48 protein-coding genes and 3 pseudogenes (1 of these 51 running past the window's edge) are annotated in these 56,318 nt (G+C 72.5%); 22 read left to right on the forward strand and 29 right to left on the reverse strand.

Going from position 1 to position 56,318, the window contains the following annotated elements; all coding sequences use genetic code 11:
- Positions 1–1,602: RICIN domain-containing protein (locus K4G64_RS10770; protein WP_260460304.1), on the forward strand; the 1,602-nt coding region annotated here is incomplete at its 5' end.
- A gap of 59 nt (positions 1,603–1,661) precedes the next feature.
- Here K4G64_RS10770 and K4G64_RS10775 read toward each other — a convergent pair.
- From K4G64_RS10775 to K4G64_RS10785, 3 genes are all read right to left on the reverse strand, one after another.
- Entirely contained in the window at positions 1,662–2,831 is a 1,170-nt protein-coding gene (locus tag K4G64_RS10775) for a lactate 2-monooxygenase (protein WP_221755805.1), read from the reverse strand.
- Between the two features lie 80 nt (positions 2,832–2,911).
- Complete coding sequence (locus K4G64_RS10780) at positions 2,912–3,607, reverse strand: alpha/beta fold hydrolase (protein WP_221755806.1); 696 nt, start codon at positions 3,605–3,607, stop codon at positions 2,912–2,914.
- A 33-nt stretch (positions 3,608–3,640) separates the two neighbouring features.
- Positions 3,641–4,198 (reverse strand): hypothetical protein, encoded by a 558-nt coding sequence (locus tag K4G64_RS10785; RefSeq protein ID WP_221755807.1) that lies wholly within the window; start codon positions 4,196–4,198, stop codon positions 3,641–3,643.
- Between the two features lie 326 nt (positions 4,199–4,524).
- Between K4G64_RS10785 and K4G64_RS10790 the strand changes: the two genes are divergently transcribed.
- Entirely contained in the window at positions 4,525–4,959 is a 435-nt protein-coding gene (locus K4G64_RS10790; RefSeq protein ID WP_189587506.1) for a protease inhibitor, read from the forward strand.
- Positions 4,960–5,122: 163 nt separating this feature from the next.
- Here the strand turns inward: K4G64_RS10790 and K4G64_RS10795 are convergent, their stop codons facing one another.
- The 3 genes from K4G64_RS10795 to K4G64_RS10805 are packed head-to-tail and all read right to left on the reverse strand — an operon-like array spanning position 5,123 to position 6,995.
- Positions 5,123–5,329, reverse strand: a complete 207-nt coding sequence (locus K4G64_RS10795; protein WP_030845123.1) for a CDGSH iron-sulfur domain-containing protein — start codon at positions 5,327–5,329, stop codon at positions 5,123–5,125.
- Entirely contained in the window at positions 5,310–5,966 is a 657-nt protein-coding gene (locus K4G64_RS10800) for a HemK2/MTQ2 family protein methyltransferase (protein ID WP_308122319.1), read from the reverse strand. Before K4G64_RS10800 ends, K4G64_RS10795 begins: the two co-directional genes overlap by 20 nt.
- A gap of 21 nt (positions 5,967–5,987) precedes the next feature.
- Positions 5,988–6,995, reverse strand: a complete 1,008-nt coding sequence (locus tag K4G64_RS10805; protein WP_221755808.1) for an iron-containing redox enzyme family protein — start codon at positions 6,993–6,995, stop codon at positions 5,988–5,990.
- Between the two features lie 35 nt (positions 6,996–7,030).
- Between K4G64_RS10805 and K4G64_RS40050 the strand changes: the two are divergent.
- A pseudogene (locus tag K4G64_RS40050) lies at positions 7,031–7,242 on the forward strand (flavodoxin family protein); the annotation flags it as partial.
- Between the two features lie 26 nt (positions 7,243–7,268).
- Here the strand turns inward: K4G64_RS40050 and K4G64_RS10810 are convergent.
- Positions 7,269–7,463: a hypothetical protein gene (locus K4G64_RS10810; protein ID WP_221755809.1), complete on the reverse strand. Its 195-nt coding sequence runs from the start codon at positions 7,461–7,463 to the stop codon at positions 7,269–7,271.
- Between the two features lie 55 nt (positions 7,464–7,518).
- Positions 7,519–8,526, reverse strand: a complete 1,008-nt coding sequence (locus K4G64_RS10815) for a Ppx/GppA family phosphatase (protein WP_221755810.1) — start codon at positions 8,524–8,526, stop codon at positions 7,519–7,521.
- 156 nt (positions 8,527–8,682) lie between these two features.
- Between K4G64_RS10815 and K4G64_RS10820 the strand changes: the two genes are divergently transcribed.
- Positions 8,683–9,033, forward strand: a complete 351-nt coding sequence (locus K4G64_RS10820) for a helix-turn-helix transcriptional regulator (RefSeq protein ID WP_221755811.1) — start codon at positions 8,683–8,685, stop codon at positions 9,031–9,033.
- Positions 9,030–9,557, forward strand: a complete 528-nt coding sequence (locus tag K4G64_RS10825) for an SRPBCC family protein (protein WP_221755812.1) — start codon at positions 9,030–9,032, stop codon at positions 9,555–9,557. Before K4G64_RS10820 ends, K4G64_RS10825 begins: the two co-directional genes overlap by 4 nt.
- A 5-nt stretch (positions 9,558–9,562) precedes the next feature.
- On the opposite strand, the gene K4G64_RS10830 is transcribed toward K4G64_RS10825, so the two are convergent.
- From K4G64_RS10830 to K4G64_RS10845, 4 genes are all read right to left on the reverse strand, one after another.
- Positions 9,563–12,388, reverse strand: a complete 2,826-nt coding sequence (locus tag K4G64_RS10830) for an NHLP bacteriocin export ABC transporter permease/ATPase subunit (protein WP_221755813.1) — start codon at positions 12,386–12,388, stop codon at positions 9,563–9,565.
- 1 nt (position 12,389) lies between these two features.
- Entirely contained in the window at positions 12,390–14,555 is a 2,166-nt protein-coding gene (locus K4G64_RS10835; RefSeq protein WP_308122326.1) for an NHLP family bacteriocin export ABC transporter peptidase/permease/ATPase subunit, read from the reverse strand.
- A 56-nt stretch (positions 14,556–14,611) separates the two neighbouring features.
- Positions 14,612–15,418 (reverse strand): HlyD family efflux transporter periplasmic adaptor subunit, encoded by an 807-nt coding sequence (locus K4G64_RS10840; RefSeq protein ID WP_221755815.1) that lies wholly within the window; start codon positions 15,416–15,418, stop codon positions 14,612–14,614.
- A 95-nt stretch (positions 15,419–15,513) separates the two neighbouring features.
- Positions 15,514–15,729 (reverse strand): type A2 lantipeptide, encoded by a 216-nt coding sequence (locus tag K4G64_RS10845; RefSeq protein ID WP_097222463.1) that lies wholly within the window; start codon positions 15,727–15,729, stop codon positions 15,514–15,516.
- A gap of 743 nt (positions 15,730–16,472) precedes the next feature.
- Between K4G64_RS10845 and K4G64_RS10850 the strand changes: the two genes are divergently transcribed.
- Positions 16,473–17,870 carry a S1 family peptidase gene (locus tag K4G64_RS10850; protein WP_221755816.1) on the forward strand — a complete coding sequence of 466 codons (1,398 nt, stop codon included), beginning with the start codon at positions 16,473–16,475 and terminating at the stop codon, positions 17,868–17,870.
- A gap of 109 nt (positions 17,871–17,979) precedes the next feature.
- Here K4G64_RS10850 and K4G64_RS10855 read toward each other — a convergent pair whose 3' ends face one another.
- Positions 17,980–20,136: a SpoIIE family protein phosphatase gene (locus K4G64_RS10855; RefSeq protein WP_221755848.1), complete on the reverse strand. Its 2,157-nt coding sequence runs from the start codon at positions 20,134–20,136 to the stop codon at positions 17,980–17,982.
- A 295-nt stretch (positions 20,137–20,431) separates the two neighbouring features.
- On the opposite strand from K4G64_RS10855, the pseudogene K4G64_RS10860 reads away from it, so the two are divergent.
- Positions 20,432–20,977, forward strand: a pseudogene (locus K4G64_RS10860) (LuxR C-terminal-related transcriptional regulator); the annotation flags it as partial.
- Here K4G64_RS10860 and K4G64_RS41020 read toward each other — a convergent pair.
- The 4 genes from K4G64_RS41020 to lanKC form a co-directional block, all read right to left on the reverse strand.
- Positions 20,900–22,843, reverse strand: coding sequence for an ABC transporter ATP-binding protein (locus K4G64_RS41020; protein WP_308122321.1), 1,944 nt, complete (start codon positions 22,841–22,843; stop codon positions 20,900–20,902). The pseudogene K4G64_RS10860 and the gene K4G64_RS41020 overlap by 78 nt on opposite strands.
- Positions 22,840–24,747: an ABC transporter ATP-binding protein gene (locus K4G64_RS10870; protein ID WP_260460306.1), complete on the reverse strand. Its 1,908-nt coding sequence runs from the start codon at positions 24,745–24,747 to the stop codon at positions 22,840–22,842. The genes K4G64_RS41020 and K4G64_RS10870 overlap by 4 nt, the downstream gene beginning before the upstream one ends.
- A gap of 82 nt (positions 24,748–24,829) precedes the next feature.
- Positions 24,830–24,946 (reverse strand): SapB/AmfS family lanthipeptide, encoded by a 117-nt coding sequence (locus K4G64_RS10875; RefSeq protein ID WP_031113019.1) that lies wholly within the window; start codon positions 24,944–24,946, stop codon positions 24,830–24,832.
- Between the two features lie 83 nt (positions 24,947–25,029).
- Positions 25,030–27,624 carry a class III lanthionine synthetase LanKC gene (gene lanKC, locus K4G64_RS10880; protein ID WP_221755818.1) on the reverse strand — a complete coding sequence of 865 codons (2,595 nt, stop codon included), beginning with the start codon at positions 27,622–27,624 and terminating at the stop codon, positions 25,030–25,032.
- 188 nt (positions 27,625–27,812) lie between these two features.
- Between lanKC and K4G64_RS10885 the strand changes: the two genes are divergently transcribed.
- Positions 27,813–30,260, forward strand: a complete 2,448-nt coding sequence (locus tag K4G64_RS10885; protein WP_221755819.1) for a SpoIIE family protein phosphatase — start codon at positions 27,813–27,815, stop codon at positions 30,258–30,260.
- Positions 30,261–30,285: 25 nt separating this feature from the next.
- Here the strand turns inward: K4G64_RS10885 and K4G64_RS10890 are convergent, their stop codons facing one another.
- Complete coding sequence (locus K4G64_RS10890) at positions 30,286–30,981, reverse strand: type 1 glutamine amidotransferase domain-containing protein (RefSeq protein ID WP_221755820.1); 696 nt, start codon at positions 30,979–30,981, stop codon at positions 30,286–30,288.
- 150 nt (positions 30,982–31,131) lie between these two features.
- On the opposite strand from K4G64_RS10890, the gene K4G64_RS10895 reads away from it, so the two are divergent.
- From K4G64_RS10895 to K4G64_RS10925, 7 genes are all read left to right on the forward strand, one after another.
- Positions 31,132–32,067, forward strand: a complete 936-nt coding sequence (locus tag K4G64_RS10895; RefSeq protein ID WP_221755821.1) for a LysR family transcriptional regulator — start codon at positions 31,132–31,134, stop codon at positions 32,065–32,067.
- A gap of 74 nt (positions 32,068–32,141) precedes the next feature.
- Positions 32,142–32,561 carry a CBS domain-containing protein gene (locus K4G64_RS10900; protein WP_221755822.1) on the forward strand — a complete coding sequence of 140 codons (420 nt, stop codon included), beginning with the start codon at positions 32,142–32,144 and terminating at the stop codon, positions 32,559–32,561.
- 165 nt (positions 32,562–32,726) lie between these two features.
- On the forward strand, positions 32,727–32,900 hold the full coding sequence (locus K4G64_RS10905) for a hypothetical protein (RefSeq protein ID WP_221755823.1): 174 nt from the start codon (positions 32,727–32,729) through the stop codon (positions 32,898–32,900).
- Between the two features lie 104 nt (positions 32,901–33,004).
- On the forward strand, positions 33,005–34,072 hold the full coding sequence (locus tag K4G64_RS10910) for a glucose-1-phosphate thymidylyltransferase (RefSeq protein WP_221755824.1): 1,068 nt from the start codon (positions 33,005–33,007) through the stop codon (positions 34,070–34,072).
- On the forward strand, positions 34,069–35,049 hold the full coding sequence (gene rfbB / locus K4G64_RS10915) for a dTDP-glucose 4,6-dehydratase (protein WP_221755825.1): 981 nt from the start codon (positions 34,069–34,071) through the stop codon (positions 35,047–35,049). Before K4G64_RS10910 ends, rfbB begins: the two co-directional genes overlap by 4 nt.
- Entirely contained in the window at positions 35,046–35,933 is an 888-nt protein-coding gene (gene rfbD / locus K4G64_RS10920) for a dTDP-4-dehydrorhamnose reductase (protein WP_221755826.1), read from the forward strand. The genes rfbB and rfbD overlap by 4 nt, the downstream gene beginning before the upstream one ends.
- Positions 35,920–36,723, forward strand: coding sequence for a class I SAM-dependent methyltransferase (locus tag K4G64_RS10925; protein WP_221755827.1), 804 nt, complete (start codon positions 35,920–35,922; stop codon positions 36,721–36,723). The genes rfbD and K4G64_RS10925 overlap by 14 nt, the downstream gene beginning before the upstream one ends.
- Before the next feature lie 136 nt (positions 36,724–36,859).
- Here the strand turns inward: K4G64_RS10925 and rfbC are convergent, their stop codons facing one another.
- The 3 genes from rfbC to K4G64_RS10940 form a co-directional block, all read right to left on the reverse strand.
- Positions 36,860–37,465, reverse strand: coding sequence for a dTDP-4-dehydrorhamnose 3,5-epimerase (rfbC, locus tag K4G64_RS10930; protein WP_221755828.1), 606 nt, complete (start codon positions 37,463–37,465; stop codon positions 36,860–36,862).
- A gap of 4 nt (positions 37,466–37,469) precedes the next feature.
- Positions 37,470–39,410: a glycosyltransferase family A protein gene (locus tag K4G64_RS10935; RefSeq protein WP_221755829.1), complete on the reverse strand. Its 1,941-nt coding sequence runs from the start codon at positions 39,408–39,410 to the stop codon at positions 37,470–37,472.
- A 172-nt stretch (positions 39,411–39,582) separates the two neighbouring features.
- On the reverse strand, positions 39,583–41,475 hold the full coding sequence (locus tag K4G64_RS10940; RefSeq protein WP_221755830.1) for a TerD family protein: 1,893 nt from the start codon (positions 41,473–41,475) through the stop codon (positions 39,583–39,585).
- Between the two features lie 95 nt (positions 41,476–41,570).
- Here K4G64_RS10940 and K4G64_RS10945 point away from each other — a divergent pair, with 95 nt between their 5' ends.
- The 3 genes and pseudogenes from K4G64_RS10945 (at position 41,571) to K4G64_RS10950 (ending at position 42,934) form a co-directional block, all read left to right on the forward strand.
- On the forward strand, positions 41,571–42,080 hold the full coding sequence (locus tag K4G64_RS10945; RefSeq protein WP_221755831.1) for a metallophosphoesterase: 510 nt from the start codon (positions 41,571–41,573) through the stop codon (positions 42,078–42,080).
- A 37-nt stretch (positions 42,081–42,117) separates the two neighbouring features.
- Positions 42,118–42,267: pseudogene (locus K4G64_RS40060) on the forward strand (SAM-dependent methyltransferase); the annotation flags it as partial.
- Between the two features lie 10 nt (positions 42,268–42,277).
- A complete protein-coding gene (locus K4G64_RS10950) occupies positions 42,278–42,934 on the forward strand; it encodes a TetR/AcrR family transcriptional regulator (protein ID WP_221755832.1) in 657 nt (218 codons plus the stop codon).
- On the opposite strand, the gene K4G64_RS10955 is transcribed toward K4G64_RS10950, so the two are convergent.
- From K4G64_RS10955 to K4G64_RS10975, 5 genes are all read right to left on the reverse strand, one after another.
- The gene (locus tag K4G64_RS10955; protein WP_260460307.1) at positions 42,929–44,167 is read right to left on the reverse strand and encodes a right-handed parallel beta-helix repeat-containing protein; all 1,239 of its coding nucleotides are present in this window, start codon (positions 44,165–44,167) and stop codon (positions 42,929–42,931) included. The genes K4G64_RS10950 and K4G64_RS10955 overlap by 6 nt on opposite strands.
- A 726-nt stretch (positions 44,168–44,893) precedes the next feature.
- Positions 44,894–45,946: an alcohol dehydrogenase catalytic domain-containing protein gene (locus K4G64_RS10960; RefSeq protein WP_221755834.1), complete on the reverse strand. Its 1,053-nt coding sequence runs from the start codon at positions 45,944–45,946 to the stop codon at positions 44,894–44,896.
- Between the two features lie 40 nt (positions 45,947–45,986).
- Complete coding sequence (locus tag K4G64_RS10965; protein ID WP_221755835.1) at positions 45,987–46,994, reverse strand: NADP-dependent oxidoreductase; 1,008 nt, start codon at positions 46,992–46,994, stop codon at positions 45,987–45,989.
- Between the two features lie 130 nt (positions 46,995–47,124).
- A complete protein-coding gene (locus K4G64_RS10970; protein ID WP_221755836.1) occupies positions 47,125–47,457 on the reverse strand; it encodes a putative quinol monooxygenase in 333 nt (110 codons plus the stop codon).
- Between the two features lie 99 nt (positions 47,458–47,556).
- Complete coding sequence (locus K4G64_RS10975; protein WP_221755837.1) at positions 47,557–48,663, reverse strand: XdhC/CoxI family protein; 1,107 nt, start codon at positions 48,661–48,663, stop codon at positions 47,557–47,559.
- Between the two features lie 191 nt (positions 48,664–48,854).
- On the opposite strand from K4G64_RS10975, the gene K4G64_RS10980 reads away from it, so the two are divergent.
- Together K4G64_RS10980 and K4G64_RS10985 are read left to right on the forward strand one after the other, a co-directional pair.
- Positions 48,855–50,828, forward strand: a complete 1,974-nt coding sequence (locus K4G64_RS10980; protein WP_221755838.1) for a translation factor GTPase family protein — start codon at positions 48,855–48,857, stop codon at positions 50,826–50,828.
- Positions 50,829–50,910: 82 nt separating this feature from the next.
- Complete coding sequence (locus K4G64_RS10985) at positions 50,911–52,779, forward strand: cellulase family glycosylhydrolase (RefSeq protein ID WP_221755839.1); 1,869 nt, start codon at positions 50,911–50,913, stop codon at positions 52,777–52,779.
- Here the strand turns inward: K4G64_RS10985 and K4G64_RS10990 are convergent.
- A complete protein-coding gene (locus tag K4G64_RS10990; RefSeq protein ID WP_221755840.1) occupies positions 52,760–54,025 on the reverse strand; it encodes a YncE family protein in 1,266 nt (421 codons plus the stop codon). The two genes, K4G64_RS10985 and K4G64_RS10990, sit on opposite strands and share 20 nt — an antisense overlap.
- 210 nt (positions 54,026–54,235) lie before the next feature.
- Here K4G64_RS10990 and K4G64_RS10995 point away from each other — a divergent pair, with 210 nt between their 5' ends.
- Positions 54,236–54,895, forward strand: coding sequence for a TetR/AcrR family transcriptional regulator (locus tag K4G64_RS10995; protein WP_221755841.1), 660 nt, complete (start codon positions 54,236–54,238; stop codon positions 54,893–54,895).
- Positions 54,896–54,977: 82 nt separating this feature from the next.
- Here the strand turns inward: K4G64_RS10995 and K4G64_RS11000 are convergent, their stop codons facing one another.
- Complete coding sequence (locus K4G64_RS11000; protein WP_221755842.1) at positions 54,978–55,538, reverse strand: TetR/AcrR family transcriptional regulator; 561 nt, start codon at positions 55,536–55,538, stop codon at positions 54,978–54,980.
- Positions 55,539–55,634: 96 nt separating this feature from the next.
- Here K4G64_RS11000 and K4G64_RS11005 point away from each other — a divergent pair, with 96 nt between their 5' ends.
- On the forward strand, positions 55,635–56,243 hold the full coding sequence (locus K4G64_RS11005; RefSeq protein ID WP_221755843.1) for a DUF2867 domain-containing protein: 609 nt from the start codon (positions 55,635–55,637) through the stop codon (positions 56,241–56,243).
- A 16-nt stretch (positions 56,244–56,259) separates the two neighbouring features.
- Here K4G64_RS11005 and K4G64_RS11010 read toward each other — a convergent pair whose 3' ends face one another.
- Positions 56,260–56,318, reverse strand: the 3' portion of a protein-coding gene (locus K4G64_RS11010) for a hypothetical protein (protein ID WP_221755844.1). 292 nt of this gene lie beyond the right edge of the window; only the last 59 of its 351 coding nucleotides appear in the window; its start codon lies off the right edge, out of view; the stop codon is at positions 56,260–56,262.

Below are 56,318 nucleotides of genomic sequence, written 5' to 3' on the forward strand. Positions count from 1 at the left end.
CGTCCCCCGTATCCCCCGCCCGGCGGGGATCCCGGGGAATCCGATGAATCACTCGCCGCACCGCTGAGAGGCAGCCCGGAGGGTGAGGTCGCCGCCCATTCCGTCGCGCTGCTGATGGCGCGGCACTACCAGCCGGTGCACGACTACGCGGTCATCTGCCTCGCCTCGTCGGCGCAGGTGGCCGCGATGGTGACCGGGACCGCCTTCCACCGGACCCTCAACCGCCTCGCCTTCGGCGAGACCGCCGTCGCGCTGCGCCCGGTCCTTCTGGTGACCGTGCGCGACACGATCCGCGAGTGGTCCGGCGACGATCGAATATCGGCCGTTCTGCCCGCGCTGCAGAAACCGGCCGGAGGGCGCGGGCTGCGCGCCGCGACGTCCATGACGCCCGAAAATCGCATCCTCGCGGAGCGGGCATTCCAGGCACTTCCCGCGGCCTCGCGCTGTTTGCTGTGGCATGTCGAGGTCGAGGCAGATCCTTTAAGCGTCCCGGCCGGACTGCTGGGGATGGACACCGACATCGCGTCGGCGGCCCTCGAACAGGCGCGGGACAAATTCCGTGAAGGCTGCGTTCGCGCCCATCGCGAACTCGCGCCGACCCACGATTGCCGGTTCTACAACCGCCTCCTCGACGTCCCGATCCGCCGCGGCGGCGCACTGCTGCCGGACGTCCAGGAGCATCTGGACGAGTGCCGCTACTGCCGCAACGCGGCGGAACAACTGAGCCATTTCGAGGGCCCGCTGGGGTCGTTGATCGCCGAGGCGGTGCTCGGCTGGGGCGCCCGCCGCTACCTCGACTCACGCCCGGGGCGCGCGTCGCACGGCACCCGGGGTGCCCGTGCGGGCCGGCGCGGCGGCGGACGGCGCAGCGGCGGGCGGCACGGGCTGCTGTCGCGGCTCCCGGTGCCCGCCCGGATGCCGGAGGCGATGCGGTCGTCGCGGGCACTGCTCTCGGGCGTCGGCGCGGTCTCGGCCGGGGTACTGGCGACGGTGCTCATCATCAGCGCGCAGCCCTACGACGGCGGCGAGGCCGACCCGGCCGGCTCCCACAGCGCCGCCGGCGCCAAGGGCTCCGCATCGGTGACCCCACCGGGCACCGCCGGGCTTCCCATGACCCAGGGCGTGACCCGGCTGCGCAACACCGGTGCAGACCTGTGCCTCGACATCCGGGACCTGCCGAAGGAGGGCGCCGCTACGAAGCTGGCCCCCTGCTCGGCGGTGTGGACCCAGCAGTGGACGTACGAGGACGACGGGCTCCTGCGCAGCGTCGCCGATCCCGGGCTCTGCCTGGACTCCCACAAGGACGCCGGTGTCGTCGTCCTCGGCACCTGCGCCGACGAGGATGCCGAGCGGGGCGACGACGTGCGCTACGACCTCACCGTGCAGGGTGAGTTGCTGCCCCGCTGGGACGAGCAGCTCGCCCTCGCCCCGGCCGACGACGACCCGGACGCCGATGTCGTCGTCAAGGTCCGCGATCGCACCTCCGAGGACCAGCGCTGGCAGTCGGAGCCCCTGCCGACCACGGAGGGCTCCCTGTCGATCGAGGAGCAGGACGACCCGTCGGCCCGCCAGGTGACGGTCACCGACGGCCCGGCACCGTGACGCGGGGCACCGGGGCCTGACCGGGAGCTGCGCGGCCGGCGAGCCGCGCAGCCCACCCGTCAGGCCGGATCCTCGACGAGGTCGGCCGGGCCGACGGAGCCCGGTGTCGCGTGCCCCGAGAGGGCGAGCGTGAGGTCGAGTTCGGCGAGCAGGCAGCGGATGACGTGCTCGACACCGGACTGCCCGTCGAGGCCGAGGCCGTAGACGTACGGGCGGCCGACGAGGACCGCGCGGGCGCCGAGGGCGAGCGCCTTGACGATGTCGTCGCCGGTGCGGACACCGCTGTCGAAGAGGACGGTGAGCCGGTCGCCCACCGCCTCCGCCACGCGGGGGAGCGCGTCGGCCGCCGCGACGGAGCCGGCCACCTGCCGGCCGCCGTGGTTGGAGACGACCACGCCCTCCATGCCGGCGTCGGCGGCCAGCCGCGCGTCGTCCGGGTGCAGGACGCCCTTGAGGACGATCGGGCCGTCCCAGTTCTCCCGCAGGAACGCCAGATCCGGCCAGCTCTTGGCAGGGTCGGAGAACATCCCGACGAAATGCATCACGGCCGCGTTCGGATCCTCGTGCACCGGCTTGGCCAGGCCTGCTCGGAACGCCGGGTCCGAGAAGTAGTTGGCCGTGCCGACCCCGTGCAGGAACGGCAGGTACGCCTGGTCGAGATCGCGCGGCCGCCACGACAACAGCGGCGTGTCCAGGGTGACCACCAGGGCGGTGAACCCGGCCGCCTTCGCCCGGTTCAGGAAACTGCGGGCCACCTCCGGGTCCTTCGGCCAGTACAGCTGGAACCAGCGCTCGGCGTCACCCATCGCCTCGGCGACCTGCTCCATGGGCGTGCTGGACGCGGACGACAGGATGTACGGCACGCCCTGGGCGGCGGCGGCCCGGGCCGCCGCCGACTCGGCGTCCGGGTGCATGATCGACAGCACGCCGACCGGGGCCAGCGCGAGGGGGGCCGGTAGGGCGCGGCCCAGGACCTCCACGGACAGATCCCGCTCGTGCACGTCGCGCAGCATGCGCGGCACGATCCTGCGGCGCTCCAGGGCCGCCCGGTTGGCGCGGGCCGTACTGCCGTCGCCCGCGCTGCCCGCCACATAGCCGACCGGGCCGGGCCCCAGCCGCTGCTCGGTGAGCTCCTCCAGCCGGGTCAGATCGGTGGGCAGCCGTGGAACGGCACCCGTCATCCCGTTCAGATAGATCTCGTACTGGAAGTCCGCCCAGTGCTTGCCCACGTACGCCCCGCCTCTCGTCGTCTCCTCGTCGAGACCGTGCCGTGGGGGCGACGATACCGAGCGGTATGCGCTCCGGTGGATCAGGGGCGGGCCGCCGCCTCGCGCAGCACACGGGCCAGTGCGCCCGGCTGCGAGAACATCGGCCAGTGCCCGGTGTCCAGCTCCACCAGCTCCCAGCTGTCGCTCCCGAGCAGCGCGGCCACCGCCGGCATCGGCTCGTCGCCGTCCAGGAGGCACTTCACGTACGTCGCCGGCAGTTCGCCCAAGGGGCGGTCGAGGACGGCCGGTTCGGTGAGCGTGGCACCCGGGTGCGGGGTCGCGCCCACGATCCGGGCGATCTGCTCGTCCGTCAGCCCCTGCCCCGCGTACTCCTCGGGGGCGAGTGGCGGCCAGTACCCGCCCTGTTCGTCGATCGTCCGCCGTACGTGCTCGCTGGGCCAGCCCGACAGGAACGACTCCCCGTCCACGGGCACGTTCGCGTCCACGAACACCACGCGCCGCAGCCGGTCGCCGATCCGCTCGGCGGCCTGCCCGACCGGAACGCCCGCGTAGCTGTGCCCGACCAGGACGACGTCCCGCAGACCCAGTCGCTCCACCTCCTCGACGATGTCCCGGACGTGCGCCTGCTGTCCGGCCGGCCGTGCGTCCCGTCTCTCGGCGAGGCCCGACAGCGTCAGCGCATGGACGTCATGCCCGGCGCCGCGCAGCTCCGCTGCCACCTCGTCCCATGCCCACGCCCCGAGCCACGCCCCTGCCACCAGTACGAAGTCGGTCATGCGGGCAAGGTAGCCGAGGGGTCCGACAACGGATCACTCCTCCTCGTCCGCGTGCGGTGCGGGGTCCGGCTCGGAGTCCGGGCCCTGGGCCCTGACGCGCTGCACGTGTTCCAGGGACTCGCGCAACTCTGCGAGCCAGTCGTCCGTATGACGCTGGACCAGGCGCACGCACCAGGCCAGCGCGTCGCTGCGGCTGCGCGCGACGCCGCCGGCGATCAGGGTGTCGAGGACCTGGCGCTCCGGCTGGCGCAGCCGCGTCATGACCGGCGCGGCCACGTGCGTGAAGAGGGTGCGCCGCCCGCCGCACTCCACGCCCCAGGACACCTTCCGCCCGAACCGGTGCTCGGCGTCCCGGGCCACGGCCATGCGGTCCTCGCGGGTGCGCTCCCGGAATTCCTGCACCCGGCTCTCCAGGGCCGCCTCCCGCTCGGTGGCCGGGGCGTCCCCGGCCAGCCTGGGCGCGGGGATGCGGCCGATGACGGTGATCTCCTCGCGGTCGACCGTGATCTCGGTCAGCTCCTCGAAGAGGTCGTCGGGCAGGCGGCCGGCGAACCAGCCGCGGAGTTTCTCTCGCTGCTCATTCGTAATCATGTAATGACGATTACTCGACCGGTCCATGAACACAAGGGGTCGCAAAGCAGTCGGCCGAGAGCGGAATCGGAATGTTTCAGGCCTATTAACGAACGCACGGGAATCGGCCATCTGGCCGCTTCATGACCCCGGAGACCGCGCAGTTACGGGCTTCACCCGCGCGCATTCCGTAACTTCACGCCACTGATTCAACACGCAAGGTTACTGAAACCCGTGGGGTCGATGTGTGTTTCCGCGGCGGACTCGGCAGACTCGCGCTCGCCGCTCCGGGCACCGACCGAGCACGGACCGGCACACCCCGTAATCGAAGCGGAAGGATGCACACAATGCGGAACACCGCGCGCTGGGCCATGATCCTCGGCATGACGGCCACCGCCGTCTGCGGACCCCTCACCGGGGCCGCGCTCGCCACCCCGGGTCAGGCCCCCACCGCGCTCTACGCCCCGTCGGCCCTCGTCCTGACGGTGGGCCACGGCGAGAGCGCGATCGCAGCGACTCCGGAACGCGCGGTCACCCTGACCTGTGCCCCGACGGCGGCCGGCACGCACCCGGCGGCCGGCTCGGCCTGCGCGGAACTACGGGGCGTCGGCGGGGACTTCGACGCCCTGACCGCGAGGGACGGTGTGATGTGCACCAAGCAGTACGACCCGGTGGTCGTCACCGTGGACGGCGTCTGGCAGGGAAAGCGCGTCTCCTACGAGCGCACCTTCTCCAACGACTGCATGAAGAACGCCTACGGAACGGGAGTCTTCTCCTTCTGAGAGGGCTGGACCCACAGACCGGGATCGCGCTGAATCCGTGAAGCGCAACGGGCCGTGGCTGGGGAGCCGGGCCGTTGTCACGGAAGTCGCGATCTCGTGCGAGGGGGCCGGCGGGCGGAGTGGGGCCGCCCGCCGGCCTCTGGGCGTTACCGCGCCCGGGGCCTCACGCCCGGTCGCGATGGCTCGTGTCGCACCACGGGTAGCGCCGGCTGCGGCGGCAGGTGCACAGGGCGACGCGGAAGCGGTCGGAGCTGACGACGGAACCGTCCTCGAGCTCCACCTCCACCGGGCCCTCCATCAGCAGCGGGCCCTTGCGCTGGACGGTGACGCGGCGCGGCGCGGCAGGCCGGTCAGACGGGGAGTTCGGCACGGACGACCACCAGCTCTTCCTTGTCGTCGTCGGCGGACAGCAGCCCCCGCTCCCGCAGCCAGCGTTCCCGGCCGCGCAGCACGGGCCCGAGGGCGATCCGGCGCCGACGGGTCACCGCGGCCTTCAGACCGGCCGCGCGCAACTGCCCGATCGTCAGGTCCGGGCCGCTGAGCGCCGACTGCACGAGCAGCAGCACCCCGCCCGGCCGCAGCAGGCCGGGCGCCTCCCGGCAGATGCGGTCGACGACCATCCGTCCGTCGCCGCCCGCGTCCCAGGCCCGGGCCGCGCCCCGCGGCGGCCTGCGACGACCGTCCGGCGCCGGCACGTACGGCGGGTTGGCCAGGATCAGATCGAACGTTTCTCCGTGCACGGGTTCGAAAAGGTTCCCGTGCCGGATGTGGACCGGGAGCCCCGCGAGCCGGGCGTTCAGCCGCGCGGCCCACACGGCGCTCCAGGACACGTCCACGGCGGTCACACGGCCGCCCCGGCGCGCGGCCTCCAGGGCCAGCGCGCCGCTGCCGGTGCCCACGTCGAGGACCTCCGCACCCGGAGGCAGCGGCTCGTCGAACAGGGCACCGGCGAGCAGCTCGGTGTCCTCCTGCGGGGCGTACACGCCCGGGGGTACCAGTGCAATCACGGACGTCGAGTACCCCGGTAATCAGGAGATATGAGCTGCTTCCCGGGCAAGCGGTGTACGAAGTGACGAACGTGACGCACGCCAGTCGGTGAGCAGCCGGGCGCCGAGGCGCTCCTCGACGAACTCGGTGGCGTCGATGCCGAAGGCGACGTCGGAGGCGAGCTGCGGCTCCTGCTCCAGCAGTCCGCCGATGACGTCGTGACGCACCACCTGCTCGTGGACCGCGTCGGCTTCGACGTGCTCGTCGTAGAAGTGCTCGGCCGCGGGTCCGGCGCCCGTGCGGCGCATCGCCTCGGCGAGCCGCCGCGACCCCGGTGACGAGGTGATCTCGACCGTCGCGAAGTGCCCGACCAGGGCGCCCCTGAGGGCCCGGTGCAGCCCGAACAGGGACATCATGTTCACGGTGACCAGGGCCTCGGCGGACGCGGCGTCGAGATAGCGGCCGTACGTGGTGTCCAGGCCCAGATCCGTCATCAGGTCGGCGAACAGGGCCGCGTGCACGCGCTCCGCCCGGCCGCCGCCCCACTCGTCGAACTCCACCGCGGCCATCCCCGCCTTCGCCCGGCCCCACAGCCGCGGCAGCACCCAGGCATGCGGATCCGCCTCCTTCAGGTGGTACAGGGAGCGCTGGGCCGCGTACTCGCGCACCTGCCACAGTTCGCCTTCGGTGCGCAGGAAGTGGGACACACCGGTGCCCTCGACGGGCTCGACCAGCAGGCCGGCCAGCGCCTCCTCCACGCTCTCGTGGACGTGGGCGTCGGCGCGCAGCGCGGACAGGAAGCGCTGCTCCATGGCCGCGCGGACGCGCAACAGGCCGGGATCCCACTCACGCTCGGCGGGGACCTCCGCGAAGCCGCGGTAGTGCAGCTCGTAGCAGAGGTACAGGGCGAGCTGGAGGTCGTCGCCGTACACCTCGGCGCGGGCGACCTCCTCGAGGCGGGGCAGGCGGCCCGTGCCCCGCAGATACGCGTCGACACCCCTGCTCAGCGGGCCGCGCGGGGTCGGCAGTCGTGGTCCTTCGTGCTCCATGCGCACCGGGTACCCGCCCGGCGACCGGGCACCCCAACGAGATCACCGGCGGCCTGGAGGACATCGGGTACACGATCCCCGGCCAGGCGTGGACGTACGGGAACCAGGGGCCGGCCCCGGGCCGAGCTTCCTCGACGCCGAGCGGGGCCACGACTGGTCGCGCTCGACCGGGCGGGCCATGGCGGCCAACCTACTGGGTGTGGCGCGCGCCCCGGCGGCGCGACCGCTCGGGCCGCCACCCCAGTAGCCCGGCCCGGTCCTCCTCAGTCCTCCTCAGTCCCCCTCGGACTCCTCCTGCGCACGCGGATTGGGGGTGATGGCCTCCCCGGCCTCGCCCCGGTGGCGGCGCTCCTCCGCGGAGTCGCGGGTGCGGTTCTCGGCGTCCTCGACCTCGCGCAGCACCTCTTCGAGCGCCGTCTCGGGCGGCTTGCCGTGCTGGTCGTCGCGGTGATCCTTGTGCTGGGACATGGGGGTCTCCTTCCTGTTCCTGCGTTCGGTACAGCCCCGTGACGGGCTCGGCCGGTCAGCCGGAGGCGGCGGCGATCCGCAGCGGCACCGGGTCGGGAGGAGCGGCCTCCAAGCTGCGGCGGGTGACCTCCGCCCACCAGGAGGGGCCGTCCTCGATGTGGCGCAGCAGCACGCCCTCGCGGATCGCCCAGGGACAGACCGTGACGGCCTTGATGCCGGTCAGCTTCAGCGCGGTGTGTCCGACCACCGCTCCCGCCAGGCTCTGTGCGGCGCGCGGGGCGGAGATGCCGGGCAGGTGCGCGCGTTCCGCGGCGGGCAGGGCGGCCAGCCGGGTGATCGCCTCCCGCAGCTCGGAGCGGTGCAACTGCCGGTCCACGAACGGGCCGTGGCGTCCGGGTGCGGCGCCGCACAGCCGACCGAGCTGCTGGAAGGTGCGGGAGGTGGCGACCGCGGTGCGCGGCCCCTCCCAGCGGATCCGCGCCGCGACGTCCCGCAGTTGATGGCGGACCTTGCGGCGCAGTGCCCGCACCCGCTCCGGCGACGGCGGGTCCTCGTCCGCGAAGAACTCGTGCGTCAACCGCCGCGCGCCCAGCGGCAGCGACGCCACGAAGTCGGGCAACCGCCCGCGCCCGAAGGCGACTTCGAGGGTGCCGCCGCCGATGTCGAGCAGGGCGAGTGGCCCCGACCGCCAGCCCATCCAGCGCCGCGCCCCGAGAAACGTCAGTTCGGCCTCGACCTCGCCCGGCAGGGTGCACAGGTCGACGCCCGTACGGGCGCGGACGGTGCGCAGCACCTCCTGCCGGTTCGGCGCGTTGCGCACCACGGCGGTCGCGAACGCCGGCGGGCCGGCCGCACCCCACCGGGTGGCGGTCCTGCTCGCCTCGGCCACCGCGTCGACGAGTTGCTCCACGGCCTGCTCCGGGACGGGTCCCCCCGGTGTGACCTGCTCGGACAGCCTCAGCCGCCACTTGGCGGTGTGCACGGGCAGCGGCACTCCGTCCGCCGCGTCCGCGACCACGAGTCTGACCGTGTTCGATCCCACATCCACCACGCTGATCCGCATGGGCGGTGGGTACCCACTCACGGGGCCCGCCAACAGGCCGCGCGCGGCAACGCCGCGGACACGCCACCGGCGGGCCCTGAGCGGGGAGCGCGGGAACGAGCAGTGACCCGCTTGTATTCCTTGACGCGCATATAACGGCAGAGGCATATTGGACTCATGTCCGACGCCGCCCTCTGGACCGCGCTCGCCGATCCCCACCGGCGGGCCATCGTCGCGCTGCTCCTGGAGCGGCCAAGGTCCGTCGGTGAGATCGTCGAGGCGTGCGGACTGAGCCAGCCGAGCACCTCCAAGCACCTCAAGGTGCTGCGCGAGGCGGGCCTGGTCCGGGTGCGGCAGGACGCGCAGCGCCGTGTCCACTCCCTCGACCCCGCCCCGATCGCCGCCCTGGACGCCTGGCTCGCCCCTTATCGCGCGCTCTGGAACAAGAGCCTCGACACGCTGGGCCGCCGCCTCGACGAGACGCCGGACGCCCCCGAACCACCCCACCGAAGGACTGATCCGCCATGACCGCCGACCTCACCGGCACCTATCTGACCCTGGACGACGGCCGTCCCGCCGTCCGCTTCAGCCGCCTCTACGACCATCCCGTGGACCGCGTCTGGCAGTTCGTCACCGACGCGGACGAGCTGGAGCGCTGGTTCCCCTCCCGCGCCGAGATCGAGCTGCGCCCCGGCGGCACCGTCCGGTTCGGCGGTGACCCGCACATGGAGGACTCCACCGGCCGGGTCCTCGCCGTCGACCCGCCCCATCACCTGGCGTTCGAGTGGGGCGGGGACGAACTCCGCTTCGACCTGGAGGAAGCCGGCGAGAAGAGCACCCGCCTCACGCTCACCAACGTCCTCGACGCCCGGGACAGCGCCGCCCGCAACGGCGCCGGCTGGGAGGTGTGCCTGGCCGCGCTCGACGCCAGGGCGCGCGGCGAGGAGACCGCCGGTCCGCACGCCGGGGCCGACGCGCCCTGGAAGGAGCTCTACGCCGCCTATGTCGCGGCGGGGGTGCCCTCCGGCGCGCCGGTGCCCGGACTGGACTGACCGGCTCACGCCATCTGACGCCGCACCAGCTCGTGCAGCCGGCCCCCGGTGTCGGCGAGCAGCTGCGCCGGCGGGCCCTGCTGGATGACCTTGCCCTCCTCCATCACCACGACCCGGTCGGCGTCCAGCACGGTCGACAGCCGGTGCGCGATGACGATCCGAGTGGCGTTGAGGGCCTTGGTGCTCTCGATGACCGTGCGCTGCGTCTCGTTGTCGAGCGCGCTGGTCGCCTCGTCGAAGAAGAGGATGCGCGGCCGGCGGATCAGCGCCTGGGCGATCATCAGCCGCTGGCGCTGGCCGCCGGAGACGGCTCCGCTGCCCGCGACGATGGTGTGCAGCCCCATGGGCATCCGCTTGATGTCCTCGGCGAGACCGGCCATCTCGGCCGCCGCCATCGCCTCCTCCGGCGTATACGGCTCGGTGCCGCAGATGACGTCCAGGACCGAACCGGTGAACGGCTGAGCGTGCTGGAGCACCACACCGCACTGGCGGCGCACCGCCGACTGGTCGAGGGCTGCCAGGTCCTGCCCGTCGTAGAGGACGCTGCCCGACACGGGCCGGTCGAAGCCGATCAGCAGCCGCAGCAGCGTCGACTTTCCGCAGCCGCTCGGGCCGACGATCGCGACGAACTCGCCCGGCCGCACCTCGAACGACACGTCGTCCAGGACCAGCGGGCCGTCGTCCGAGTAGCGGAAGGACACCCGCCGCGCCTCGATCGCCCCGGTCAGCGGACCCGGCCGGGTGCTCGCCGTGCGCACCTCCGGCGTCGCGTCCAGCACGGGCTTGATCTCCTCGAACAGCGGCAGCGCGGCCACCGCCGAGACGAAAGAGCCCGTCAGCTGCGTGACGGAGGTCAGCACCATCGTCACCGAGGTGTTGAAGGTGAGGAACGCCGCCGCCGACATCGACCCCCGGGCCGGACCGGCCAGCAGCATGAACATCAGCAGCGTGCACAGCGGCAGATACACCGCGCCCAGCACCGTCGTGAGGTTCTTGATGCGGCCGACCTTCTGCTGGAGCTCCCGGCTGCGCGCGAACTCCGACGCCCACGCGGCGTACGCGTAGTTCTCGGCGGCGGCCACCCGCAGCTTGGGCAGGCCCCGCAGCGTCTGGAACGCCTGGTTGTTCAGCTTGTTGGAGAGCACCACGAGACGCCGCTGCCAGCGCACCTGCCACAACCCCAGTCCCAGGAACACGGCGGCGATGACGACGAGCATGCCGATCGCGGCCATCGCCATCGGCACGCTGAACCAGAACAGCAGCCCCAGATTCATCGCGCCGATCGTCACCGACTGGGCGACCGTCGGCCCGACTCCCGCCAGCAGCCTGCGGATCGAGCTGATGCCCATGGCCGCGCTGGCCAGTTCGCCCGTTGAGCGTTCGGTGAAGAACTTCGTCGGCAGCCTCAGCAGCCGGTCCCACACCGCCGGCTGGAGCGTGGCCTCGATCCGGCCCTCGATCCGCAGGATCGTCAGGTTCTGCAACAGCATGAAGGCCGCGGCCACCACACTGCTCAGCATCACCGCGAGACACACCTGCACGATCAGGCCCGTCTGTGCCTTCGGCACGAACTCGCCCAGCACCTTGCCCGTCGCGATCGGCACGAGCGCGCCGATCGCCACCGTCACCAGACCGCTCAGCAGCAGACCCGTCAGGTCACCGCGCATGCCCCGCATGCAGAACCGCAGCAGCCCCAGCGGACCGAGCCGCCTCTCCGGCAGCGGACGGTAGAACATCACCGCGCGCGGCTCGAACTCCTCGGCGTTGGCCTTCTCGATCGGCGTCTCCCGGCCGGTCGACGGATGCACCGCCACATAGCCGCCGCGCCGCCACAGCAGCGCCACCGGCGCACCCGACAGGGCCCGCTGACCGACCAGCGGCCCCACGTCGTCCCGCCACCAGCGGCCGTCGAGCCGTACGGCCCGGGTACGGACTCGGGAGGCCAGGGCGACCTGCTCGACCGGGTCGAGACGGTCCCCGCCGGTGCCCTTCTGGGTCGGCTCGGTGATCCGGATCCCGGCCGCCTGCCCGACCAGCTTGCAGGCCGCGTACGTGGCGTCCGCGTCGGCCGCGGTCGTGCGCTTCGAGGAGCGCTTGCCGATGGAGGCGAGCAGCGTCCGGTCGGCCTGGGCGCGCACCGCCTCACCGGCCTTGATGCCCTCGGCGGTGCGCGTCTCGTGGGTGCGCTCCAGCTGCTCGATCCAGCGGTCGAGCGTGGTCAGCAGCCGGTACTGCTGGTCGACCATGGACTGCCACAGCGCGGGGTCCATCAGCAGGTCGGCCGCGGCCTCCGCGCCGTACAGCGAGCCGTACTGCACGCTGCCCGGCGGCACCTGCATCCAGAACACGTCGTCGTCGGTGAGCGCGGCGGCCCGCTCGGTGGCCATCGGCGCCTGGAAGAGGATCGACAGGCTGCGGCCGACCCCGAGGGCGAGCGCGTACTCCAGCGGACTCGTCGTCGGCGGCACGTACTGCGGGTTGCCGTACTCGTCGTACGACCAGGTCGCCGTGTTGGCCGGCTGGTACAGCTCGCGCAGGCCGATGCGGTGCACCACGCAGTCCCGCAACGGCCGGGCCACCAGGGTGTGCTGCGGGCCCGGTACCGGGCCGAGCACCAGCGAGCCCGCCTCCAGCCGGCCCAGATGGTGCCAGTGGCCCTGCTGCCCGGCGTCGACCGCGAACAGATCCACGGCGCCGGAGGCGACCAGCCACAGCACCTGCGGCCCTTCGAGGTCGAGGCGGTTGAACCCGGCGCAGTCGATGCGCGCACCCATCTGCCCGAAGGCGCCCAGCACCAGGTCGCCGCCGTGCCCTTCGTGAACGGCCGTCATGTCACCGCTCCCTGACCAGTGCCGCGTACGCGCCGCCGCGGGCCACCAGGTCCTCGTGCCGTCCCCGCTCCACGACCGTGCCGTGCTGCAGGACGACGATCTCGTCGCTGTCGCGCACCGTGCTCAGCCGGTGTGCGATCACCACACAGGCGCAGCCGCGCCGGCGCAGGTTGTCCATCACGATCTGCTCGGTCTCCGCGTCCAGCGCGCTCGTCACCTCGTCGAGCACCAGGATGCTCGGCCGGCGCACCAGCGCCCGGGCGATCTCCAGGCGCTGGCGCTGCCCGCCGGAGAAGTTGCGGCCGTCCTGCTCGACCCTGCTGTGGATGCCGCCCGGGCGGCGGGTGATCACGTCGAGCAGCGCGGCGTCGCGCAGCGCGTCCTCCACCGCCTCGTCGGGGATCGACGGGTCCCACAGCGCCACGTTGTCGCGGACGGTGCCCTCGAAGAGGAACACGTCCTGGTCGACGAAGGAGACCGAGGCGGCCAGCGCCCCCCGCGGGATGTCGTCGATGCGCTGTCCGTCGATGCGGATCACGCCCTCCCACGGCGCGTACAGCCCGGAGATCATCCGGGACACCGTCGACTTGCCGCTGCCCGAGCCGCCCACCAGCGCGACCTGCTGCCCCGGACCGACCGTCAGGTCGAAGCCGGTGAGCAGGGGCTTGTCGAGCGGGCTGTAGCCGAACGTGATGTTCTCCAGCTCGACATGGCCCTGGAGGCGGCGCGTGGACTCGCCGGAGCCGGGGCGGCCGTAGAGCGGGTCGGCCTTGAAGTTCTCCACGTCCTTCAGCCGGGCCACGTCCGCCGCGAAGTCCTGGATGCGGCCCGCGACGCCGTTCAGCCGGGTCAGCGGGGCCGTGAACCGGGTGACCAGGGCCTGGAAGGCGACCAGCAGACCGACCGAGATGTGCCCCTCGACCGCCCGCATGCCGCCGATCCACAGGATCAGCGCGCTGTTGAGGGTGGCGAGCGTCGGCGCGACCACCCCCAGCCAGGCACTCGGCACGCCGAGCCGCTGCTGCTCCTCCAGGGTGGTGGCGTGCTGCCCCGCCCACTTGCGGAAGTAGCCGTCCTCGCCGCCGGTCGCCTTCATCGTCTCGATGAGCTGGAGGCCGGTGTAGGCGGTGTTGGTCAGGCGTGCCGTGTCCGCGCGCAGCTTCGCCGTGCGCGTCGCCCGCAGCCGGATGACGACCCGCATGGCGACGACGTTCAGCAGGGCCACGCCGATGCCGACGAACGTCAGCTGCGGGTCGTAGGTGTAGAGCAGCACCGCGTACAGCACGACCACGATCGCGTCCACGCCCGCCGCGGCGAGGTCGCGGGACAGGGTCTCGGACACCGCGTCGTTGGACTGCAGGCGCTGCACGAGGTCGGCCGGGCTGCGCTGGGAGAAGAACGTCACCGGAAGCCGCAGCAGATGCCGCAGGAAGCGGGCGCTGGAGAGCGTGGAGGAGATGATGCGGCCGCGCAGCAGGTTGGCCTGCTGCAGCCAGGTCAGCACGACGGTGAGCAGCACGCACGCCGCCATCGACGTGAACAGCACGCCGAGCAGCGAGGTCTGGTTGCCGATCAGGAACTCGTCGATGTAGGTGCGGCTCAGCGCGGGCACCGCGGCGCCGACCGCCACCAGCAGCAGACTCGCCAGGACGGCGGCGGGCATCGTGCCCGCCGTGCCGCGCAGCCGGGCGGGCATCGCGCCCAGGACGCCGGGCTTGCGGCCGCCCCTGGCGAAATCCTCACCCGGTTCCATCACCAGGACGACACCGGTGAAGCTGCCGTCGAAGTCCTCCATGGGGACGAACCGGCGGCCCTTGCCGGGGTCGTTGATGTAGACGCCACGGCGGCCGAAACGCCGTCCCATGCCGTCGTATACGACGTAGTGGTTGAACTCCCAGAACAGGATCGCCGGCGACTTCACCTCGGCGAGGGCGGCCAGGTCCATCTGCATGCCCTTGGCCGTCAGGCCGTAGGAGCGGGCCGCCTTCAGGAGGTTGCTGGCGCGCGAGCCGTCCCGGGAGACACCACAGGCGATGCGCAGTTCCTCCAGCGGTACATGCTTGCCGTAGTGGCCGAGCACCATCGCCAGGGAGGCGGCGCCGCACTCGACGGCCTCCATCTGGAGCACGGTGGGGGTGCGGACGGTCTTGGCCCGGGCCTTGGGCACCTTGCGCTTCGGCGGGGCGGCGCGGCGCCGGCTCCGGGGCTCCTGGGCGGTCGCGCTCACGGCAGCAGCCAGTCGACGGGGTGCTGGTCGGCCAGCCGGATCGAACCGGAGGCCAGGGTCATGGAGGTCAGCTTGAACGGAGGCCCGTCAGCGGACGACCACCGGTAGCCGCTCTTCGTGTCGGAGGAGGTGTCCAGCCGGACCGTCACGGCCACGGGCCTGCCCTTCTTCGTGAACTGCTCGCCCAGCTGGCTGTCCCCGAGGAACGCGGCGATCTGCTGCGGGGACTGGGCAGAGCGGTCCACCGACTTCACATGGCCGCGCAGCACGCCGTACTCCTGCGTCGGCACCGACTGCACGGTCAGGTCCACGGCCGCGTCGTCGGGGATCGAGGCGGCGTTCTCGGCGGGGACGTACACGGTCGCGTAGAGCGGGTCCTTCGGGCGGGCGACCTTCTCGACGGCGGCGACGTTCGCGCCGGTCTGGATGATCTGCCCGACGGTCGCGGCGAGTGCGGAGACACGGCCCGCGTCGAGCGTGCGGACGACCGCATCGCCCTTGGCCGTACGGACCTTGAGCACGGGGGAGCCCGCGGGCACCTGCTGGCCCTGCTCGGCCAGCACTGCCGTGACCTGGCCCGCGACGGGGCTCTGGAGGAGGTAGCTGCCCTGCCCGTGGGTGAGGATGGCGGGCGCGCTGACGGTGGAGGTCACCGAGCCGGTCACCGCCCACACCGAGGCGGCGGCCATGGCGACCACGGTCACCGAGAGCACGAGCCAGCCCTGCGGGCGGGCGAAGCGCACCGGGAGGTCGAGTTCCTCCGGTGACTGGAGCTTGGCGAGGGCCTGTTGGCGGAACTGCAAGGAACTTCCCTCACCGGTGGACGAAGTGCGTATGGAACCCGAAGAACCCGGAACCGCCGGCTGCGGCTCCGGGACTCAACGGCACTGGGGCTCGATCAGAGACCGGCGACCAGGTTGGTGACCGGGGCCGTGTTCAGGCCGGTGGCGCCCTCGACGGTGCCGACGACGGTGTTCACCAGGCCGGAGACCGGGGCGATGCTGTCAACCGTGTCGGTGACGGTGTTCACGGCGTTCACGGCGAGGCCACCGGAGACGGCGTCGAGCTCGGCGTCGGCGATCTCAACGGTCTCAACCTGGGGGGTGGAGTTCATGATGGAACTTCCCTTCATATGGATATCTCACAAGGGGGGAGCGGCCCCCTCTGGGGACAGATGACGGCCGCGACCGCGAGCACCGGGCATCCGTTTCCGAATGCCCTGAGCGGCCCCCGCGGTGCGATGGATCAAAGCACGCTGCGGTTCCGCACTTCCAATCAACCGCCCCCCTCACCAGGGAACTTGCGCCCCAGCGGCACCGAACCGTGCAGGTCTGCGCACCGCTTGGCGGCGACTTCTTCACATGCGACACGGCATCGGCGCATCAGGGCCCTTGCCCGGAGGGGCGGCGAATCCGGCACTCCCGCCCCAAAGGCGTGACCTACGCGGCCGGGGTGTGGACAACCCTCATTTCGGTGACCGGGTTGAGCATTCGATGTGCAGATTCGCTGAAGCCGGGATTCGACCGCGTGATGGCGACAGATCGTTTCGGACCGGATACGGAGCGTTCTGTTCCGCCGGGCCGGAGCGGCCTCCGTTGCTGAAACGCCGTCATCCGGCCATGGCTCTCCGCGGTCCGGCGGGTCGGGCCTGCCGCAGCGGCCCCTGTGAGCGGGGCGGTCACGGACCACGCGGTCGCCGTGCGGACAGCGGGAGTTGGCTGATTCCGCGGTGCGAAGGGACTACTTGCAATCGGAATTGAACGCCCCGTGCGGCCCGTGCGTACCAACAGCCATCCAGGCGCCCCCCAGAAGCTGCCGGACGGCGGCACCTACTCCGTTCCCCAGGAGGAGAGAAGTTTGAGTCACAAGCGAATTCCGAAGCGCAAGGCCGCGATAGCGGCGGGCAGCGTGGTGGCGCTCGGCGCGGCCGCGATCCTGCTCCCCAACGCCAACGCCTCGCAGGACGGATCGTCCGACGACGCGGCGGCCGCGCCGAAGACCCTGAAGGCGGGCGACGCCTCGGATCTCGCCTCGCAGCTCTCCGGGCTCCTCGGTGAGGCGTTCGGCGGCTCCTACTACGACGGCGACAACCAGCAGCTCGTCGTCAACGTCGTACCGGGCGACAACAACAACGTGATCGTGCAGGCGAAGGCGGCCGGCGCGAAGGTCCGCGAGGTGGAGAACAGCTGGTCGGAGCTTCAGGACGGGGCGGCGACGCTGAAGTCCGAGGCGACCATCGCGGGCACCTCGTGGTCGATCGACCCGCGCACGAACAAGCTCCTGGTGACCGCGGACAGCACCGTGACCGGTGCCAAGTGGGACAGACTGGAGAGCACCGTGAAGGAGCTCGGCTCCGACATGGCCACCATCAAGAAGTCCTCCGGCACCTTCAAGCCGTTCGTCTCCGGAGGCGACGCCATCTTCGCGGGCGGCTCGCGCTGCTCCCTCGGCTTCAACGTCACCGCGGGCGACGGCTCCCCGGCCTTCCTGACCGCAGGTCACTGCACCCTCGGCGGCAACGAGTGGTCCGACAGCCAGGGCGGCCAGCCGATCGCCACGGTCGACCAGTCGACCTTCCCCGGCAACGGCGACTTCGCACTCGTGAAGTACGACGACCCGGCGACCGAGGCGCCCAGCGAGGTCAACACCGGTAACCAGACCGTCCCGATCACCGAGGCCGCCGAGGCGACGGTCGGTCAGCAGGTCTTCCGGATGGGCAGCACCACCGGGCTCAACGACGGCCAGGTCCTCGGCCTCGACGCCACGGTGAACTACCCGGAGGGCACGGTCACCGGCCTCATCCAGACAGACGTCTGCGCCGAACCCGGCGACAGCGGCGGCTCGCTGTTCACCCAGGACGGTCTCGCCATCGGCCTGACCTCCGGCGGCAGCGGCGACTGCACGGTCGGCGGCGAGACGTTCTTCCAGCCGGTGACCACCGCCCTGGAGGCGGTCGGCGCGACCCTCGGCGCGGGCGGTGCCGCGGGCGGCGGCGCCGGTGACGAAGCCGGTGCGGGCGCGGGCGAGGAAGCCGGTGCGGGCGCGGGCGAGGAAGCCGGTGCCGGTGAGGAGGCCGGTGCCGGCCAGGAAGCCGGAGCCGGTGAGCAGGCCGGTGGTGACGAAGCGGGCGCCGGTGCCGGTCAGGGCGTGGGCCAGGGCCAGGGTCAGGGCGCGGGTCAGGGCCAGGGACAGGGCGCGGGTCAGGACGCGGGGCAGGGCGTCGAGGACGACTCCGGTCTGACCGAGTCCCGCTGACCCTCCTCGAGCCGTCGGCAGCCGGCCCGACGCCGCCGGCCCGGTCCCGCCCCCTTCCTGGCGGGACCGGGCCGGCCACCGGCGTGTGCGCAGCGCTGTGCCCGGGGAGCTACCCGACGGCCCTGATCAGCAACAGGGCGATGTCGTCGAGCCGTTCCTCCCCCTCCGTGTGGGGCCGCTCCTGGTGGACGAGACTGTCGGCCAGTTCGTCCAGCGGCAGGTCCCCGGCGGCGGCCAGACGCCGGCCCAGGTCCGCGAGGGCCTCCTCGAAGTCCGTGCCGGGCGATTCGACCAGCCCGTCCGTGTAGAGGACGAGCAGCGAACCGGGGGGCAGGGCGACCTCCGTCGTCGGATACACCGCCGAGGCGTCGATGCCCAGCAGCGGGCCGCCCGCCAGGTCGAGGACGCGCACCTTGCCGTCCGGCCGTCTCAGCAGCGGCGGGGGGTGCCCGGCCCGGGACATCACGGCCCGTCCGTGCTCCGGGTCGAGCCGCAGGTACAGGCAGCTGGCGAAGAGATCGGCCCCCAGGTCGAGCAGCAGCCGGTTGGTGCTGCGCATGACCTCCTCGGGAGCCTGCCCCACGGTCGTGTACGCGCGCACCGCGGTGCGGACCTGCCCCATCAGCCCGGCCGCCGTCACGTTGTGGCCCTGGACGTCCCCGATCACCGCGGCCGCGGTCCCCTGGGCGCCGACCAGGTCGTAGAAGTCGCCGCCGATGTCCATGCCCTGAGTGGCCGGCACATAGCGGCCGACCGCCTCGATGCCGGGCAGCGACGGCAGGGAGTGCGGCAGCAGCGCCTCCTGGAGGCCGTGCGCGAGCCGGTGCTTGGCGTCGTAGAGCAGGGCCCGCTCCAGCGCCTGCGCGATCAGTCCGGCCATGCTGGTCATCACCGCCCGCTCCTCCGTCGGGAAGGAGTGGGGCTCGGCGTAGGAGAGCACGCAGGTCCCCACCGGGCGGCCCTGGGCGATCAGTGGCAGGTAGGCCCAGGCCGCGAACCCGTCTGGGGTCGCGAGCCGCGCCGGGTACAGGCGCTCCATCTGCTCCTGCGACTCGAAGAACGCGGGCACGCCCGTCCGCAGCACCTGGGTGCCGGGTGTCGACTCGGTCAGGGGCATCCCGTCGAACCGTTCCACCACGTGCGGGTCCCGGTAGCCGCGATGCCCGAGCACCCGCAGCCGGTTCGCGCGCGAGCCCAGCACGACCAGGGCCTGGCTGCCCACGGCCGGGGCGATCTCGTCCGCGACCAGCTGCACCACGTCCTGCACCCCCACGGCCTCGGTCAGCGCGCCGGCCAGGTCCAGCACCTGCGAGATGGTGACCAGACGGGACGGCGCCCCGTCGGGCGGCGGCGCGGTCCGGTTCATCCGGGACACGGCCCGGGACCTGGTGATGCGCACGCTCAGGCCCGTCGTGCTCGGATAGAGCCGGAACGACAGCCATTCACCGGGCGGGCGCAGCGCCACGAACGAGGTGACGTGCTGGCTCAGCAGCGCGGCCCGGTAACGGTCCTCGTACACCGGGTCGTTGAGCCAGGGCACCGACGCCCACAGCTGGGTGCCGAGCAGCCGGCTGACGGGGACGTTCAGCAGCTCACCGGCCGCCGCGTTGACGAAGCCGACGCGCCCGTGCAGGTCCAGTGAGACCAGTCCGTAGGGCAGCCGGCTCACCATCCGGGCCGCCTCGACCGTGCCCAGCGAGCCGGCAAGCCCGCTCACCAGGGGGGAGGCCAGCATGTCGGTCTCGGGGTGCGGCGGAATGCTGTGCTCGGCGGCCCGCTCCAGCCGGACCGCCAGCCGTCCGCAGGCCGCGGTCAGGTGCTCGCGTTCGTGGTCGGACATCTCCGCCGGATGCGCGCCCGGCCAGGTCACGAAGACCGCGCCGTACACGGTGGACTCGGTGGCGACCGGCACCGCGGCCAGGGCGAACGGGTAGGGCAGCACCACGGCGATCCGCGGGTAGTGGCGGGCCATCTCCTCCTCGCCGCCGACCCACACCAGCCGCCGCTCGCGCGCCGCGTCGGCGACCGGGATCGGGGCGTTCAGGCCCACCCGCTCCCAGGGGGCCGCGAACGCCCGGGGCAGACCGGCCATCACGGCCATCTCCAGCACCGGCTGGTCCGGTGACATCAGGTACACCGCGCCGGAGTGGGCGTGCACCTCGTCCATCATCGAGGCCAGCGCCAAGGAGAGCAGGGGCCGGCCGACCGGCGTTCTGGCGGCGGCCGGCGCCTGCGTGGACGACTGCCCGTCGGACACGCCGACCACCTCCTCGCACGGCCGCGCGACCGGGTCCAGGAACAAATCTCCCCCCTGAGGGCCGGTCCCGCACGACGAGCGGTTCCGCGACGGGTCTGGTTACCGTCGGTCACAGGGGCTCCGGTCCCGGAGGCAAAGCCCGCATACCCCGACTGCCCCGACCCATGCCCCCGTAGTCGAAGCGTGGCCGGGCGTACGGGCGCTGGGCGTGCGCCCCCGCGCACCCTGATGGCCGGTTCTCCGCGCCCACGCAGGGTCACGGTCGCGAACAATGGGGCACGCGCTCAACAGGACGAGGGGGCGTATGTCGAGCGGAGGGGTGGCAGTGATCCGGGTGCTTCTGGTGCACGACGAGTGTCTGGTGCGGTCGGTACTGGCTGAGTGGCTGCGGCGCGAGAGCGACCTGGCGGTGCACGACACGTCGTGGCGCGGCGCGCCGGGCGCGGTGCGATCCGTCCGGCCGGACGTGTGCGCGGCGGACCTGGAGTGCGCGGACTCCTACGGCATCCCTCCGCTGGGTGACCTGTGCCGGCCGGGCCCGGAGCGCGTGCGTCCCCGATTACTCGTGCTCGCCACCGCCAACCGGCCGGGCCTGCTGAAGCGGGCGGCCGAGGCGGGGGCGCTCGGCTACGTGGACAAGGAGGGGTCCCCGCAGAATCTGGTGCGCGGGATCCGCCGCGTTGCCGAGGGGGAACGTTTCGTCAACGACTCGCTGGGCTTCGGGTTCCTCCAGGCGGCGGAGATGCCGCTGACCCGCAGAGAACTGAGCGTGTTATCCCTCGCTGCCGAGGGAGCCTCCATCGCGGAGATCGCCGGGAGCCTGCACCTGTCCCGCGGTACGGTGCGCAACTACATGGCGGCCATCACCCGCAAGACCGGGGCCCGCAACCGCGTCGACGCGATACGCATCTCGCAGGGCCAGGGCTGGCTCTGATTCCCGTCGGGCCGGCGCCGGAGTCCAGCTCCCGACGAGGTCCCGGTACAGCGCGGAGGACCGCATCAGCTCCTCATGACCGCCGTACGCCGTGCTCCGGCCGTCCATCACCAGGACCCGGCCGGCGCGGCGGGCCGAGCTGATGCGGTGGGCCACGACCACCAGGGTCCCGCCCGGCCGCGCGGCGAACGCCCGCTCCGCCCGCTCCTCCGTCGCGGCGTCCAGATGGCAGGTCGCCTCGTCCAGCAGGGCGAGCGGGGCGTGCGACAGATAGGCCCGGGTCAGTGCGACCAGCTGCCGCTCGCCGGCCGACAGCGTCGCCGGATCGACCCGGGCGTCGAGCCCTCCGAGCCGCTCGGCCAGCGGGGTGAGGCCAACCGCCTCGGCCGCGGCCAGCAACTCCTGCGCGGGAACCGGACCGGGCCGCAGATACGCGAGGTTCTCGGCCAGGGTGCCGCTGAAGACGTACGCCTCCTGCGGGATGAGTACCCGCGCGGCGGCGGCCTCCGGGCCGGGCACGGGGTGTCCGCCGACCCGGATCGTGCCGTGCGAGGGGGCGAGCAGCCCCGCCACGAGCGCGGTGAGCGTGGACTTTCCGGCGCCGCTGGGACCGACGACCGCCAGGTGCGTGCCGGGCGGGAGCGTGAGATCGAGATCCCGGACGACGGGCGCGCTGGCGGGACCGTAGGCGAAGGTGACGCAGGCGAGGGAGAGGGCGGGGGGCGGGGTGCCGGAGTCCGCGGTGGCGGTGGAAGGCCCGGGCCGGCCCTTCGGGGGGCTGACCGCGCCGGTGTCCGGCCCGGTCAGCCTGCGCAGCACCACCGTCAGGCGGGAGCCGCTCGTGCCCAGGCCGTGGATCAGGTTGCGCAGGGCCGGGAGCAGGGACTGGGTGACGTAGGCGAGGGCGCCGACCAGGGCTCCCGCGGTGACGCCGTGGGACAGCAGCCAGGGTCCGGCGGCGAGCAGCAGCACGATCGGCAGCTGGCCGCCGATCGTCAGGGACGCCACGCGCAGTACGCCCCAGTGGGCCAGGGCGCGGGCCGCCCGCAGCTCCGCCTCGATCCGTTCCCCGGTGCCGGTGGCGATCTGCGCCTCCGCGCCGGTCGCCGTGATGTCCCGCAGGCCCGGGCCGACGGTGCCGAGGTCACCGGCCAGGGCCTCGTCGGCGACCAGGAACCTCTCCTGCCGCCGGGCGAGCGGTCGCAGCGTCGCGGCGAACAGCGCCATGCCGACGACCAGGGGCGGCCCCACGACCAGCAGGAGCGGCGGAGCGAGCGCGAACAGGCCGGCCAGGGCACCGGCCGCGGTGAACACGAAGGAGCGGGAGACCATGACCAGTCCGGCGAAGGTGTCCCGGGCGATCTCCACCTGCTGGGTGAGCCCGGACAGGGAACCCGCGTCCCCGGTCCGCACCCCGCGGGTGACCACCCGTTCCACGAGCCGGTCCCGAAGCGGTTCGACCAGCGCGGCGACGGCGGCGTAGACCCGGGCGGTCCCGTACGCGCCGAGCAGGACACCCAGCCCGGTCACGGCCAGCCAGACCAGTCCGACATCCGCCCGCCCGCGCAGGAACCCCTCGTCCAGGGCACGGGCGGGCCCGTACCCGATGAGGAAGGTCTGCCCGGCCTCCAGCACGGACCAGGCGGTGAGCCGCAGCAGGACCCGCCGACGGGCCAGCAGGAAACGCAGGCCCCGGGTGGGGAGGGCGGCTCCCGCCGGGGCGCCGGCGGTCGGGTCCGCATCCCGCCCGGGTCGTCCGCGCGCAGCGATCCGGGCCGTCATGTCAGCGCCCCGTCCCCGGCATCCGCGCCTGTCCGGCCGCTCATGCCGTCCCGTCCCTCCCCACTCGCCCCGTCCCCGGCATCCGCACCGCTTGGGCCATTCGTACCGCTCACGCCGCTCTCCCCGCTCGTCCCGTCCCGGATGTCCGGGTCCGGCCGCGCACCGCCGTCGTCCGCATCCGGGCCGTCGGGGCCCGCACCGTCCCCGAACACCGCCCGGTACTCCGCCAGCCGCCACAACTCCTCGTGCCGCCCCACGGCCCGCACCCGCCCCCCGTCCAGCCACGCCACGGCGTCGGCGCACGCGGCCGTCGCGCCCCGGTGGGCGACCAGCAGCCTGGTGGGGCCCGGGCCGTCGCCGAACAGGGCGTCGGTGATGCGGCGTTCCGTCACCGTGTCCAGGCTGGAGAGGGCGTCGTCGAGGATCAGCAGCCGGCCGCCGTGCGCGAACGCCCGGGCGAGACCGAGCCGTTGGGACTCGCCGCCGGAGCGCGGGGCGTCGGTGACGGGCGTGTCGTAACCGTCGGGGAGCCGGCGGACGAAGTCGTCGGCGAGGGCCGTGCGGGCCGCTTCCCGGACCAGGCCGGGGGAGGGGGAGGGCAGACCGAGGCCGATCGCCTGCCCGACCGTGCCACCGAGGAGAGCGGGGCGGGCGAAGGCGTAGCCCACGGCGGCGCGCAGGTCGTCGTGCGGCAGCTCGCGCAGCGGCACCCCGTCGAGGAGCACCTCGCCCGCGTCCGGGTCGACCAGCCGGCCGGCGATCGCGGCCAGCAGCGACTTGCCCGCGCCGGACCGGCCGACGACGGCCAGAGTGGTGCCGCCCGGCACGTCGAGATCCACCCCGTCCAGCACGGCGCGTCCGCCGCGCCGGGCCGTCACCCCGCGCAGCTCCAGCCGCCCGGGGCCGCCGGGCAACCCGCGGGTGCCGTACATGAGGGCGGGCTCGGTCTCGACCTCACCCAGACGCCGGGCCGCGGCCCGGGCCCGCGCCAAACCCGCGAGCCGGCCGACCAGCACACCGACGCCCGTCGCGAGCACCGCGTACCGGGAGGCGGCGAGCACCTCGCCGACCGAAAGCCGGTCCCGGGTGAGCAGCACCCCGGCCACCGCGACGACGGCGAGGTGCAGCAGCGGTGCCACGGCGACCGCCCGGGCGGCGGCCCGACCCTGCACCCGCCACATCCGGTGCCCGGCCCGGGACAGGTCGGGCAGCGGCCGCAGCACCCGGGCCGTCTCCCGGCCCTCCGTGCCGGCCGCCCGGACGGTGCGCACGCCTTCGACGGCCTCCGCCAGCGCGGCCGCGATCCGGCCCTGGGCCCGCTGGTAACGCGACGCGCTCTCGGAGGTGTCACGGGAGACGGCGCGCAGGAGCAGGGCCAGCAGGGGGGCCCCGGCGAGGAACACGGCCGCGAGCCACCAGTCGATCAGACCCAGCGCCACCACCCCGCCGACGGGGCCGGCCAGCGCGGCCACGAGCGCCGCGCGGGCCGCCGGCGTGGTGCCCGCCTCGGCGGCGTTGCCGACCAGGCGTGCGACGAGGTCACCGGACCCGAAGCGGTCCGCGGCGCGCGGCCCGACGCCCAGGACGTGCCCGGTCAGCCGGTGGCGCAGCCATGCGGTGGTACGGGCGTCGACGGTGCCGGTGAGGACGGTCTGGACCGCGTCGAGCAGACCGAGCAGCAGGACGAGGCCGGCGCAGCAGAGCACCCAGCCGGTGGCGGGGGCGTGCGCCAGCAGAAGATCGAGGGCCCGGCCCAGCGCGGCCGGCAGCAGCAGCCCGGCACCCGTCGCGGCGACGCTCACCAGGCACAGCGCCAGGCAGCGCCCCCCGCTGTACCGGGTGGCGGCGCGCAGCAGCGTGCGCGCGTGTCCGGCCGCCGGGTCGTCGTCGCCGCGCGAGGTCATACGGGCCTTTCCTGGGACGGGAAGGACCCCGGGCGGCCCCTCCCCGAAGGGAGGGAGCCGCCCGGAGCGAGCAGACCGCGGGTCAGAGACAGAGCAGAACGCTCGCGGCGCTGATGCAGGAGAGCAGGCTCACCGTGCTGTTGCCGCCGCCGTCGGTGCGCTCTTCGGTCTCGATGGTCTGCAGGTCGAGAAGTGCCATGGTGATTCCTTCCGTTGGGTTCCGTCCGTGGTCATCCGTGGGGACGGGGTGGTGTCACGACTCCGCGGGATCGCGCAGCCGCGTCAGTGGGGCCGCCTGCTCGGCGGCGGGAGGAACGGCAGGTGGGCGTCGGTCGCCGGGTCGAGGGCCGCGCCGAGCGCCAGCAGGCACCCTGCCGTTCCGGTGGCGAGGTCCATGGAGAGCCGCATCATCTGGTGCCCGGGGAAGGCCAGTTGGCCCTGGTAGGCCATCGCGAACCAGCCGAGCCCGGCGATCTGCGCCGCGAGCCGGTCCTCGGTCGCGCCCGGCGCGGCCGTGCGGCTGAGGTGCAGGATCATTCCGGCGCGGCCCTGGAAGAGGCCGGGCTGCGCGTAGAACCGTGAGGTCGCGGCGGTGATCACCCCGGAGCGGGCCGCCCCGAACTCCCCGGCCAGGCCGGGGGAGTGGGCCACGAGGTCGTCGAGGACCATGCCGAGGCCCGCGCTGCCGTCGCCGAGGTAGGGCAGCGTCCGCCAGCCCTCGTCGACCTCCAGCGACCCGTTCTCGCGGGTCACGCAGGACGCCAGGTCCCGGCGCAGGGCCACGGCCGCCGCCTCCAGCCAGGCTTCCTCGCCGGTCCACTCGTACTGCCGCAGCATGAGCAGCGCGGGGCCGCTCGCGCCGCGCAGCAGTCCGGCGCGCTGCCGGGACGTGGCCGGCACCGGCTCGGTGAGCCGCTGGACGAGGATCCGTGCGGCCTCGTGGGCCCGCTCGCCCAGTGCCGCCTCGCCGGTCGTACGGGCCAGGTGCCCGAGGACCAGGCCGAGCCCGGCCAGACCGCCGTGCAGATCGGAGGAGAGCTTCTGCCATCGCTCGGCGAGGATGCCCTCGACCAGGTCCAGCGCCCGCTGCCGGTGCCCGAGCCGGTCGAGGACCAGGGCGACGCCCGCGAGCCCGTCGTACAGCCCGAGCGGGGTACCGACCGGGGCCGGTGCCGTCCGCTCCAGCAGCCAGCGCTCGCCCTCCTCGTACCGCTCGGCGCCGACCGCGTCCAGCGCGAACAGCACTCCCGCGGCACCGTGGGCGATCCCGAGCCCGCCCCCGTCGGAGAACTGCGCGACATCGCCGGGGAAGAGCCGGTCGTCGCGCTCCGGGGTGGCCGAGGCGAGGATGGCCTTGACCATCGAGTCACGGCTGTACGGCCAGTCGCCCGGGTCCACCGGCGAGGAGGGAGCGGCCACCGTACGGCCGGACACCTCCCGGGTGATCTCCGTGATCGCCTCGTCGAGGAACTCCCGCGGGACGTCCGGGAACTGCTCCGCGATCACCTCGGCCAGGTGCGCCGCCTTGCCGCGGTCGACCACGAACAGCGTGGTCACGGGCAGGAACAGGGCGAGCCGCAGACAGGCCAGCGCATAGCGGTCGATGTCGGCGCCCCGCCGGTCCGGCGGCGCGAAGAACCCGGGGTGGGCGACGACCTGACGGCCGTTCTCCCCGACCGGGGCCGCGGCCTCGAAGTCGAGCAGGAACACCGTCTCCTCGTCCGGGGCGACCATGATGTTGAAGACGTGCAGGTCGTTGAAGACGATGCCCCGGGCGTGCACCGCCGCCACCGCCTCCTCCACCCTGCGGTGGATGCGCAGCGCCCACGCCGTGTAGGAGGCGACGGCCTGCGGGTCGGGGTCCTGGGTGAGCAGCGGATGCCGCTCCGCGAAGAAGGCGTTGAGCGGGCGGCCCTCCAGGAAGTCCATCACCAGGAAGCGGTGCCCGCCGAGCTCGAACCAGTCCCGCACCTCCGGAACCACGCCCGTGCCCGCGACCTTCTCCAGCGCCTGCTTCTCCCGCTCCAGCCGGGCGATCGCGTCGGCCCCGTCCGAGGCCAGCCCCGCGTGCGGCCGCCCCTCCTTGAGGACGACCTTGCGCCCGTCGCGGGTGTCGGTGCCGGCGTACACCCCGCCACCGTTGGAGAAGTGCAGCGCCTTCTCGATGCGGTAGGGCAGCTCGCCCGTCGTCGTGTCGTTCCGCGCGTCCAGATGCGGCTGGAGGAACGCCGGGAGAGTCACCCACTCGGGCACCTGGAAGGACGGCGCCCGCCGGTCCGGCACCAGCCGCCCCTCGCCGTCCCGCACCGCCGGCACCAGCGAGCCCCGCTCGTCCACGACGAACGCCCGGGCGAATGCGCCGTAGCGCACGTACAGCGGTCCCTCGCCCCAGCGTAGATCGGTGAGGATGTACGGCCCCTCGAAGCCCTCCAGCAGCGCGCCCAGCTCGCGCAGTACCCGGTGCAGCTGCTCCTCGTCGGCCGGGTAGACGGTGACGAACTTGCCGCTGCCGTCGCGGGGCGCGTACTTGGTGTTGCGCAGGTGGAGCAGGTGCGGCCCCGGCACGAACTTGAAGGGGACACGCCGCTCGACGCAGTAGTCCCACACGATCCCGGCGATCTCCTCGGCGTTCGCCCGGGTCGCCGAGGCGTGGATCTTCCACCCCTGGGCCGGGCCCCGCACCGGTTCGCCGTCCGGGCCCAGCGGCGTCATGGTCTGCCAGTCGCCGATCCGGGCCGACTCCCAGCCCTCCGGCAGCGGCCGGCGGGCCGTCTCGTAGAGGTGGTCGGCCGTCCCCCGGCCGTCTCGCGCCAGCCGGTCCGGCGTCTCGTAGAAGTGCCGGTCGGCCAGCGCGTACACCTCGTACCGCTTGTCCATGCGTCCCCCTCCTGACGAGCACCGAGCTTTCCAGCCACCAGCCGGGCACGGACAGTCACGCCTGTCACGAGAACACCGTGCGGAACTCATACGTCAAGACATGTTCGGATTCTTTCGAGCGCCTCCTGCGTCCTCGCTGGTCCACGGAACGCCCACAGGGGCTGCGCAGGTGTCTCATTAGCGCTGTAATGGCCAACGTGGTCAGTCAGGGCGCCCAGGAGAGCGGAACGCGAACGCTGCGTGCCGAAGGTGCCCTCAAGGCGATCGCGGTCGATCACCAGTCACCCGAACGGCTGCGCCGCGTCCTCGAACAGGCACTCGTCTTCGCGGGTGCGGCGCTCGCCGCCGTCTACGCGCCCAGCGAGGACGGCGAGCTGCTCTGCCTGATGGAGTCGGCCGGCGTCCCGAGGACGCTGTACGGGCTGCGCGACAGCTACCCGCGCGCCGGGCGGTCCCCGGCCGCGGAGGCCCACCGCCGTGGACGGCCGGTGTCACTGGGGCCGGAGGAACTCGCCGAGCACGCCCAGTCGCGGCGCGTACCGTCGAGGGACTTCTCCCTGACGGCCCTGCCCGTCCAGGGCGACGGAGGCTGTCTGCTGGCCGTGACCGAACGGCCCGGGGGGTTCGGCGCCGACGACCTCCGCTGCCTGGAACTCATCGCGGACGCGGTCGCCTTCACCGCCCCGGCCGCGCCCGCCGAGGCCGGTGAGCTGCCGCCTAGCACCTTCAGCCTCGCCATGGACACCGGACGCGTCCGGGTCGGCGACGACCTGCTGGACCTGTTCGGCCTGGCCCCCGTGGAGTTCGACGGCCGCGTCGAGACGCTGCTCAGTCTCACCGTCCCCGAGGACCTGCCGTCGCTGATGTCCGTGGTGGAGGCCGACCACATGTCCATCGGCGACCGGGAGCTGGAGTTCCGGGTGCTCCAGCCCAGCGGGCCGCCGAAATGGCTCCGGCTGCGCGGGCGCCTCCTGCCCGGCGGCGAGGGCCGCCCGGCCCGCCTCGTGGGCACGGTCGTCGACGTCTCCACCCTGCGCTCCGACGTCACCGACGTCGCCCGCGTGCAGCGCCTGGCCGCCGCGCTGGCCACCGCCGTCACCGTCCGCGACGTCGGAAGAGCCGTGGTCGCCGCGCTGCGCCGGCCGCTGCGGGCCGACCGGATCGCCCTCGCCGAGCTGGAGAGCGACCGCCTCGTCGTCACCGTCCTCGACCCGCCCGAACCCGAGGCCTGGCCCGAGCTGTGGCGCTCGGAGTGGCGTACCGAGTGGCCCGACGCACCCGTGCGCGCCATGCCCACCCTCGCCGCCGCGCTGCGCGAGGGCCGGGCGCGGATCTGGCCCGCCAACAGCCCCCTGGAACGCGCGCTGGCCGAGGTCGGCCCCGGCGGCCTCGCCGTCCTGCCGCTGCCCGCCGGGAACCGCATGGCCGGAGCCTGTCTGATCGGCTGGGACACCCCGCACGACTTCGGCACCGACGAACGCGCCCTGCTCACCGCCTGCGCCGGACTCGCCGGACAGGCCCTGGTGCGGGCCCGGGCCTTCGACGCCGAGCACGAGCTCGTCGGCATGCTCCAGCGCCAGCTGCTGCCGCGCAGCCTGCCCCGGCTGCCGGGTGCGGTCGCCGTGGCCCGCTACCTGCCCAGCACGGCGGGACTCGAACTCGGCGGTGACTGGTACGACGTCATCCCGCTGCCCGACAACCACGTCGCCCTCGTCATCGGCGACGTCCAGGGCCACAGCGCCGGCGCCGCCACCCTCATGGGCCAGATGCGCACCGCCCTGCGCGCCTACGCCGTCGAGGGGCACCCGCCGGACGTGGTGGTCGCGCACGCCAACCGGCTCCTCGTGGACATGGAGAGCGACCTCTTCGCCACCTGCTGCTACGTCGACGTCGACCTGGAGGAGGGCGCCGCCTGGTGCGTGCGCGCCGGGCACCTGCCGCCGGTGCTGCGCTACCCGGAGGGCACGACCGACATCGCGGAGGCGGAGGGCGGCCCGCCCCTCGGGGTGGTCGCCCGGGCCGACTTCCCCATGAGCCCGCTGCGGCTCCCGCCCGGCACCGTCGTCGCACTGGCCACGGACGGGCTCGTCGAGACGCCCGACTCCGACATCGACGAAGGCATGGCGCACCTGGCCGAGCGGCTCGCCGAGGCCACCCCCACCGACATGGGGCTCGTCGCCGACGCCCTCCTGGGCAACGCCCCGCGCAGCGACGACGTGGCCCTGCTCCTCCTGCGCTACGACGGCATGGCCCTGCGCCCGCTGAGGGAGAGCTGGACGGTGTGGCGGGTGCCGCAGGCCGTCGGGCACGCCCGCCGCTTCGCCCGGCGCACCCTGCGCTCCTGGGGCGTCACCGTGGACTACGACGCCGCGCTCCTCGTCGTCTCCGAACTGGTCACCAACGCCCTGGTCCACACCGACGGCAAGGTCCGGATGGACCTCACCCTCATCAACAACCGCCTGCGCATCGCCATCGCCGACGCCTCACCCCGCTCACCGGTCCGGCCGACCAGCATCGGCTGGGAGGCGACCGGCGGCCGGGGCATCCTCCTCGTCGAGGCCCTCTCCGCGACCTGGGGCACCCTCCCGGTCAGCGGCGGCAAGCAGGTGTGGGCGGAACTGGTGCTGGGACGCTGACCCGGCCGGTGCCCGGCGCTCCCGCTCAGCCGAGCCGCTTCAGCAGTTCCTCCGCCAGCGGTGCCGACGACGCGGGGTTCTGGCCCGTGACCAGATTGCGGTCGGTGACCACGTGCGGGGCCCACGGCTCACCGGCGCGCACGGTCACACCGGCCTCGGTGAGACGGTCCTGGAGCAGCCACTTCGCGCGGTCGGCGAGGCCGCCCTGGATCTCCTCGGCGTTGGTGAACGCCGCCACCTCGTAGCCGGCGAAGACGTTGCTGCCATCGGCCCCGACCGCGGCCAGCAGCGCCGCCGGACCGTGGCAGACGACCCCGAGCGGCCTGCCCGACTCCAGGGCCCGGGCGAGCAGCCGGCCGGAGTCAGCATTCACGGCGAGGTCCTCCATCGGGCCGTGGCCGCCGGGGTAGAAGACGGCCGCGTAGTCGTCCAGCCGGACGTCCTCGAGACGGACGGGGTGGCGCAGCTCGGTGAAGGACTCCAGCGCCTTCGCGACACGGTCGGCGTTCTCCTGGCCCCCGTTCACCTCGGCGGCGAGGGAGGCCCGGTCGACGGTGGGCTCGACCCCGCCGGGCGTGGCCACGACGACCTCGTGGCCGGCGGCCCGGAACGCCTCGTACGGGGCGACGGCCTCCTCGGCCCAGAAGCCGGTGGGGTGTGCGGTGCCGTCGGCCAGGGTCCAGGTGTCGGCGCCGGTGACGACGAAGAGGATCTTCGACATGGTGCATCTCCGTGAGGTCGGGCCGCGGTGAGAGCGCGGCGATGACTCGGACGATGACGACCGTAGGCCGCCGGACCGCCGGTTTTCCAATGGCAGGGCCAATGGCAGCCATAGGTATTCCAATGGCGCAGCGCAGTAGGGTCGGATCGTGTGAGGCCCCTCGATCCCCTCGGCGCGTCCGGCGCGCCCGCGCAGTCCGACCTCAACCTGCTGCGCACCTTCCTGGCCGTCTACCGGTCCGGCTCCTTCACGGCCGCCGCGCAGCTGCTGGGCCTGTCCCAGCCGACCGTCACCACGCAGATCCGCTCCCTGGAGCGGCAGACCCGCCGGGAGCTGTTCGAACGGCTGCCGCGCGGCGTCGCCCCGACCGCCGTGGCCGACGAGCTCGCCGCCCGCGTCGCGGCCCCCCTCGACGCGCTCGCGGAGGCCACGGGGCACGGGCCGCGGGAGCGGTCGCGCGCCGAGCCGGTCCACCTGGCCGGGCCTGCCGAGCTGCTGTCCACCCGGGCCCTGCCCGCCCTGGCCCCGCTCGTCACCGAGGGCGTACGGCTGCGCGTGACCATGGGGCTGACCGAGCCCCTGCTCGACGAACTGCGCGCGGGCCGCCACGACCTGGTGATCGCCACCACCCGGCCCCGCGGCCGCACCCTGTCCGCGGTGCCGCTGACCGACGAGGAGTTCGTCCTGGTCGCCGCCCCCGCCTGGGCCGACCGCGTCGCGCGGCGGCCGAACGCCGACGGGCCCGCCGCGCTGCACGACATCCCGCTGATCACCTACGCCGAGGACCTGCCCATCGTGCGCCGCTACTGGCGGCACGTCTTCGGCCGGCGCCTGAACTGCCGTGCCGCGGTCTCGGTGCCGGACCTGAGGGCCGTCCTCGCGCTGGTCACGGCCGGAGCCGGCTACAGCGTGCTGCCGCGCTACCTGTGCGCGGGGGAACTGGCGTCCGGCGCCCTGGTCCTCCTCGACGCCCCCGAGGACGCGCCGATCAACACCGGCTTCCTCGTCCAGCGGCCGGGCACCTCGGACAACCCGGACGTGACCCTCGTCCGCGACCGTCTGCTGGAGGCCGGCCGCACCTGGTGACGTCCCGGGCCGACCGGGTACCCGCCGCGGCGCAGGACGGAGAAACCACCACGAGCCGAGGGAAGAGGAACGTCATGGCTCAGCATGTCCGCGACATCATGACCGGCGACCCGGTCACCGTCGAACCGCAGACCTCCGTCGCCGAGGTCGCGCGCATCATGCGCGACGAGGACCTCGGAGCCGTACTGGTGACGGACGGCGAACGGCTGCGCGGGGTGGTCACCGACCGTGACAACGTGGTGCGGACGGTCAGCCGGGGCGGCGACCCGGAGCGGATCACCGTGGCCGGCGCGTGCAGCGACGAACTGGTCACCGTCAGCCCCGACGAGGACCTGGCCCAGGCGGTGGAGCTGATGCGGGAGCACTCCGTGCGCCGCATCCCGGTCGTCGACCACGGGCACCCCGTGGGCATCGTCTCCCTGGGCGACATGGCCATGGAGCGTGACCCGGAGTCGGCGCTCGGTGACATCAGCGCCGCGCGCCCCAACGCCTGACGGGCGCGTTCCGGACGCACCTTCCGAACAGGTCCACTGAACCCCGGTCCGGAGCAGAGGAGTTCGGCACCGCGACACAGATGTTTCGGTCCGGGTTTGTTCGGTTTTTCACTGGGGACTCGAACAGCAGTGAAAGCAGAAGGAAGATGATGAGTCGTGGAGTCCATGGACACCAGTGAGAAGCCCGTCGTCCGTCAGTACGAGACCGGCTGGTCGAAGGCACGCCGTCTGCGCGAGAAGGCCGCGCTGCGCACCTGCCTCCCCGCCGTCGAGGACCGGAGCACGCCCGGAGTGCGTCACTCCGGGGCGGAGTGGAACATCGTCCGGGGTGAGGACTGATACCTCACCCGTGGACCGCGCGGTGTCGATCCGAGTAACTCCGCGCATCGACAACTAAAAGAAGTGATGTTCACATCCGCCGGATCACGACTAAGGTGAACCGAATGAAGGCTCTCGTGCTGTCCGGCGGCGCAGGAACAAGACTGAGGCCGATCACGCACACGTCGGCCAAGCAACTGGTGCCCGTGGCCAACAAGGCCGTGCTGTTCTACGGGTTGGAGTCGATCGCCGAGGCCGGCATCACCGACGTCGGCATGATCGTCGGCGAGACCGCCGACGAGATCGAGGAAGCGGTCGGGGACGGGTCGAAGTTCGGCCTCAAGGTCACCTACATCCCCCAGGAGCGGCCCCTCGGGCTGGCCCACGCGGTGCTGATCGCCCGGGACTACCTCGGTGACGACGACTTCGTGATGTACCTCGGAGACAACTTCATCGTCGGCGGCATCACCGGCCTCGTCGAGGAGTTCCGCGGCAACCGGCCCGACGCCCAGATCCTGCTCACGCGCGTGGCCGACCCGCGCGCCTTCGGTGTCGCCGAACTCGACCCTTCCGGCCAGGTGATCGGCCTGGAGGAGAAGCCCGACCAGCCCAAGAGCGATCTCGCGCTGGTCGGCGTCTACATGTTCACACCCCTCATCCACGAGGCGGTCCGCGCCATCGAACCCTCCTGGCGCGGCGAACTGGAGATCACCCACGCCATCCAGCACCTGATCGACGCCCGCGCCGACGTGCGTTCCACGGTCATCAAGGGCTACTGGAAGGACACCGGCAACGTCGGCGACATGCTCGAGGTGAACCGCACGGTCCTCGAAGGCATGGAGCGCCGCATCGACGGCGAGGTGGACGACGCGTCGGAGACCATCGGGCGCGTCGTGCTCGAAGAGGGCGCGAGGATCGTCAACTCCCGTGTCGTCGGACCCGTCGTCATCGGCTCGGGCACCGTCGTCAGCAACTCCTACGTCGGCCCCTTCACCTCCGTCGCCGAGAACTGCCGGATCACCGACAGCGAGCTGGAGTTCTCCATAGTGCTGCGGGACTCCTCGATCCAGGGCGTCGGCCGCATCGAGGCCTCGCTGATCGGCCGGCACGTCGAGGTGACCCCCGCCCCCAGCGTCCCCAGCGCCCACCGTCTCGTCCTCGGAGATCACAGCAAGGTGCAGATCACTTCATGAACCTCCTCGTCACCGGCGCCGCCGGGTTCATCGGCTCCCGCTACGTCCGGGCCCTGCTCGCCTCGGACGCGCCCGACGCGCCGCGCATCACCGTGCTGGACAAGCTCACCTACGCCGGCACCCTCGACAACCTCGAACTGACCCACCCGCGGCTGGAGTTCGTCCAGGGCGACATCTGCGACGCCGAACTGGTCGACAAACTGATGGCCGACGCGGACCAGGTCGTGCACTTCGCCGCCGAGTCCCATGTGGACCGCTCGATCAGCGGTGCCGCCGACTTCGTCCGCACCAACGTCCTCGGCACCCAGACCCTGCTGGACGCCGCCCTGCGCCACGGCACGGGCCCGTTCGTGCACGTCTCCACCGACGAGGTCTACGGCTCCATCGAGACCGGCTCCTGGCCGGAGGACCACCCGCTCCAGCCGAACTCGCCGTACTCGGCCTCCAAGGCCTCCTCCGACCTGCTCGCGCTGGCCTACCACCGCACCCACGGCCTGGACGTGCGCGTCACGCGCTGCTCCAACAACTACGGCCCGCACCAGTTCCCCGAGAAGGTCATCCCGCTGTTCGTCACCAACCTCCTCGACGGCCACAAGGTGCCGCTGTACGGCGAGGGCCGCAACGTCCGCGACTGGCTGCACGTCGACGACCACTGCCAGGGCGTCGACCTGGCCCGTACCAAGGGCCGGCCCGGCGAGGTCTACAACATCGGCGGCGGCACCGAGCTCACCAACAAGGAACTCACCGGCCTGCTCCTGGAGGCCTGCGGAGCGGACTGGGACCGGGTGGAGTACGTCGAGGACCGCAAGGGCCACGACCTGCGCTACTCCGTCGACTGCTCCAAGGCCCGCGACGAACTCGGCTACCGCCCTCGGCATGACTTCACCACCGGCCTCGCCGAGACCGTCGCCTGGTACCGCGACAACCGGGCCTGGTGGGAGCCCCTGAAGCAGCGCGTCGCCCAGGAGCGGGCATGAGGTGGCTCGTCACCGGCGCGGGCGGGATGCTCGGGCATGACGTCGTCGAGGAGCTCACGCGCCGCGGCGAGACCGTCGTCGGCCTCGACCGCGCGGCCCTGGACATCACCGGCCCGCAGGCCGTCGACTCCGCCGTGCGGGAGCACCGCCCCGACGTGGTCGTGAACTGCGCCGCCTACACGGCCGTCGACGACGCCGAGACCGACGAGGCCCGCGCCCTGCAGATCAACGGCGACGGCCCACGCCTGCTGGCCAGGGCCTGCGCCGCGCACGACGCCCGCCTGATCCACGTCTCCACGGACTACGTCTTCTCCGGCGAGGCCCGCACCACCCCCTACCCGGAGGACCACCCGACCGGCCCCCGCACCGCCTACGGCCGCACCAAGCTGGCCGGGGAGCAGACCGTGCTGGAGGAACTCCCCGGGGCGAGCGCGGTGCTGCGCACGGCGTGGCTCTACGGCGTCCACGGCTCCAACTTCGTCCGCACCATGATCGGCCTTGAGGCCCGCCGGGACACCCTCGACGTCGTCGACGACCAGCGCGGGCAGCCCACCTGGAGCGCGGACGTCGCCGAGCGGATCGCCGACCTCGGCCCCCGGCTCGGCCCCGAGGCGCACGGCGTCTTCCACGCGACCAACTCCGGCGAGGCCACCTGGTGCGACCTCGCCCGGGAGGTGTTCTCCCTCATCGGCGCCGACCCGGACCGGGTGCGCCCCACCAGCAGCGCGGCCTTCCCCCGGCCCGCGCCCCGCCCGGCGTACAGCGCCCTGGCGCACCGCCGTTGGCAGGAGATCGGCCTGCCGCTGCCGCGCGACTGGCGCTCCGCCCTGCACGAAGCACTGCCCCGCATCCGCAAGGAAGGTCTTCCTCGTGAAACGCCATGAGTTCCTCCGGGAACTGCACAAGGTCAGCGCCAACCGCAACTACCTGGAGATCGGCGTCAACGACGGGCGCAGCCTGACGCTGTCCCGCGTCCCCAGCATCGCGATCGACCCCGCCTTCAAGGTGGTCTCGGAGCTGAGGTGCGACGTCCACCTGGTGAAGGCCACCAGCGACGACTTCTTCGCGCGTGACAATCCCCTCCAGCACCTCAAGGGCGGCCGTCACCCGCTGCGCAACCTGCGCCGTGGCCGCAGCCCGATCGGCTACTGGCGCAAGACGACGCTGGACCTGTCGTTCATCGACGGCATGCACCTGTTCGAGTTCGCGCTGCGCGACTTCATGAACGTCGAGAAGTACTCGGACTGGGGCAGTGTCATCGTCCTCGACGACATGCTGCCGCGCAGCGTGGACGAGGCGGCCCGGGACCGGCACACCAACGCCTGGACCGGTGACGTCTACAAGATCACCGAGGTGCTGGCGCGCTACCGCCCCGACCTGGTCACGGTGCAGGTGGACACCGCCCCCACCGGCCAGCTGGTCGTCTTCGGCGCCGACCCGAACAACCGGGTCCTGCACGACAAGTACGACGAGATCATGGCCGAGTACAAGATCCCCGACCCGCAGAAGGTCCCCGAGGCGATCCTGGAGCGGGCCGGCGCGGTCCGCCCCGAAGCCCTCCTGGAAGCGGGCTTCTGGCGTCCCCTCGCCCAGGCCCGCAACCGCGGCCTGCCCCGCTCCGTCGGCTGGGAGCCCCTGCGTAAGGCCTTGCAGCAGGTCGGCGTGAGCCACTGAACGACGGCGCCGGCCACCGCCCGGGGGCGGCCGGCGCCGACGCCCTTCCCGGGCTGTACACACCGCAGGCCCGGACGCCGCTCGCGTCCGGGCCTGCGGTGTGTACCGGGTTCTTCGGGTTCTCCTCGGTCGAGGGTTACGTCCCCTGCCCGCTCCGCAGTTCCTCGTAGTACGCCATACAGGCCTCGTACGAGGGCAGGAGCCCCTGGCGTTCGGCCGCGGCCAGGGTCGGGGCCTGCTCGTCCTTGGGGGACAGGAGCGGGGTGATGCCCTCGGGCCACTCGATGCCCAGGGCCGGGTCGAGGGGGTGGATGCCGTGCTCACGGCCCGGGGCGTAGCCCTCCGAGCACAGGTAGACCACCGTCGCGTCGTCCGTGAGGGCCATGAAGGCGTGACCGAGGCCCTCCGCGAGGTACACCGCGTGCCGCGTGTCGTCGTCGAGCCGTACGGCCTCCCACGTCCCGTAGGTGGGGGAGCCGACGCGGATGTCGATCACCACGTCCAAGACGGCACCGCGGACGCACGTGACGTACTTGGCCTGGCCGGGCGGCACGTCGGCGAAGTGCACACCGCGCAGCACGCCCCGACGTGAAACCGAGCAGTTGGCCTGGGCCAGGGACAGGTCGTGTCCCGTCGCCTCGCGGAACTCCGCGCCGCGGTACCACTCGTGGAAGCTGCCCCGGTCGTCCGGGAAGATCTTGGGCTCCAGTACCCAGGCGCCCTCTATCGCCAGCGGTCGCATGCCGTCACCGCCCTCCGTTCCTGATACGGGAGTTCACCTTCCGGCGGGCGGTACCGAGCACGCGCCGGGCGCGCCGGGCCAGCCGCAGCGCGACACCGGGCCCCGGCGACGGTGTCACCAGCACGCTTCCGCCCCCGACCCGCAGCGCGAACGGCAGACCGGCGAAACGGGCCTGGTCGGAGCCCGGGTTCGGGCACACGGCCACCCGCCAGACGTCGTCAGAGAGATCCTCGGGCAAGGCCGCCTCCAGTACCGAGCCCGGCCGGTCCGCGTCGGGGGAGAGCGTGCCCGGCGTCTCCAGGATCCGGCGGGAGGAGACGAACCTCAGCCGCACCTGCGCGTCGCCCGGGACGTGCACCGGCAGCAGCACCCGGAACCGGTCGCCGGAGACGGTGACGTCCCCCAGTTGCACACGGCCCAGCCCGAGCCGCTTGCCGCGCGCGCCGAGCTCCAGGGAGAGATTGCCGTGCGGTGTGGTCCAGTACGGCAGGACCGGGCGATCGCCGACGACCCCCGCACGGGGCGCGGGCCGGTCCTCGCGCGGTGCCGGGCCCAGCCTGCACTCCTTGGTCCAGCCGCCCGACTTCACCCGGACGAGTGCGTCCCAGGCGCCGTCGCGCGGCAGGGCGCCCGGGTCGACCGTGGCGGTCCCGCGCAGCACCAGCCGGACCTCCTCGCCGTCCCCGACCGGCACGGCCTCGCGGGTGAACTCCACCGGCTGGAAGTACTGGGCGGCGCTGGTGCGCTCCCGCAGCAGCAGATCGGCCGTGGCCTGCCCGAACCGTGCGGCGGTCTCCGAGGCCACCCAGCGCACCGCCTCGGCCACGTCCTTCGGCACGTCGGTCAGCGGTGCGGCCTCGGCGTCGGCGGGGAACAGCATCGGCTCACCGCCGGTCAGGTATTCGGCCGTGAAACCGATACGGAGCGAGCCGTCGCGCCACTCGATGTCCCCGGGGGTCGCCGTGGGGGCGACGCCCGCCTCCCACTCCGCGAAGGCCACCACGTCGTCGTACCGGTCGGCCGCCGTCAGCGCGGCGATGACCTGCTGCGTCGGCTGCAGACCGGCCGCGACACCGGGCCCGAAGCGCTCGACGACGACCTCGTGGATCTCCCCGAACAGCTCGCGGCGGTAGTCGTCCGGCAGGTTCAGCAGGCGCCGGGCCCGCAGCCGCTCGACCATCTCCACACGCAGCCAGCGCCGGAACAGCCGGTCCCGCACCGGACCGGGCTCCGTGTACCGCTCGACGACGTCGAGGGCCTCGCGCAGGTTGGTGAAGTAGCCGACCGGGTCGAAGCGTTCGAAGCCGGCGTTGGAGCCGTCGTCCCGCCGGATGTGGTAGTAGCAGACGTAGTCGCTGAGCACCGAGACGTTCTCCGCGCGCAGATACGCCTCCGCGATGAAGACGTGGTCCTCCAAGCGCCGTCTGCCCTCGGGGAAACGCAGGCCGATACGGTCCAGGAAGGCCCGGCGGACCATCTTGTGCGGCGTGAGGCTGTCGATGAGCGGGGCGTTCTCGACGGTGGCACGCGGGTGGTTGCGGCGGAACAGCTCCACCGGCACCCCGCGGTTCTTGCCCGCCATCTTGCCCACGACGACGTCGGCGCCGTTGGCCGTGCCGTAGTCGTACATCCGCTCCAGGGCCTCGTCACCCAGGTAGTCGTCGTTGTCGACGAACATCACGAACTCGCCCCGGGAGGCCTCGATGCCGACGTTGCGGGGCTTGCCGGACCAGCCGGAGTTCTCCTGGTGGATGACCTTCATCCGGGGGTCCTCGGCGGCGAGCGCGTCGAGCCGGGCCGGGGTCTCGTCGGTCGAGCCGTCGTCGACGAAGATCACCTCGAACTCGTCGGGAGGCAGCGACTGCCGCTGCAGCGAGGAGATGCAGTCCTCGATGTAGATCCCCGGGTTGTACACGGGGACGATGACGCTGACCTTGACCGGCATCGGGTTTCCGGGCCCCTTCGGGTCGCTTGCCGTAGACGTCCTGTTGTACTGCGTGTTGCCCGATGCTAACCCGCTCGGCGAGGTCCCCTCACCTTTCGAGACCTCGCCGTGATCATCTCCCCGGACGGGGCAACTGAGCTGCGGCGTCTGTCTGTTCGCGGTCAAAGTCGCTTCAGGCGGAGACGTCCACACCAAAGCCCCGGGCCAGGGCGTCCAGCCCTTCGTCGTACCCCTGCCCCACGGTGCGCAGGCGCCACAGAGGGCCGCGACGGTAGAGCTCGGCGAGCAGCAGGGTGCGCTCGGTGGTCGCGGCGTCAAGGGTGGCCTGGACCAGAGGCGCGGCGCTGGAGCCCGGTCCGGAGCTGATGTGGATCGCACCGACGTCGCCGAAGGTGGGCGAGCCGTCGATGGCGGCGGCCACCACGACCTTGCGGGCCGAGGGGGGCAGGGCGGCGAGATCGACGCCGATCGTCTGCTCGGTCGGCCCGTCGCTGTGCAGCCGCACCGTCCCACCCGGATTCTCGGGAGCGCCGTAGAAGACGAAGTCCTCGTCGAAGCAGACCTGTTCCTCCTCGTCGACGACGAAGGCGACCACGTCGATCTCGCACGACGTCTGCTGCGCCCAGGTCGCCGTGACGGTCCAGGGGACCGGGGAGGAGGAGCCGCTCGGCTGCGGCAGGTCGATGACGCCGCCGCGCGGGAGGACGAGGGGTGCCTCCGGTCCGCCGCCCTCTCGGGGGAGCGGGGTGATGACCGGGGCGTCGAGCCACGAGGCGGTGTGCGTCGGGAACGCGAGAGCGGTGATCCGCTTCATCCGGCGGTCCCGCTCGCCGCCCTCCAGGAGCACGACGTCGGTGACGCTCGCGGAGAGGTTGATCGCCGCTGCCCCACCGAGCTCGACAATTCTGCCGCGGGCCGCGACGGCATCGGGGTGCGTGCCACCGAGCACCAGGACGCGTCGGCCCGCGAGGGGGCGGTCCTGGGGGACCGGACCTGTCGTACGGGGCGGCGTCGACGATGCCGACGGCGCCGGGCCGGGGAGGGGAGAGGCGGGGACCGAGGGCTCCTGGACCGGCGGGACGAGGTCCGTGCCAGGAGGCGCCGTCGGCGAGGGGATCACGACTTCCGCGCCTCGCGTCCGCTCGTGGCGGGTCCCCGGCCGTACGTCCCCCAGCAGCCGTACGAACGTGGCCTCGTCGAGCACCGGCACGCCCTCGGCCAGGGCGCGCCGCGCCTTGCCGGAGCCGGACGAGGTGTCGTTGCCGACCAGTGCGCTGGTGTGCCGGCTGACGGACCCCATCACGTTGAGTCCGGCCTCGACGGCCTGCCGCTCCAGCTCCGCGCGCGGCGTCTGCGTCTCACCGGTGATCGCGATCTTCATGCCCTGCACCAGTGGTCCGTCCGGTTCCGGCCGCCCCGGGTTGCGGTAGGCGCACGGCGTCTTGGGCGTCCGGGGCGCGAACCGGGGGTCCTGGCGCGGCGGACACGACACGAACGGCAACGGCAGTTCGAGGCGCGCGGCCTCCCGGAGCGAGGCGCGCAGCACACCCGCCAGCACCCGGGTGTCGTCGAGCGCGTCATGTGCTCTGACCTGGGGAACGCCGTAATGGGCGGCGAGCGTGCCCAGCCTGAGGTCCTCGGTCGGCGGATCGACCCGCCGGTTCAGCGCGAGGGTGCACAGGCGACGGTCCACCGGAAGCGCGATGCCGGCGCGGGCGAACTCGTGGGCGAGGAAGTCGTAGTCGAACTGGGCATGGTGCGCGACGAGCACCCGGTCCCGCAGCATCGGTGCGATCCGCGGCGCGACCTGGTCGAAGGCCGGGGCGCCGCGCAGCCTCTCGGCCGTCAGTCCGTGGACGTGCACCGGCCCGGGATCGCAGCCGGGGTCGAGGAGGGTCGAGAACTCGTCCGTCTGCTCCCCGTCCGGCCCCAGCGTCACCACGGCCAGGGAGAGCACCCGATCGCGGCGGGCGACCAGCCCTGACGTCTCCACGTCGACCACCGCCCAGTCGTAGGCGTAGTCGCGCAGGCCGGACGCATCGAAGGCAGGGGAGAGGAGAGGCATGGAGGAAGGATGGAGGGATCTTCACCGATCCTTCAACCTGGATGCCGATTCGTCCGGATAAGTGGATATTGAACGGCACCCTCTAGGGTGAGGATGTGCGCCTCCTCCTGATGTCCGACACCCACCTGCCCAAGCGGGCCAGGGAACTGCCCGCCCCCTTGCTCGCCGAACTCCCGACGGCCGACGTCGTGTTCCACGCCGGGGACTGGGTCGACGTGGACACCCTCGATCTGCTGGAGGCCCGTTGTCGCAGGCTCGTCGGGGTGTACGGGAACAACGACGGGGCCGATCTGCGTGCGCGGCTGCCCGAGGTGGCGTACGCGGAACTGGGCGGGGTGCGGTTCGGCGTGATCCATGAGACGGGCGGCAAGCAGGGCCGGGAGCAGCGGTGCGCCGCCCGCTTCCCCGATCTGGACGTGCTGGTCTTCGGCCACAGCCACATCCCCTGGGACACCACGGCGCCCTCCGGCCTGCGGCTGCTGAACCCGGGCTCCCCGACGGACCGGCGCAGCCGGCCCCACTGCACGTACATGACCGCCACGGTCGCCGAGGGGCGGCTCACGGACGTGGAACTGCACCGGCTGCCGCCCCGCGCACCGCGCTGAACCGCTGAGGGGTGGCGGTGCCGGAGGTCGGGGCAGGCAGCTCGTCGCCGAGGGGCTCGTCACGGACGAGGAGACCGAACGGCACCTCGCCGACATCTCCGCCGGACGCCTCGACCTCGCCACCTCCCCGATGATCTCGGCCCGGGGCCGCCGTCCGACGGGCGACGGCCCGCAGTCCTTCCTCTAGAGTCGGCCCCATGACGGAGGCACCGGCACTGGACCGTGGCGCGCGGTCCCGCGACGCGATACTGGACACCGCCGGCGAGCTGATGTCGCGCCATGGCTACGCCGCCACGTCCATCTCGATGATCTCCACCGCATGCGGTCTGCCGGTCAGCTCGATCTACTGGCACTTCCGCAGCAAGGACGGGATCTACGTCGCGGTGCTGGAGCGGGCGAGGATCGCGCTGCTGGCTGCGCTGCCCCCGGCCGCGGTGCCGGGCGCCGACGTCGCGGAGCGTCTGGACACCTTCCTCACCGGGCTCGCGGGCGCGTTCCGATGCCACCCACGAGGCGTGAAGCTGCTGTTGGGACTGGGCATGGTGCAAAAGGACGCCAGCGCGGCGGCCGTGGCCGAGGTGCGTCACTACCGCGACGCGCTGGTGGCCTGGGCCCGGGACTCCCTCAGCTCGGTCTTCCCACTGCGTGACCGTCCCGAGGTGGCGGACGAACTGGCGCGCTTCACGCTGAGGATGACGAGCGGAACCGCTGTGGCCCGCTGGTTCGAGCCGGACGCCGCTCTGGAGACCGAACCGCTGCGCGTGGCATTGTCGGCGCTGGCCGCCCACCACGGCGTTCCCGCAAGCGGCGCCCCTGGCGACGGCGAGGTCAGGGGGTGTGACGCGGCGTCATGACCCGGCCTCGTATGCGCCGATGTCGCAGCCGGCGCCCTGGGGGCGCGTGACGCCGCGCTGGTCGGCGGCCGGGCAGCCGTCGGCCCCGTCCCGGGCGGGGCTCCCCGGCAGCAGCGCGACGGTGTCGGTGGGGCCGCCGTTGTCCGCGAGCGGTCCCAGCAGGGGTGTACGGCTGGGCAGATCGCCCGCGCCGGTCAGCCGGCAGCTGCCGTCGCCGTCGAGGTTGTGGCCCTGCGACGTGATGGTGGCGAAGGCCTTCTTGCAGTCGGCGGGCGCGCCGTCGACGGAGTTGCCGGCGATCACGGAGTTGCGCAGCGTCATGCGCCCGAGAGGCAGATCGATGATGTCGGGGAGCGGGAAGGGCAGACTGTCGAGGTAGGCGGGTGCGATGTTGATCCCGCCTCCGCCGTCGCTGGAACGGTTGCCGGTGATGGTCGAGTTGAGGATCTCCACAAGGCCGGTGCCCCTGATGTCGATGCCTCCGCCGTACCCGGCGAGGCTGCCGGGCCGGTCGCCGGGGTTCGTCACCCGGTTGTCCGCGATCGTCGAGTTGGTCACGGTACCGGTGGCGTCGAACCTGATGCCGCCGGCCTCTCCCGCGGTGTTCCCGCTGACGGTGCTGTCGATCAGGTCGAGGTGGGAGTCCGGGACGTTGAAGATGCCTCCGCCGTAACCGGCGGAGTTCCCGGTCACGGCGACCCGCCGCAGCGTCATGTGATGGCCGTTGGCGATCGCGCCACCACCGGTGTCGGTGATGGGCAGTTCGCGCTGCGCGGTCACCCCTCTGGTGATCGTCAGGTCGGACAGCCGTGAGTCCGCCTGCATCCGGAAGGCCCGGTCCAGGCGGTTGGCGTCGATGACGGTGGTCCGGGCGCCACCGCCCTTGATCGTGACGGGGGCGGCGACGTTCAGGTCGCCCGTGGTGGGGTCGGGGTGGTCGCCGATGATCAGCCGCGGGTCCGGCGGGATCGTCAGCCGGTAGTGGCCGGGAGGCAGCGTGATCGTGCTGCCCGGCCGGGCGTTGGCGGCCATCACCGCGGCACGCAGGCTGCAGTGGCCCGTGGCGGTGAGACAGCGGCCGTCCGCCCCGTCGGCGTCGACCGCGTCGGACGTGGTGTCCACGGTGAACTCCGCGGGACCTGAGTCCACGGGAACGGCGGCATGGGCGACGGGAAGTGCGGCGGTGGCGAGGAGGACGGCGCTGATGGCGGCTGTGACGGTGGTGCGTTGCATGAGGAACCCCTCTCGGCGAGGCATCCGGGCGTACCAGGACTCGGCTTTGTGAGGACTTCGTGCCGGTGAGCGATGCGCGGCTCGTGCGGGGAACGGCGTCGGATCGTCCGGGGGTGAGCCTCCGGGGTACCGTCCGCGGTCTGGAGGGAGCGTTCCATTCAGACCGCACCGTGTCCACCGGCGAACCCGGAAATGGCCGAATGGGGATGCCGCCGCCACGGGGCGGTAGAGGGGGCCGGAGCCGGACCGAAGCGGGGCGTGGAGGCCGTGATGTCCGACATCCGCTGGGCGGTCGTCGACGTGTTCCGGGGCGGCCCGGAGGCGCGCCGATGAGCGGGCTCGCAGCGGTACGGGCCGAGCCGGAGCGGTCCTTCGCCCGGCCGGCCCGGCCCGAGCGGGGCGGGGCCGGGCGGGGGCTACGGGCGTGCGCCTTGCCGGGGCTCCTCGCGCAGGCGATCGGCAGCGCCGACGGCTGCGAGGGCGTGATGGCCGAACATTTCAGCCTTGTGCGGGCGACATCCGGCGCGGCAGCGCGTACGGAATCACCCGGGCGGACGGAACTACCCTTCCGGCAAGGGACGTTGAGCAGCAGTACCTTGCGGCGGGGCGGTCAGGCGGTATCCCGGCTGCTCCGGGCGTCCCTCACACCCTCCCAAGTGGCGTCGGACATCGCCGCGTCGCGGTTCAGCTCGTCCGCGGTCCGCATGAGCGAACGGCCGGGAACGGTCAGCCGGTCGGGTCGAGAACGATCTTGCGGACGCCGTCGGAGCGGCCGGCGAACAATTCGTACGCCGCCGGTCCGTCGGAGAGGGCGAAGCGGTGGGAGACCACGACCTCGGGCTTGATCCGTCCGGCACGGGTGAGGGCGATCAGGGGAGGGAGTTCGTAGTGCACCGAGCACAGCCCTATGGCGAACTCCAGTTCCTTGATCTGCGCCAGGTACATGTGGAACGGGAACGCCTTGTTCTGGCTGACCCCGATGACGCTCACGCGGCCGGCCTGCCGGACGGCCTTGACGGCGAGTTCGATGGTCGCGTCGGAGCCCACGGCCTCCACCACGGCGTCCGGTCCACGGCCGGAGGTCATCTCCCGGATGGCCGACCGCACGTCGTCCCCCTCGACCGGCTCGACGCCCAGGCCGGCGGCGAAGGCGCGGCGCTCCGCGACCAGGTCCACGCCCAGCACCCGGGCCGCGCCCATCGCGAAGGCGGACTGAGCGGCCATGAGACCGACCGGGCCCAGGCCGATGACCAGGACGGTCTCACCGGGCTGGATGCGGGCACGGCGGCAGCCGTACCAGGCGGTGGGGGCGTTGTCCGTCAGGACGACGGCGGCCTCGTCGGAGATGTCCTCGGGCAGGGGCACCAGATTCACGTCGGCGCAGGGCACCGCCAGGGCCTGGGCCTGGCTGCCCGGGAGCTTCGGGCTGACTCCGTAGCAGAGGTCCGTGCTCGACGTGGCGCGCTCGCACCGGGCGGTGAACCCGGCCGCGCACTGCCGGCACTGCGCACAGCCGACCGAGGCGGGCACCAGGACCCGGTCGCCGGGCTTGAACCGGGTGACCTGGGCACCGGTCTCGACGACCACGCCGACGCATTCGTGTCCCGGTGTGTAGCCCAGTTCGGGGCTGAACCCGTGGCCGTCGTAGATGTGCAGGTCGCTGCCGCAGATGCCGGCCGCGGTCACCCGCACCACCGCGTCGGCGGGCCTGGTGACGGCCGGGTCGGGGGCGTCCCCGTAGCGGATGTCGTGACGGCCGTGGTAGGTCAGTGCCTTCATCGGATCGTTCCCTCCCTGTCCCTTCCTCCCTCCGGTCCGGTCAGTCCGCGATCTTCAGCACCAGCTTGCCGCGGTTGTCACCACGGAACAGCCGCATCAGGGTGTCGGGGAACTCCGTGACCGAGCCGGACACCACGTCCTCCAGGGACTTCAGCCGGCCCTCCGCCCGCCACGCGGCCATCTGCGCGATGCCCTCCGCGTACCGGTCGGCCCAGTCGAACACCACGATGCCCGTCATGGAGGCGCGGTTCACCAGCAGCGACAGGTAGTTGGCGGGGCCTTGCGGCTTGGTGCTGTTGTACTGGGAGATCGCGCCGCACACGACGATGCGGGCGCCGCGCGCCAGCCGCAGCAGCACGGCGTCAAGGACCTCGCCGCCGACGTTGTCGAAGTACACGTCGACGCCGTCGGGGGCGTGCTCGCGCAGGGCCTTGCGGACGTCCTCGCTCTGGTAGTCGATCGCGGCGTCGAACCCGAACTCGTCGACCACCATCCGGCACTTGGCCTTGCCGCCGGCGATGCCGATGACCCGGCATCCGAGGATCTTGGCGATCTGCCCGACGACGCTGCCGACGGCCCCGGCCGCTCCGGAGACCACGACGGTCTGCCCCGGCTCGGGACGCCCGACCTCGATCAGGCCGAAGTAGGCCGTCAGACCCGACATGCCGAGCGTCCCGAGATAGGTCGGCAAGGGAGCGGCCGCGGGGTCGACCTTGGTCACGCCGCGCCCGTCCGACACGCAGTACTCCTGCACGCCGAACGTGCCCGACACATGGTCGCCGACCGCGAATCCGGAGTGCCGGGAGGCGACCACCCTGCCCACGGCGCCGGCGCGCATCACCTCGCCGATCTCCACCGGGCGGATGTAGGACCTGCCCGCGTTCATCCAGCCGCGCATCGCCGGGTCGATCGACAGACAGAGCACCTGTACCAGGATCTCCCCGTCGCCCGGCTGCCCCGCCGGCTCCTCGACGTGCTCCCAGTCGGTGGGGCGCGGCTCTCCCACGGGACGTGCGGCCAGGCGTATCTGGCGGTTGATCGTGCTCATCTCCGGCGCCTCTCCTCGGCTACATACCGCCCAGTCGGTACGGCCGTGAGCGTACGGGTGCCCGCCGTCCGAGGCAAGAGCCGGGGCGCCACGACTCCCGGCCCGTGCGGTCGGCCGGAGGGCGGGGGGGCTACTCCTGCCCCGGCACCGCCATCTCCCCGAGGAGCGACCAGTCGTCCTGCGGGATGCTCGCGTTCACGATGCGCGGCGTCTCGGCCAGATGCGGAGGCAGCGTCTGCTGGGCGGCCTTGAAGTGCGCGGACTGCACATGTGCGGCTCCGGCCTCGTCATCGCGGAAGGCCTCGACGAGGACGTACTCCGTCGGCTCGTCCACGCTGCGCGACCAGTCGAACCACAGGCAGCCGGGCTCGGCGCGCGTCGCCCGGGTGAAGTCGGCGGCGATCTCGGGCCAGCGGTCGGCGTGCTCGGGGCGGACACGGAACTTGGCGGTGATGAAGATCATGGGATTCCCTTCGGGAAGTGCTGAAGCATTGACCTGCGGTTGGCGACTCGATCGTACGGACCCGGCTCGATGGCGATGTGACGGGAGCCGTGCCGGTGATCAGGAGGACCGGTATGGATGCACCGCCCCCTCCGTCGCCGTCAGCGGCGCGCCGCTGCCGCCCCACCGCAGCGCCACGATCTCGGCGGCGACGGACACCGCCACCTCCTCGGGCGTACGCGCCCCGAGATCGAGGCCGACCGGTGAGCGCAGCCGGGACAGCTCGCCGCCGGTGAGACCGGCCTCGGCCAGCCGTGCCGCCCGGTCGGCGTGGGTGCGGCGGCTGCCCATCGCCCCGATGTAGGCGGCCGGGCGGCGCAGCGCCTCCGTCAGCAGCGGCACGTCGAACTTCGGGTCGTGGGTGAGGACGCAGATCACCGTGCGCTCGTCCGTGACGGTGTCGCGCAGATAGCGGTGCGGCCACTCGGCGACCACCTCGACGCCCTCCGGGAAGCGCCGGGGTGTGGCGAAGGCGGGACGGGCGTCGCAGACGGTGACCCGGTAGCCGAGGAAGTCCCCGATGCGGGCCACAGCCGCGGCGTAGTCGATCGCGCCGAAGACCAGCATCCGCGGTGGTGGCGCGAAGGACTGCAGGAACACGCTCACCGAGTCCTCGCGGCGCTGCCCCTCGGGCCCGTAGTGCCGCAGGCCGGTCGCGCCGAGGGCGAGTTCGCCGCGGGCGTCGGCGGTCACGGCCGCGTCCAGGCCGCTCGCGCCGAGCGTGCCGAGGGTCCGGTCCGGCCAGGCGGTGAGGGCCGCCCCGCGCGGGGCCGGGCCGTCGGTCACGGTCGCCACGGTGACCGGCTCGCCCGCCGCGACCGAGTCCGCGACGGCGCCGAAGCCGGGGTCCTGCTCGGGCGTGACCGCGCGCACGAGCAGAGTGATCTCGCCGCCGCAGGTCAGGCCCACCGCGAAGGCATCCTCGTCGCTGTAGCCGTAGGTCTCCAGCCGGGCCTCGCCGCCCGCGGCGACCTCCTGCGCCAGCTCGAGCACGGCGCCCTCGACACAGCCGCCGGAGACGCTGCCCACGACCTCCTCGTCCGGGCCCACCGCCATCGCCGCGCCCGGGTCGCGCGGCGCGCTGCGGCTGACCTGGACGACCGTCGCGAGCCCGAACGGCACCCCGGCCGCGTACCAGCGGCCGAGTACCGGGAGAACGTCACGCACGAGCCGCTCCCTTCCTTGCGCGCACCCCGCCGGGTACCCCGGCGGCGGTTAATTCCGTTGTGACCCTCCGTGCCGGTCTGCTGCACTGCTCAGGACAGCGACGTCACCGAGTCCGAAGGAGCGCCAGATGCGCCGTGCGTACATGTCCCCCCAGTCAGGAAAGGACCTCTCTTCAAAGGACATGACGCTTCGTGCACATGCTCAACCTCGGAATTCTCGCCCATGTCGACGCCGGTAAGACCAGCCTGACCGAGCGGCTGCTCCATTCGGCCGGGGTGATCGACGAGATCGGCAGCGTCGACGACGGGAACACCCGCACCGACACCCTCGCCCTGGAGCGCCGGCGCGGCATCACCATCAAGTCCGCCGTCGTCTCCTTCCCGCTCGACGGCGTGACCGTCAACCTCATCGACACCCCCGGCCACCCCGACTTCATCGCCGAGGTGGAGCGCGTCCTCGGCGTGCTCGACGGCGTCGTCCTGGTGATCTCCGCCGTGGAAGGCGTGCAGGCGCAGACGCGGGTGCTGATGCGGACGCTGCGGCGGCTGCGCATCCCGACCCTGCTCTTCGTCAACAAGATCGACCGGAGCGGGGCGCGCCACGAGGCGGTGCTGCGGGAGATCTCGGCCCGGCTGACCCCGGCGATCGTGCCGATGGGGACCGCCACCGGCCTCGGCACCCGCGCGGCCCGCTTCACCCCCGGGCTCGGACCGGCCGCCGCCCTCGACGTCCTGACCGGGCACGACGACGCCCTGCTGGCCGCGTACGTCGAGAACACCGTCACGGACGCGTCGCTGCACGGCTCCCTCGTCGCGCAGACCCGGGAGGCGCTCGTCCACCCGGTCTACTTCGGCTCCGCCGCCACGGGCGCGGGCGTGCGGGCGCTCCTGTCCGGCATCGAAACGCTGCTTCCCACTGCCGACGGCGACGCCGACGGGCCGGTGTCCGCCACCGTGTTCAAGGTCGACCGGGGCCCGGCGGGGGAGAAGGTCGCCTACGTCCGGATGTTCTCCGGGACCCTGCGCACCCGCGACCGGGTTCCCTTCGGAACGGACGGCGCCGAAGGCCGGATCACCGGCATCAGCGTCTTCGGCCACGGCGCGGACACCCGCGAGGACTCCGTCGTCGCCGGCCGGATCGCCCGCCTCACCGGGCTCGGCGACATCCGGATCGGCGACGCGATCGGCGAACCCCGCAAGGCCTACGAGCACTTCTTCGCTCCACCGACCCTGGAGACGGTCGTCGTCCCCGGCCCGGGGGTGAACCGGGGAGCGCTGCACCTCGCGCTCACCCAGCTCGCCGAGCAGGACCCGCTGATCGGCCTGCGCCGCGACGAACGCCGCCAGGAGACCTCGGTCTCGCTCTACGGCGAGGTGCAGAAGGAAGTCATCCAGGCCACCCTCGCCGAGGAGTACTGCCTCGACGTCACCTTCCGCGAGACGACCCCGCTCTGCGTCGAACGGCCCGTCGGCACCGGGCAGGCCGTGGAGTTCAACAAGAAGGACCCGAACCCGTTCCTCGCGACGGTCGGCCTGCGCGTCGACCCCGCGCCGGCCGGCTCGGGCGTCGGCTTCCGGCTGGAGGTGGAGCTCGGGTCGATGCCGTACGCCTTCTTCAAGGCCGTCGAGGACACCGTGCGCGAGACCCTCGACCAGGGTCTGCACGGCTGGCAGGTCACCGACTGCGTGGTCACCATGACCCACAGCGGCTACTCGCCCCGGCAGAGCCACGCCCACCAGGGCTTCGACAAGAGCATGTCGAGCACGGGGGCCGACTTCCGCGGCGTGACCCCGCTGGTGCTGATCGAGGCGCTGCGGCGGGCCGGGACGCGGGTCCACGAGCCGATGCACCACTTCCGCGTCGAAGCGCCCGCCGACACCCTCGGCGCCCTGCTGCCGGTCCTCGCCGGGCTCGGGGCCGTACCCGAGAGGACGCGCGACCGGGAGGACGTCTGCGTCCTCGAAGGCACCGTGCCGGCCGCCCGGGTGCACGCCCTGGAACAACGGCTGCCGGGACTCACCCGCGGCGAGGGCGAGCTGGAGAGCTCCTTCGCCCACTACGCGCCGGTCACCCACGGCACGATTCCCGAGCGCCCGCGCACCGACCACAACCCGCTGAACAGGAAGGAGTACCTGTTGAACGTGACACGAAGGGCGGGCGGCTGAGGTGTGCGGCCCGGGCGAGCGGGAACTTACTCCAGAGTCAGGGGTGTTGACGGTGTCCTGATATCGCCGGACTGTAGTGGACATGCCAACCATCCGAGCGCGTCTGCTGGTCGTCCTGGTCGTCCTGTTCGGCTCCGTGTCGGTGGCGGGCGTCCCGCCGGCCACCGCCGCCCCTCCCGGCCCCCTCTGGTTCGACGACCCGGCCGTCACCGTGCGGAACGGCCGCTTCACCGACGCCCACGGCCGCGAGATCGTGCTGCGCGGCTACAACGTCTCCGGCGAGACCAAACTCGCGGAGAACAAGGGACTGCCCTTCGCGTCGGTCGCCGACGCCCGCACCTCGGCGACCGCGCTGCGCGCCCTCGGCGGTGGCAACACCGTCCGCTTCCTGCTCTCATGGGCGTACGCCGAGCCGGAGCGCGGCCAGGTCGACACGGCCTACCTGGCCGCCGCGACCGACCAGATGAAAGCGTTCCTCGACGCCGGCATCCGCGTCTACCCCGACTTCCACCAGGACCTCTACTCCCGGCACCTCTTCGACCGTGACAGCTGGTACACCGGCGACGGCGCGCCCAAGTGGGCGGTGGACGCCGGGAACTACCCGGACGAGTCCTGCGGCATCTGCCTCTTCTGGGGGCAGAACATCACCCAGAACGAGGCCGTGAAGCGCGCCACGCACGACTTCTGGCACAACGCGCACGGCGTGCAGGACGCCTTCCTCACCACCGCCCAGAAGACCATGGCGTACGTGCAACAGCACCTCAGCGCCCATCAGTTCAAGGGCGTCGTCGGCTTCGACCCGTACAACGAGCCGCACGCGGGCGTGTACGACTCCGGGCAGACCAGCCGCGCCTGGGAGAAGGACGTGCTCTGGCCGTTCTACGAGAAGTTCCGGGCCCGCATGGACACGGCCGGCTGGCGCGACAAGCCCGCCTTCGTCGAACCGAACCTCTTCTGGAACGCCAACCTCGACTTCCAGAAGCAGGAGGGCGGCCTTCTCGACGCCGGCACACTCGGACCGCGCTACGTCTTCAACACCCACTTCTACGACCAGAAGGCCATCTCCGGCGTCTTCATGTGGGGCAAGGCCGCCGACGGCCAGTACGCGGGCGACTTCCGCACCGTCCGCGACCGCGCCGCCGCCGCGCAGACGGCCGCCGTGGTCAGCGAGTTCGGACACCCCCTGGCCGGCCACGTCGCCGACAAGGCGCCGACCGTCCTCAAGGCGATGTACCAGGCCCTCGACTCCCGCCTCAAGGGTGCCGACTGGTGGTCCGACCCGGCCGCCTCGGGGCCCGTGCTCTCCGGCTCCCAGTGGCAGTGGGACATCTACAACGGCCGCCACCGCGAGCTGATGAACGGCAACCCCGACAAGGTGCTCACCAGCGGCGACGCCTGGAACGACGAGGACCTCTCCGCCGTACGCCTCGACGACTCCGGCAAACCGGTGCTGCGCCAGGACGCCCGGCTCCTGGACCGCCTCTACCCCAGCGCCACGGCCGGCCGGACCGTCGGCTTCACCTACGAGGACCGCTCCCGGGACGGGTCGACGACCCTGACCTGGAATCCGGTGCCCGGCTCCCTGCCGCACGTGCAACGACTCGTGGGGTCCGGGCAGTACGGGCTGCTGCTGTGGCGCTCAGGCGGCGGCGCCGCACCCACCGAACTGCACCTGCCGGCGAGCTTCCCGACCGCGTCCACCACCGTCGTCTCCGACCTGGGCACGGTCCACGCCCCGCCGGCCCACACCTCGACGACACCGGTCGGCGTGGCGCCGGAGCCCGGCGGCACGGGAAGCCGCCGCCTGCTGCTCACCGCGCCGGACTCGGGCGTCCTGCACTACGCGCTGGTGACCAACGGGGCGACGGCTCCCTCGGCGGATCTGCTCGCCGCGGCCCGCTCCGAACTGGCGGCGTGGGCGGCGAGGGAGGTCAACCAGCGGAAGGGCTAGTCCAATCGGCCTGCACCCTGCCGAGCCGGACGCGCTGCGGGTGGTCGCCGACCGGCACGGACACGACCTTCTTGCCGGTGGCGAAGTCGATGGCCGTGACCTGGTCGGTGCCGCTCTCGGAGACCACGCAGGACTTGCCGTCACCGCTGACCGTGGCCCAGTAGGGCTTGGAGGCGGTGACGAGCGGGCCCTCCTGGAGGGTGGCGCGGTCGACGACGGTGGCGTAGTCGTCCATCGTGCCCGCGACGCACAGCTTGCGGCCGTCCGGGCTCATCGAGATGCCGTGGTGGCGCGAGTCGTTGACGAAGGTCGTGCGGTCGTCGCTGGTCGCCGGGTTCTTCGGCAGGGTCTTGGTGCGGGTGATCTTGCCGGTGGCGATGTCGTACTCGAAGAAGCCGTTGAAGAAGGAGACCTGGAAGTACAGCTTCGACTCGTCCGGGGAGAAGACGGCCGGGCGGACGGCGTCGGAGTAGTCCTTGAGACCGAGCGCGTCCAGCTGCGGACGCATGTCGATGACCTTGACCTGCTTGTACGTCGTGGCGTCGACGACCGTGATGCGCCGGTCGCCCTTCGTCCAGTCCAGCCACGGGGCGTCGGTCTGCGTGTTCACGTCGCCGATCGCCATGTTGTAGATGTACTTGCCGTCCTGGGTGAAGATGTTCTCGTGCGGCTTGTCGCCGGTGCCGAACTTGCCCAGTTCCCTGCCGGAGACGATGTCCAGCACATGGACGGTGTTGGAGGTCGAAGCCGACACGGCGACGCGTTTGCCGTCGGGGGAGACGGCCATGTGGTCCGAGCGGTAACCGGACACGGGGAAGCGCCAGTTGAGCCGCCCCGAGGCGAGGTCGATCGAGACGACGTCGGCGAAGCTCGGCCGGGAGACGACCACCGAGGTCCCGTCCGGCGTCGCGTACATGTCGTCGACGAACTGGTCGTGGCCCTCGCCGACGCTGTTGCGGATCGCCATGAAGTAGATCCACTTGATCGGATCGGCGTTGATCGCCGCCATCCGCTCGTCCTTGTCGGGGATGACGTTGATGCGGCCGATCTTCGCGAAGTCACCGGATGACCGGATCACGTCGGCGGTGCCGTCCCAGTTGTTGCCCACGAACAGCACCTCGCGCAGTGCGGCGGAGGAGCCCGGGGCGGTCGTTGTGGAGGCGGTCGCGGCGGTCGCGGGGGCGGTGACGGTCAGGGCGAGGGCGGCGGCTACGGAGCACAGGTGCCGGCGTCGCAAGACGGGCATGACTGCTCCCCTCTCTGCTGTGGGAACGCTGCTGTGGGGTCTCTGCTGGGGGGCGAGCATCGTGAGTGGGACATGCCAAAGCTGGGCGTGTGAGATCTGAACACACGTGCTTTCAGAGTGAACTTACTGAAAAGTAAGGAAGGGGCGGCCTTCTCCACAAGACCGCGTGCACGACAAAATCAGTGTTCGAACGAAACGAAGGGAGAGCCGGTGCCGGGCAGACTCAGAGCGCCGACCGGCCGCTACGGCGGCAAAACCGCTCAGGAGCGGCAGGCCGAGCGGCGCCGGCGGTTCCTCGACGCGGCGCTCCAACTGTTCGGCGACACCCCCGGCTTCCGCTCCACCACGGTCGCGGCCCTCAGCGAGGCGGCCGGGCTGTCCACGCGGCAGTTCTACGAGGAGTTCCGCACCCTCGAGGACGTGCTCGCCGCTCTGCACCTCCAGGTCAACGGCTGGGCCGAGGCGGCGGTCCTGGAGGCGGCCGCTGGCGCGGCGGAGCTGCCGCTCGTCGAACGCGCCACCGCCATCTTCCGCGCCTACGCCGGGAACGTCGCCGCCGATCCGCGCCGGATCCGCATCACCTTCGTCGAGATCATCGGCGTCAGCCCTCGCCTGGAGGAGCAGCGGCTGGCCCGGCGGGCCGGCTGGGTCGACCTCATCTGCGCCGAGGCCGACGCGGCCGCCGCGCGCGGAGAGGCCGCCCCCCGCGACTACCGCCTCGCCGCGACGGGTTTCATCGGCAGCGTCAACGGCCTGCTGCACGACTGGAGCGCCGGCTGGGTCGACGCGACCCTCGACGAGGTCGTCGACGAACTGGTCCGGCAGTTGCTGGGGATCTTGTGGCCGCGGGGGTGGAAGCAGGGAGGGTGAGCGACCGGCACCGCGGACCAGGGGCCGGACGGCGGCGCCTGAGTCAGGTGCCCAGGAGCCCCCTCGATCTGGGCCTGACCGGCTATGGACTCAACAAGCGCTTCCTGACCGCGGCGAGGACTTCCGTGCGGCTGCGCGGGCCGTTGTCGGCTGCGATGAGGTGGTCGCCGATGCGCAGCGAGAAGGTGATCAGGCAGCGGGCCTCGACATCACCCTCGTCGGGACAGAAGGCCCCGTAGAGCTCGCGCAGATAGTCCATGCGCCGGTTGTCGGCCCGGCGGAGGCAGCGCGCGACGCCCTCGTCGCGCCGGGCCCAGTCGCGGATGGCGAGCTCGACCCCGGCGCTGGTCACGTGCGACTCGCCCGATCCCACGAAGTCGAAGAGGCGCCCGAGCCGCTCACGGGCATCGCCCCCGTCGCGCTCGATCCGCTCGATGACATCCTCGGTGACCGCGCGTTCCCAGGTGTCGAGCATCTCTTCCAGCAGACCGGCGCGGTTGCGGAAGTAGCCGTAGAAGCCGCCCTTGCTGACGCCGAGCGCCTGGGCGAGGACCTCGACCCGGACTGCCTCGGGGCCGCCGGTGGCGAGCGCTCGCAGCCCCTCCTGGATCCACTTGTCCCGCGGCGTACGGATCGCGCCCACGTGGTGTCTCCCCTCACATGTCCCGGCCAAGTATACGGAGCCGTATAGATGGGTCTATGCTCGATCTATACGCCACCGTATAGACAAGGATCTGCCATGAGCGATCTGCGCCTTCCCTCGACCGACCACACGTCCCGCCCCTGGCGGATCCACGAGATCGCCGGCGACTTCCGGCTCGAGGATCTGTGGGCGCTGCCGACGCCGGGCGGCCCGGACGACCTGCACCACCTGGTCCAGCAGATGGCGGGCGGCAAGGGTGGCCCGGACGGCGGCAACCTCGTGGGTCGCTTCCTCTTCGCGGTGCGCTGGAAGCTCGGCGCGCTGCTCGGCTGGGACAAGCCGGACTCGGGCGTCGGCGGCCGGGTGGCGACACTGCGCGACCGGCTGCCGGACGACCTGCGCGCAGGGCCGCAGGGGCCCGACCTCAGCTCGGCGCCTTTCACATCCGTCTTCCAGACACACGACGAGTGGGCCGCCGAGTACGCCAACAAGACCATGCACGGGGTGATGCACATCGGCTGGGTCCCCGACGGGAACGGCGGCTACCGAGGCCAGATGGCCGTCCTGGTGAAGCCCAACGGCCGCCTGGGCTCCCTGTACATGCTCGGTATCAAACCGTTCCGGTACCTGGGGGTGTACCCGGCCCTCATCCGGTCGATCGGCCGGGAGTGGCGAGAGAACACGGCGCGCCGAACCGCACGCTGAGGGGCACCGGAACCGCTCAGACCGACGCCAGCACCACCAGATCCACCGCCGCCAGCAGCGCGACCCCCAGCAGCA

The sequence above is a fragment of the Streptomyces sp. WAC04114 genome, from assembly GCF_019733245.1.
Taxonomy (GTDB): Bacteria; Actinomycetota; Actinomycetes; order Streptomycetales; family Streptomycetaceae; genus Streptomyces; species Streptomyces massasporeus_A.

What these genes read in the sequence shown, in the direction of transcription:
- K4G64_RS10990 (WP_221755840.1), bottom strand. Translation starts at nt 54,025, where the DNA reads ATGCCCGTCTTGCGACGCCGGCACCTGTGCTCCGTAGCCGCCGCCCTC.
- K4G64_RS10885 (WP_221755819.1), top strand. Translation starts at nt 27,813, where the DNA reads ATGGCCAACGTGGTCAGTCAGGGCGCCCAGGAGAGCGGAACGCGAACG.
- K4G64_RS10780 (WP_221755806.1), bottom strand. Translation starts at nt 3,607, where the DNA reads ATGACCGACTTCGTACTGGTGGCAGGGGCGTGGCTCGGGGCGTGGGCA.
- K4G64_RS10900 (WP_221755822.1), top strand. Translation starts at nt 32,142, where the DNA reads ATGGCTCAGCATGTCCGCGACATCATGACCGGCGACCCGGTCACCGTC.
- K4G64_RS10940 (WP_221755830.1), bottom strand. Translation starts at nt 41,475, where the DNA reads ATGCCTCTCCTCTCCCCTGCCTTCGATGCGTCCGGCCTGCGCGACTAC.
- K4G64_RS10810 (WP_221755809.1), bottom strand. Translation starts at nt 7,463, where the DNA reads ATGTCCCAGCACAAGGATCACCGCGACGACCAGCACGGCAAGCCGCCC.
- K4G64_RS11005 (WP_221755843.1), top strand. Translation starts at nt 55,635, where the DNA reads ATGAGCGATCTGCGCCTTCCCTCGACCGACCACACGTCCCGCCCCTGG.
- K4G64_RS10970 (WP_221755836.1), bottom strand. Translation starts at nt 47,457, where the DNA reads ATGATCTTCATCACCGCCAAGTTCCGTGTCCGCCCCGAGCACGCCGAC.
- K4G64_RS10985 (WP_221755839.1), top strand. Translation starts at nt 50,911, where the DNA reads ATGCCAACCATCCGAGCGCGTCTGCTGGTCGTCCTGGTCGTCCTGTTC.
- K4G64_RS10790 (WP_189587506.1), top strand. Translation starts at nt 4,525, where the DNA reads ATGCGGAACACCGCGCGCTGGGCCATGATCCTCGGCATGACGGCCACC.
- rfbB (WP_221755825.1), top strand. Translation starts at nt 34,069, where the DNA reads ATGAACCTCCTCGTCACCGGCGCCGCCGGGTTCATCGGCTCCCGCTAC.
- K4G64_RS10905 (WP_221755823.1), top strand. Translation starts at nt 32,727, where the DNA reads ATGGACACCAGTGAGAAGCCCGTCGTCCGTCAGTACGAGACCGGCTGG.
- K4G64_RS41020 (WP_308122321.1), bottom strand. Translation starts at nt 22,843, where the DNA reads ATGACGGCCCGGATCGCTGCGCGCGGACGACCCGGGCGGGATGCGGAC.
- K4G64_RS10890 (WP_221755820.1), bottom strand. Translation starts at nt 30,981, where the DNA reads ATGTCGAAGATCCTCTTCGTCGTCACCGGCGCCGACACCTGGACCCTG.
- K4G64_RS10845 (WP_097222463.1), bottom strand. Translation starts at nt 15,729, where the DNA reads ATGAACTCCACCCCCCAGGTTGAGACCGTTGAGATCGCCGACGCCGAG.
- rfbC (WP_221755828.1), bottom strand. Translation starts at nt 37,465, where the DNA reads ATGCGACCGCTGGCGATAGAGGGCGCCTGGGTACTGGAGCCCAAGATC.
- K4G64_RS10965 (WP_221755835.1), bottom strand. Translation starts at nt 46,994, where the DNA reads ATGAGCACGATCAACCGCCAGATACGCCTGGCCGCACGTCCCGTGGGA.
- rfbD (WP_221755826.1), top strand. Translation starts at nt 35,046, where the DNA reads ATGAGGTGGCTCGTCACCGGCGCGGGCGGGATGCTCGGGCATGACGTC.
- K4G64_RS10785 (WP_221755807.1), bottom strand. Translation starts at nt 4,198, where the DNA reads ATGATTACGAATGAGCAGCGAGAGAAACTCCGCGGCTGGTTCGCCGGC.
- K4G64_RS10870 (WP_260460306.1), bottom strand. Translation starts at nt 24,747, where the DNA reads ATGACCTCGCGCGGCGACGACGACCCGGCGGCCGGACACGCGCGCACG.
- K4G64_RS10805 (WP_221755808.1), bottom strand. Translation starts at nt 6,995, where the DNA reads ATGGAGCACGAAGGACCACGACTGCCGACCCCGCGCGGCCCGCTGAGC.
- K4G64_RS10875 (WP_031113019.1), bottom strand. Translation starts at nt 24,946, where the DNA reads ATGGCACTTCTCGACCTGCAGACCATCGAGACCGAAGAGCGCACCGAC.
- K4G64_RS10830 (WP_221755813.1), bottom strand. Translation starts at nt 12,388, where the DNA reads ATGACGGCCGTTCACGAAGGGCACGGCGGCGACCTGGTGCTGGGCGCC.
- K4G64_RS10955 (WP_260460307.1), bottom strand. Translation starts at nt 44,167, where the DNA reads ATGCAACGCACCACCGTCACAGCCGCCATCAGCGCCGTCCTCCTCGCC.
- K4G64_RS10820 (WP_221755811.1), top strand. Translation starts at nt 8,683, where the DNA reads ATGTCCGACGCCGCCCTCTGGACCGCGCTCGCCGATCCCCACCGGCGG.
- K4G64_RS10910 (WP_221755824.1), top strand. Translation starts at nt 33,005, where the DNA reads ATGAAGGCTCTCGTGCTGTCCGGCGGCGCAGGAACAAGACTGAGGCCG.
- K4G64_RS10935 (WP_221755829.1), bottom strand. Translation starts at nt 39,410, where the DNA reads ATGCCGGTCAAGGTCAGCGTCATCGTCCCCGTGTACAACCCGGGGATC.
- K4G64_RS10960 (WP_221755834.1), bottom strand. Translation starts at nt 45,946, where the DNA reads ATGAAGGCACTGACCTACCACGGCCGTCACGACATCCGCTACGGGGAC.
- K4G64_RS10825 (WP_221755812.1), top strand. Translation starts at nt 9,030, where the DNA reads ATGACCGCCGACCTCACCGGCACCTATCTGACCCTGGACGACGGCCGT.
- lanKC (WP_221755818.1), bottom strand. Translation starts at nt 27,624, where the DNA reads ATGGACAAGCGGTACGAGGTGTACGCGCTGGCCGACCGGCACTTCTAC.
- K4G64_RS10815 (WP_221755810.1), bottom strand. Translation starts at nt 8,526, where the DNA reads ATGCGGATCAGCGTGGTGGATGTGGGATCGAACACGGTCAGACTCGTG.
- K4G64_RS10950 (WP_221755832.1), top strand. Translation starts at nt 42,278, where the DNA reads ATGACGGAGGCACCGGCACTGGACCGTGGCGCGCGGTCCCGCGACGCG.